The following is a 57,671-nucleotide window of genomic DNA, read 5'->3' as shown; positions in this document are numbered from 1 at the left end:
GCGAACCATCACATGACGAAGCCAGCCTTTATGTCGTTCTTCGTTGTATGCTTTTATGCCGAACGCATTGCATATTTCTTTGACCGCCTGTACGACTTCATCATTTTCTGATTGCTGGATGAGACATTTTTCCATATCAATGATTTCATGGGTACGCTGCTGATAAAATCCTGCAACGAGTCCGCCTTCTCGTTCCCCAACTGGAACTTGTGCTTTGTTTCGATAATTCCATGGGTCGTTCATGCCGAGTACAGGATGAAATTTTACACGGCTCATATCAAGCTTTCCGATCCGCTCTAATACGTCCTTCACTTGTTTTTGTTTAAATAACAACTGACCTTCATAGCTCATATGCTGAATTTGGCAGCCGCCGCATTGCTTGTAAATGGGACATGGCGCATCTTGCCTGTACTGACTTTCCTTTGTCAGCTCCATGAGCCGTCCAAAAGCAAATCCTTTTTTGACACGAGTTACTTTGATGTTTCCTTGTTCGTCTGGAAGGGCATTCGGCACAAAGATGGGAAATCCCTCAATCTTCGCTACTCCTGCACCTTCGTGTGTTAAGTCATCGAAGGTTACATTGTAGTATTCATTTTTTTGAACAGGTGGTTTCATTTTCACCAATTTTATCACCTCATTTGCAAAGAAAAACTTGGTCGCCTCAAGGAACCAAGTTCAATCTCTACCCTATTTTTTCAGCTGTTGCTTTTGGCACAATAAATTCAATATGGCGATACAGGTTTTCAAATTCACCTGGCAGCATGCCGCCGTATTCACCATCTAAATTGAGTTGCATTTTATCTTTTACATCTACTTTGACGCGATTCGCTTTTGTGTAGATGACATTGTTATCATGAATATGTTCGCCTCGTAATGCAAGGCTTATCACTCTAATGGCTTCGGCTAAATTCACCTTTTTCAAAATAATCAGGTCAAACATGCCATCATCTAAAATGGAGTCAGGCGCTAGCTTTTCAAAGCCTCCTACTGAGTTTGTTAGTGAAACAAGAAACAGCATGATTTCTCCATGAAATAACTTGCCGTCATATTCAATTTCGACTTCTGTCGGACGGATCGACGGAAGCATCTCCATCCCTTTCAAATAATAAGCAAGCTGCCCAAGCATCGTCTTCAGCTTACTTGGCACCTCATAGGTCAGCTCTGTCAACCGCCCGCCGCCCGCAATATTAATAAAATAATGTCCGTTGACTTTACCAATATCAAGCGGCTTTGCAACACCGTCAATGATCGCATCTGTCGCTTTTAAAACATCTTCTCTTGGAATCCCAAGTGCTCTTGCAAAGTCATTTGTCGTTCCGACTGGAATGATTCCCAATTTCGGTCTTTTTTCAAGCGGTGCTAACCCATTGACGACTTCATTGATCGTGCCGTCTCCACCTGCTGCTACAATTAAATCAAATTCTCTTTGTGCAGCTTTTTCTGCTGCTTGTGTCGCATCTCCTTCACACGTTGTCGCATGACAAGATGTTTCATAACCGGCTTGTTCAAATTTTTGCAAAACCTGCGGTAAATTCTTTTTGAATATTTCTCGCCCAGATGTCGGATTGTATATAATTCGAGCACGTTTCATTCATCATCATCCTATATTCATTATGCAATCTATTTTCAACACTAACAACCTTTAATTATACTATGAGTTTTGAAAATGGCAACAGAACTGCCGCCTAATATTTGAAATCTCTTATGATACTCCTCCTTAAAAAGAATGCATTCTGATAAGATAAAAAAACGCTACAAAGGATGGTATGCAATAAAAAAGCCTGTTTATTTCAATCATGACGGCGGTGTCGAAGACCTTGCCGCCTTGTTTCTTGTTCTTCAAATAGAGCGTATTGAAGGTATTGGAATGTTTGTTATACCTGCTGATTGTTGTTTAGAACCTGCACTTCGTGCATCTCAGAAAATCACGGATCGTTTTGGGTCTTATGACATTGAAGTTGCAGCTTCTCACTCCAGAGGTGTTAATTCATTTCCAAAGGAGTGGCGTACGAATGTAGATGCACTTCCAATTTTAAATGAAAAGGGTTCGGTTGATACAAAAGTATCTAAATTTCCGGCACACCTTCATCTCGTTGAATCTGTCAATAAAGCAACAGAACCTGTCACACTCCTCTTTACAGGTCCGTTCACAGACCTTGTGCGCGCCATAGATGAAGATCCTTCCATCTCAAGCATAATTAAGAATTTGGTGTGGATGGGCGGTACATTTCTTGAAAAGTGCAATGTAGAAGAGCCTGAGTATGACGGAACAGCAGAGTGGAATGCCTTTTGGGATCCTTATGCCGTCAGCACTGTCTTTCAGGAGCATTTTCCGATTGAAATGGTTGCGCTTGAAAGCATCAATCAAGTCCCACTCACACTTGATGTGCGCCAGCACTGGGCTTCCCTTTGTCCCATATCGGGATTGATTTTATTGCCTTTTGCCCGCCGCTTATTCATGATGAGACCAACTCGACCTATTACTTATGGAATATACTGACGACAATTCCCCTTGATTCCTCAGCGATTACCCGTTCAAAAGAAATAAGTGCGATTGTTTACACTGAAACGCCAAAACAAGGGCGTATCGAAGAGCATCTAGATGGAAAACTGATTCATGTCATTGACCATGTTAATCGTGATACTTTCTTCCAAGCCTTTGAGAAGTTCATGAGAAAAGCTGTTTGTCGCATTACCACATGAAAAAAAGCCCCACCAATTAGCGGGGCTTCATCTTACTCTTCTTCTACGTACTTCCTTTTACGTCTAAACTTGCTTAGAATTTCGTATACGATTGGTACGATGACCAATGTTAAGAGTGTAGAACTTGTTAATCCGCCAATGACTGCGACGCCAAGTCCTTTTGATACGATTTGGCTTCCGCCTTCAAAGCCTAATGCTAGTGGCAGAAGTGCACCGATTGTTGCGAGTGCGGTCATTAAGATTGGACGTAATCTGATGGTACCTGCTTCAAGTAAAGCTTCTCTTGTCGAAAGTCCTTCTTTTTCCTTATGAATTACTCGGTCAATCAAGACAATCGCATTTGTTACAACGATTCCGATCAGCATGAGCAATCCAATCATTGCGTTTAAGCTGATGGTTTCTTTCGCAACAAACAATCCAACGAGTGCGCCGATAATCGTAAATGGAAGCGAGAAGAGGATTGCAAATGGTGCAAGGCCTCCGCCAAATGTAATGACGAGGACAAGATAGACAATCGCAATGGCTGCAAGCATTGCAAGACCAAGCTGAGTAAAGGATTCTTGAATATCCGCACTTACTCCGCCTGTGTCAATCGTCACGCCAGATTTGAGATCAAGCTTGTCGACTTTCTTTTGTACTTCCTGTGTCACGCTTGATACGTTATCTGTTGTCATGTCTCCAGATACTTCTGCATAGATTTTCCCATCACGCTTTGTCACAGTATTCGCTGTTGTCCCATCTTTGACATCCACGACATCACCAATGCGGACTTCCTGCCCTGTTGGCGTTGTGATTTTTTTATTCTCCAGATCTTTTTTGCTCTTATATTCATCTTTTTCCGTTTGAAGCTTCACATCAATTTCTTTACCGTCCTCTGTGACTTTCGTTAACGTCGTTTCACTATTTTGAGGTGCAATGGTCTGAGCAATTTGTGAAGCAGTTAATCCTAGCTCAGCCAGTTTTTCTTGATCTGCATTAAATGTATATTCGTCATATTTGTCAGATAAGCTTGTGCTGACGTTTTTCAGGTTTTTCTGATCTTTTAAGATTTTCTCTACATCTTTCACTGTGCCTTCAATATCACTTACTTTGTCACCATACACATAGTACGTTACCGTATTGCTTGCACCAGTAGATGAGAAGTCTTGTGACTTCCATTCACCTTGAGACGCTTTGTCTTGCAAAGCTTTCACAACTTTATCTTTTTCCTTATCAAAATTCGGTGTGTCATCATCATATTTTACGAAGAATAGTGCACCATTTGTGTTGCCACCTACACTTTGTGTTAATGCATTTGAAGAACCTAGTGAGTATTGAACTGTGTTCACATGATTACGTTTCATCAAGTATTCTTCTGCTTTTTTTGTTTCATCTAATGCTTGTTCTCGTGTTTGTCCAGGTTCAGGTGTGTATGTCACCATTGCTGTCTTTTCCGCTTCCTGCGGTAAGAAGCTGACTCCTACAAGTGGTGCTAAGAATAAACTTCCAACTAACATGAGAATCGCAATTCCTGATGTGATCCATTTGTGATTAAGTGTCCAATTCAGTACACGTCTATAGCCGCCAGCAAGCTTACTTGGCTTATGTTCTTTCACCTTTGTTGCTTTGCCATATAGGTTCTTTTTAAACAAACTGTGCGCCATCATTGGTACAATTGTAATCGCTACAAGCAGTGATGCGAGTAAAGCAAATACAATGGTTAATGCAAACGGGATAAACAGTTCACCAATCATTCCGCCCACAAATGCTAACGGTAAGAATACCGCAATTGTAACAATCGTCGAAGACATGATCGGGATAAACATTTCTTTTGTCGCTTCTCTAACGAGTGCTTTGCCTTTTAATGGTTCATCCTTTAATGACATCCGTCGATATATATTTTCTATGACAACAATGGAGTCATCGACTACACGCCCAATTGCGACTGTCATTGCACCAAGTGTCATGATGTTCAGTGTGATATCTAGCTGATTCAAAATTAAGAGAGCGATCAACAGTGATAACGGAATGGAGATGACCGATATTAACGTTGATTTGATATCTCGAAGGAACAATAGGATGATCATGATCGCAAAGATGGCCCCGATGATGGCCTTGTTCAGCATTGTGCTGACTGACTCTTTAATCGGTTCTGCTTGATCATATGTTGTGCTTATCTTGATTCCTTTGTTTTCCTTCTTAAATTTTTCAAGTTCTTTTGTGATCGCTTCTGCTACACTCACTGTGTTGGCATCAGAGCTTTTGACAATTTGCAGTCCGATACTGTCTTTTCCATTTGTTCTTGAAATCGACTCTGCTTCCTTCACAACTTTTATATCTGCAATTTCAGAAAGCTTAATCGTCGGCAGTTTTACAGATTGACTGTTTGCCGAACCCGCACCTGTTTGTTGCTGAGCTGCCGCTTGTTGCTGACTTGCACTGCCTGTCTGCTGCTCTGCTCCTTGTGCGCCTGCAATTCCTGAAGCGTTAGAAGATGCACTAGCTCCAGTGCTTCCAGCACCGCCACTTGCACTTGATGTCACAGGGATACGCATGTTCTTTAAATCTTTGACGCTTAAAATATTGCCATCGACAACCACTGATTTTTGTTTATTGCCAAATGTGTATAAACCTAATGGTACATTTACATCAGAGCCTTTGATTATGTTTTGGACAGTTTCTTCATCTAAACCGTACTCTTTTAGTTTCTGTTGTTTAAATGAAAATTCTACTTCTTTGATTTGCTGTCCTGAAGCTTCAACGGAAGATACGCCGTTTAGTCCTTCAAGTGAAGGAACAAGGTCTTCTTCGACTTTTTTCGTTAGGTCTTCTAATGATTCTTTATTTCCAGATACACTAAGTGCTAAAATCGGAACCGCATTGATACTAAAGCGTGCGATTTTTGGTTTTTCCGCATTTTCTGGGAAATCAATATTGCTAATAACATCTTCAATTTCCCTTTTTGCTTCATCCATGTCTTTGTTGTAATCGTATTCGATTTGAATGGACGATGCGTTCTCAAAAGAATTGGATGTGACGACTTTTACCCCATTGAGGTTTTGAATGGACTTCTCAATTGGATCGGTCACCTTATCTGATACTTCATCCGGCGTCGCGCCAGGATACGTTGTAGAAATCGTAATGACTGGAGTGTTGATATTTGGGATTGATTCTTGTTTCATATTCAATCCGGCATAAAGACCAGCAACTGTTACGATAATCGTCATGAGCCATACAGCGAACTTATTCTTTAATACAAAATTGATGATCGAATTCATTATGTCCTCCATTTTTCTTTACGTATTGACTGACTGGTCATTCTATATCATAATAAACGGTGATCTACAATGCCGTCAACCATTTGACTTGTGTTGACGTAACATTCTAAAGCTGAAGGGACCTAATGTCATGAACGAAAAAAAAGAAAAAATCATTAAAGCAAGCATCCAGTTGTTTGCGAAAAAGGGTTTTTCTTCTACGACCATTCAGGAAATTGCGGATGAGTGCGGCATTTCTAAAGGCGCATTTTATTTGCACTTTAAATCAAAGGAACAGCTTTTTAATCGTGCGTTTGAATATTATATAGATACTTCAATGCAAGGGATGGAGAATGTTCGCAAAGAGTATCAGCATCTGCCGCCTAGAGAAATTTTTCAGAAACAAATTGCTAAACAATTTCAACATTTTGCAGAGAATAAGGATTTTATCATTTTGATCCTCAGCGAGAACATTATTCCGGAAAATCAGCAGATTAAAAAGTACTCTAAAACTGTGAAAAAGCAATTGAATGATGAAATGCAAATTTCTATTTTAACGACTTATGGACAGAATATTGAACCATATATAACTGACCTGTCAGTCATGATGCAGGGGATGATTCAATCATATGTGCAAGTGCTGCTTCTGCAAGATGAGATACACTTATCATTTGACGAGCTCTCTGCCTTTATACTAGATCGATTTGATGACTTGGTTCAAGGATTGTTGCGTTCTACCCCTCCGCCCATTTTAAGTCAAAATATTTGGGAGGATGAAGCACCTAATGCCTCTTCCATCCAAGAAGAACTTCGCCTGTTAAAGCATGAGCATATGCTTTCTGATGATACAATCGTTTCCATCGAGGTGATTGAAGAAGAATTAGCCAAAGACGAACCTCGAAAACCTGTCATCCAAGGGATGCTGTCTAATTTAAAAATGAGTGAGGACCCTACTGTCCTTAGAGTAGCGGAACAATTGAAACTTTTCCTCCAATGATTTGCGCTTTCGTTCACCTTTCCCCCTTCGGTTATGCTTAAACTTATGCTTCATTATAAGGAAAGAATCTTGGAATTGATATACGGCGGGGGTCTGAATTATGATAAGACCCTGCCTTTTTTCGCTATCAAAAAACCGCCTCTTCTCTCATGAGGCGGTTTTTGATAGTTAGCGTTTTTTGATTTCTTCTAGAAGGATTTTGTTGACCATTGGCGGGTTCGCTTGTCCCTTCGATGCTTTCATGATCTGTCCAACTAAGAAACCAATTGCACGGTCTTTTCCGTTTTTGAAATCTTCGATTGATTGCGGGTTCTTATCGAGCGCTTCTGTGACAAGCTTGAGCAATGCCCCTTCGTCAGAAATTTGGACGAGTCCTTTTTCTTTGACGATTTTTTCTGCGTCTCCCCCATTTTCAATTAACTCTTTGAATACCTTTTTGGCAATCTTAGAGGAAATGGTTCCTTTTTCAATGAGTTTGATCATGCCCGCAAGTCCTTTCGGCGTAAGCTTCGTATCGTCCAGCTCCTTTTGAGCAGAGTTGAGATATGCAGATACTTCACCCATAAGCCAGTTAGACGCTTGTTTTGCTTCTGCACCTTCTGAAATGGTCGCTTCAAAGAAATCAGACATTTCTTTCGTCAACGTAAGCACCATCGCATCGTAAGCAGGCAATCCAAGTTCTTCAATATAACGTTTGCGACGTTCATCTGGAAGCTCTGGGATTGATGCTCTTACGCGCTCTTTCCATTCATCATCAATGTACAGCTCAACTAAATCTGGTTCTGGGAAGTAGCGATAGTCATCAGAACCTTCTTTGACACGCATTAAAATCGTCTTTTTAGACGCTTCATCATAGCGTCTTGTTTCCTGCTGAATAATGCCACCAGATAGCAATACTTGCTCTTGACGCTTTTCTTCGTACTCAAGACCCTTTTGCACGAAAGCGAATGAATTCAAGTTCTTCAGTTCTGTTTTTGTTCCAAACTTCTCTTGACCGATTGGACGAAGAGAAATATTGGCATCACAGCGAAGTGACCCTTCTTCCATTTTACAGTCAGATACGCCTGTATATTGAATAATAGACTTTAGCTTTTCTAAGTAAGCATACGCTTCTTTTGGCGTGCGGATATCTGGCTCAGAAACGATTTCGACAAGCGGTGTGCCTTGGCGGTTAAAGTCAACGAGCGAATAGCCGTCGCCTGTATGCGTCAGTTTCCCCGCATCTTCTTCTAGATGAAGGCGTGTAATACCGATTCGTTTTCTTTTGCCATCTACTTCAATTTCAATCCAGCCATTTTCACCAATTGGCTTATCAAATTGTGAAATTTGATATGCCTTTGGATTATCAGGATAGAAATAGTTTTTACGGTCAAATTTTGTCTCTGTTGCAATCTCACAGTTAAGCGCCATAGCCGCCTTCATCGCAAAGTTCACAGCTTCTTTGTTTAAGACTGGTAACACGCCAGGATAACCAAGATCAATGACACTTGTTTGTGTATTGGCAGCTGCACCAAAAGGTGTCGGCGAGCTTGAGAAGATTTTTGATTGTGTTTTTAGCTCTACGTGGACTTCAAGTCCAATTACTGTTTCAAAGTTCATTCTGTTCACCCCTTACAGTTCAGGTTTTGTTTTATGATGATCCGTTGCTTGCTCATATGCATGAGCCACACGATAAACTGTTCCTTCATCAAAGTGCTTACCGATGATTTGTAGACCGAGCGGAAGACCATTCGCAAATCCACAAGGCACACTGATTCCTGGAACGCCTGCAAGGTTGACAGGGATCGTTAAAATGTCGTTTGCATACATGGTGAGAGGATCGCTGGTCTTTTCACCAATAGTAAATGCAGGGGTTGGTGTTGTTGGTCCAACAATAACATCATACTTTTCAAATACATCTTCAAAATCTTTTTTGATCAATGTACGGACTTTTTGTGCTTTTTTATAATAAGCATCGTAATATCCTGAGCTTAAAGCAAACGTTCCAAGCATGATTCGACGCTTGACTTCATCTCCGAATCCTTCAGCACGAGTATATTTATATAAATCAATTAAATTATCTGCATGATCTGTACGGTAGCCATAGCGAATCCCATCAAAACGAGCAAGGTTCGCTGATGCTTCTGAAGAAGACAGCAAGTAATATGTCGCAAGTGCATATTTAGAATGTGGAAGAGATACTTCCTCCCATGTTGCACCAAGTCCTTCTAATACTTTGAGCGCTTGAAGAACAGATTCTCTTGCTTCTTCGCCAACACCTTCTCCAAGATATTCTTTCGGCACAGCAATCTTTATGCCTTTTATGTCACCAGTTAATGAAGAGAGAAAATCTGGTACATCAACATTCGCACTTGTTGCGTCCATTTGATCTACGCCAGCAATCGCCTGAAGAACATAGGCATTGTCCTCTACAGTCCGAGTAATCGGCCCTATTTGATCTAATGAAGAAGCAAATGCGATTAAACCGTATCTTGATACACGACCATATGTCGGCTTAAGACCAACAACACCACAGAATGATGCCGGCTGACGGATCGAACCACCTGTGTCAGAGCCAAGTGACAACGGAACTTCACCTGCTGCAACAGCTGCTGCTGATCCACCGCTCGATCCCCCTGGAACTTTATTCAAATTCCATGGGTTTTTTGTTACTTGATAGCCGGAATTCTCAGTAGAAGAACCCATTGCAAATTCGTCCATGTTTAATTTACCGATTGTGACAGCTTCCGCATCTTTTAAACGGTTCACAACGGTTGCATCATAAATAGGATCAAAGTTTTGCAAAATTTTACTTGATGCTGTTGTACGCAAATCCTTTGTCACAATGTTGTCTTTTACACCAATCGGCATACCGAACAACAGACCAAGTTCGTCCTTTTCACCAACTACCTCGTCTAATTCCTTTGCATACGCACGCGCTTTCTCTTCGTCCAGTGCAAGGAATGCTTGTACTTTCCCATCTACTTCATTAATTCGTTTATAAGACTCGTCCACTAAATCAGAAACAGACAATTCCTTTTTATGTAAAAGCTCTTTTAATTCAGATATTTTGTGATCAAACAGTGACATGTCTCGGGCCTCCTTTAGTCCAAAATAGATGGCACACGAATATAGCCGTCTTTATGATCAGGCGCATTTTTCATGACTGCCTCAATTGAAAGACTTTTATTCGGAACATCTTCTCTCATGACGTTTTTCATTTTTAGTACGTGTGTTGTTGGTTCAACGTTTTCCGTATCAACCTCGTTTAACTGCTCTGCAAATGAAATGATGCTATCAAGCTGTTCTGTAAACATTTCAGCTTCTTCTTCTGTAATCGCAAGTCTTGCTAAATGCGCCACGTGCTTTACTTCTTCTATTGAAATTCTTGACATGCAGGTTCACCTCCAAAATTGATGAGTTGATGGTCATGATTATAAGTCATATACACTTTATCATATCAAATTTTACTGTTCTAAAGCAACTATACCAAGGCAGTACAGCTCATTTCGCTTCATACGTTTTTGACATAAAGAATCATCCGAAATATCCCTTTTATTTTTCAGAAAATTTTTACTTTTATGCATTTTTGTAAGCGATTACAATTTGATTCTTATCACTGATTCTTGCATTTTTTATTGGTAATCAAGAAGGTGAAGAAGGTTGATCACTTGAGAATACTCTGATAGGTTAAGTAACCATAGCAGTGAGCAGAAACCGGATGTTCTGTCCACCGCTTCTGTATCTTCCGGATGAGGTGATGTCACATTAATACGAAAAAGGTGATATGGAAACATGAGTATTGAAATTGGAATTTCTTTATCTATTTATTTTATTGGGATGCTTGTCATTGGCTGGTATGCTTTTAGAAAAACGAATGACTTGAATGATTACATGTTAGGTGGACGCAGTTTAGGTCCTTATGTCACGGCTTTATCTGCCGGCGCATCTGATATGAGTGGTTGGATGCTAATGGGACTTCCAGGGGCAATGTATACAACTGGACTTTCATCTGGATGGCTTGCTGTTGGGTTAATTAGTGGAGCTTACTTAAACTATTTATTCTTAGCTCCTCGCTTACGCTCATATACAGAGGTTGCTGATGATGCGATTACCATTCCTGATTTTTTTGATAAACGATTTAAAGATTCGTCTACTTTATTGAAAGCTGTATCAGCTGTCATTATTATGATTTTCTTTACGCTCTACACCTCATCAGGTATGGTATCAGGCGGACGTTTATTTGAATCAGCGTTTGGTGCTCATTATATGTTTGGTTTAATCTTAACTTCTAGTATTGTGATACTATACACATTATTCGGCGGCTTTTTGGCAGTTAGTTTAACTGATTTTGTTCAAGGAGCCATTATGTTTTTAGCATTAGTGCTCGTGCCGATCGTTGCCTTTACTCAGTTAGGTGGCCCAATTGCCACATATCAAGATATTCAACAAATTGATCCAAAATTACTTGATCTATTTAGAGGAACGAGCGTCATTGGCATTATTTCCTTTTTAGCATGGGGACTTGGTTACTTTGGACAGCCGCACATCATTGTCCGATTTATGGCTATTACGACAATAAAGGATTTGAAACCTGCACGGCGTATTGGGATGAGCTGGATGATTGTTTCGGTCATTGGTTCACTTTCTGTTGGATTAGTTGGTGTCGCTTATGTACATGATACTAGTACAACTTTGGCCGATCCTGAAACGATCTTTATTGTTTTTTCAAAAGTGCTATTCCACCCATACATGACTGGATTTTTACTTTCTGCCATTTTAGCTGCGATTATGAGTTCAATTTCTTCTCAGCTGCTTGTCACTGCAAGTGCAATGACAGAGGATTTATACCGTACATTCTTTAGAAAAAATGCTTCTGATAAAGAACTTGTTATGATTGGACGCATATCGGTATTGGTCGTTGCCATCATTGCGCTTTGTCTTTCACTCAATCCAAGTGATACCATTCTCGATCTCGTTGGTTATGCTTGGGCAGGATTTGGTTCTTCCTTCGGTCCAGTCATCTTATTATGTTTATACTGGAAACGAATGAATCATCATGGCGCCTTGGCAGGTATGATTGTTGGAGCAGTTGTGGTCTTAACTTGGATCTCAACAGGCTTAAATCATACAACAGGCTTATACGAAATGGTTCCCGGGTTTATTTTAAGCGGGATAACCGCTATCGTTGTCAGCTTACTGACAAATAAGCCATCTATCGCTTCTAAAAAGCTCTTTCACAAGATGGAAGACCATCTTGTGAAAGAAAGAAAATAAGTCATCTGTGCGATGCAGATGACTTATTTTCAATTTGATATAAAAAGCTTTTCTTTCTTCCGATTCTGTATAAAATAGAAGTTGTGTAGCCATATGGACTATGGGAAAATCATATACATGTTGTGAAACGTACATGAAGTGAAAGGAGCGATACACATGCCTTGGACAATTGAATGGGATACTGTCTTAAAATTAGCCGTGGCTACCTTCATTGGTCTCATTATCGGCCTTGAACGTGAGCTTAAGAAAAAACCGCTCGGCTTAAAAACGTGTATTGTCATTGCTGTCAGCTCCTGCTTATTAACCATCATCAGCATTGATGCAGCCTACAATTTCCCTAAAGTCTCTAAGCTCCAAATGGACCCGCTCAGGTTACCGGCGCAAATCATATCTGGTGTTGGTTTTATTGGAGCAGGTGTGATTCTTCGTAAAAGCAATGATGTGATCTCAGGCCTGACGACTTCCGCCATGATTTGGGGGGCGGCAGGTCTTGGTGTTGCAACAGGTGCAGGTTTTTATAAAGAATCCTTCCTTGGTCTTTTCTTTATTCTTATCAGTGTGGAATTCTTACCATGGCTCTTCCAAAAGTTCGGTCCAATCCGCTTACAGGAAAAGGAAATCCGCATCAGATTATCTCTTTCTGACAGAAACCGAATGACGGAGATTTTAAAAGAAATGAAGGCACTTCATATCCGCATTCATTCAGTTCGCATTGATGATTTAAAGGAAAAAGATTACCCTATCATGGAAGTGCGCGTTCGTGTGCACAAGGATCGTTATACAACAGATGTCTATTTTGATATTAAAGATTTAGAAGGCGTTGTTGGAGTGAAGTGTGATACGGTGTAATACAAAGAAAATCCCTGGCTAGCAGATGTCAGCCAGGGATTTTTTCAATGTGTCAACTGCATAAAATCAAAAGGTGTAATCGGTGTTTGTTGCTCAATTTCCTCTCGAAAACGTGTCAACATGGCTTTTTGATTGGAATCAATCGTTTCCAGATCGAATGCTTGGTGCAAAAGCCCGTAAATAAGCATATGACGCAACCTAAGAAAATCAGGTATCGTCTTTAGCCATGCGTCATCCAACTCATTTTCCTTTCGATAGCCTTTCAGAAAATGCCCCATAAATTCAGCAGTGAATGCTGCCTTATCATCATATGGTATAACAGGGTACCATAGAACATTATATAGCAATATACTAATATCGTTGATAAACCAGTTGTATCCAATATCATCAAAATCAAAGGTCGTGATTTTCCCTTGATCCCAGTGAAAATTTCCATGATGAAGATCAGCATGAACCAACCCATAGCTATCCTGATCTTTCGGAAGCTTTGCTAGTTTTTCCATTAACTGATCCGTTTGTTCAAACACAAGAGTCTGATCCGCTGGAACGTATTTTCGTAACTTTAGCTGCTCTTCTTCATCCCACTCTTGTCTTTTGTAACGAGGGTCAGATAGTTGATAGCTCTTTGTAAGCTGGTGCATCCGGCCTATATATTTCCCAAGTGCATAAAATAACTTATCATTCCAATCTACCTCTTCGACTTTTCTGCCAGGGGCTTTCTCATACACTCGGAGTAAAAATGCACCTCCTGCTTGATCCGAAACCATTTCAACATCTCTCCCGTCAATTGAAGAGATTGGTTTAGCTACAGCAAGTCCACGACGAGATAAATATCGAATCCAATCCATTTCTCCTAAGATATATGTGGGTGAACGTCGAATCGTATGGGTAATTTTTAAAATATAAGTTTCCCCATTCTTCGCCTTATATTCATATACATAGTTTTCTGCATCTGCTAAAAATGTGATTTGTTCTGGCTGAAAGTCATATAATTGAGCCGCTTTCTGCAAGACAATATGTTCATCAAATCGCTCTTTTACTTCTTTATGCATGCTGATTCTCCTTTTTCCTCTTTTAATGAAAATTCATTGACGATGGTTTTGTCAGCATTTATTCGAGCATCAACATACCAGCCTTTCATTTTAGTGTCATCACTTATTTTGACAAAAGAATGAGAATACCTTTTTTCAACAAACAAAAATCGCCAAAAGTCGGTGAGCTTGAATCAACATAGAGAAAATTTTAGTTGATGGCAAATACTTAGAGCGAAAAGGCTTGCTTGAGCATTCATTGAAATACTATAAAAGAGCCTTGTTAGCTAGCCAATATGTAGGAAAAGGAGTGAATTAGTTGAAGAAATCTATTTTAATCACATTATCACTAGCAGTTGTGGCACTAGGTATACCTTTCTTTACAAATGGTGTGAACCTACAACAAAACGATCATACTCAAATAACAGTCACATCAAGAGGAAGTTCCGGAGGATGATTGGTTAAAAATTGATAAAGTGGTTAGGCTCCTTATGATATTCTGTTAAAAGAATATTTCATAAAAGGAGTCTTTTTAATATGAAGATATTAGACGCTCCCTCGCTTATATCAGCTTTAGAACAAAGGACAAAGGCATATGAGCAGTTTCGGAAAGAATGATATCAGCTTCATAGCAAAAAGCCTTTCATGAAGGTATTGCGGTGTAGTTGCCGGAGCTGTAGTTGCGGCACCGGTAGCAGAAATGAACGATAATAACACTTTTTCAAACGAAATACTTGTGAAAAATATGGTAGAAAGATTAAATTAACTAAAATGAACCTTAATATTTTTGATATTAAGGTTCATTCTTGACCTGCCCCTAACAGTCAACCTTACAATATAAGTAAATTCATTGGGAGTGATAAGAGTGAATATAAAACAAGTTTCTGAGATAACAGGACTAACAAAAAAAGCGATAAAGTATTATGAATCACAAGGCTTGATCGATGTAAATAAAAATCCTCATAATCAATATCGTGAATACACGAATGATCAAATATCTCAATTAAAAGTGATTGCTTCGCTTCGTTTACTTCACTTGCCAATTAAAGAAATTAAATCTTTTCTCAATGGAAACAAAAATCTCTCGGAATTATTAATTGACCAGTTGAATCAGATCAATAACAAATTAAAAGGACTTCAGCAACAAAAAATTTTAACTGAAACCTTAATTGAAAATTTAAATGAAATTGAGGATTTTGAAAGTAAAGTGGAAACTTTAGAAAGTACATTGCAGCTTAATGACATTGAGAAGAAAGAGTATGTCAAAGAAAAATTAGTAAGATTGTTTCCGGGAAAGTTTGGAGAGTTTATTGCAACTAGTTTTGAGCCATTTTTGGAGTTTACAATTGACAATGAAAGTAAATATTCGGATTGGTTAAGCTTGGTGAATTACCTTGATAATATTGATGAAGTAAGCATTCAACATCCAATCATGCAGTTGATTTCAGAAAATCCACTTCAATTAGAAGATTTTAAAGAGAAGAATCGTGATTTTATAGACAGGTTAATTGACAAAGATCATGAACTGTGGGAAGAACAAAAAAAAGCCATTATTCATTTAGTGAAAAATATGAAAGAGAATGAAGAATTTAAGAAACAATATATACAACAAATGAAGGATAGTGAAGATCTTCCTCAATTAAAGGAAGGTAGTCCATTCAGTGATCTACTCTATAAAATGAGTCCCAAATATAAATTGTTCTTAGATCGTCAAAAACAAATCAAAAAAGAAGCAGATATGGAATTAGGTTTTGATTCAGAGAATTTTTTGAAAAAAATATATAGGATTGATGAAAATTGTTAAATTACATGCTAGGCGGATGTATTTGTATTTTCTTTTCCTATTTAATAGGAGTAAAAAAAATATTAAGTCTAATCATTGGATATAATGAATTCACTTTCTTAGGAGATAAAGAAAAGTTATCCAAAAAAATCAGTTTATTGCTTTTGATCATTGGCATATTGACTTTATTCATGCCATTCATGCTAATGATGTTTGGCAGTGTCATAAAGGGTATCTATGTTTTCATCGTGATTGTGATTATTTTTATCGCTAGTGCATTGGTCATTATCCCTTATTTTCAAATGAAATAAATTTGTAAGCAAAAAGTGTTTGATCTTCACCTCATTCTCAACATGTATTCTCTGAACTTATCTCCTTTTCCAGAGATTAAAAAGATAGAGGTTTGATTTGATGAGTGGACTACTTTTTCTTTATGTTGTTAATAGTGATTTTATTATTTGTAATTCTTTTTAAACGAATGATTTTAGGGAAAAGAATAGGTGTTCACTATACTCCCTTCGACAATATAACTGGCAACACAAGTATTGAATTTCATGAAGAGAAAAATGAAGAAGAAAATGAAGACGATCAGGCAATGATAAGGATAAAAATGATTAAAAAATTCTAGCTGGCAAATATTTAATTGTGATGAATTGTTTGAACGTTTTCTAAAAGAAAAAAGTTTAATTAAAGGATAATGTTTTTGTGTAGTACGTTAAGAAAACAAAGCTGAGTTGTCAATTGATTTCTAGAGTTTCTTTTTTCAAGGAAGCTACTTGATCATAAAGAAGGAAAAGCCTGATCTTTATCTATTTGAAGACGGTTTAAATATAGGTTGCTTGATGTAGACTTTGGAACTTTTCTTCAGAAATATATTGATTCTGAAGGTGATGCGTTTTGGGAGTAAAAGAAACTAGAGGGAGTGTCCATTTTTATGGACACTTTTTTTATAGGTCAAATATGCACGGAAAGGACGCCTTATTTTCTGAGAAACACCGTATGATAGAGACAAACAACACGAACGAAATATTTTGCCCAGAAAAAACTCACGTGCTGATCATTCAATACAATAAGGTGTGTCTTGATTCATATCCGATTTTATTGTGTTTTTTGTATCTTTTTTCCTATTTAATACCAATCTTTGTATTGGTAAAATTGACCTTGTTCAGAATAGGAGGGAGTGACTTCTTCTGGGGAAAATACTTGATGCAACAGCACTAACAAACGTTATGGAAGAAAGAGCGAAGCACTATCAGGAACTTAGGGAAGAAATGATAGATTTGAAACAAGCATTACAAGGTGTGGCTAATTTAGGTGATGAGTTCACAGGTAAAGGGGCAGATAACATCAAAGCCTTTTATGCTGATCTTGCACTTTATGCCGATACCTATCTTGATTTTATTGACATGCAAAAGGCTTTTTTAGATGGAGTGAAAGGAAAGCTTGATGATGCATCTTTAGGAGGCCATACGTTTATTGACGAGCACTTTCTCGAATCTCAAGTGAAACAAGGCATTCAAAACAATCAAGATATGGTGGAAGAACAAAAGGAAGCTCTTGCAAATATTTTTGATGACATTCGTGATCTGATTGAGTTAGATGTATTTTCTAGCAAAGAAGTAAACGAACACTTAGATGATGCGAATATAAAACGACAAGAAACGATTGATGCCTTACATAAAATAGACCATGAACTCAAAACGGAATACGCAAAGTCAGAAGAGATCGAGCAACATCTTACATCATTTTATACCAAAATGATGGCAGCCACCGGTAAAGGGAAACACGCACAGCCCATGTATTATGATGCAAAAGCGTTTCATGAGACAGAAGTGTACAAAAATCATGATAAAATAGATGCACAGGTGAAAACGTATTTAAAGGTGAAAAAAGAAGAAGCAGAGAAACGAAGAATCAAAGAGTTCATGGCAAAACTTGATGATCCATCATGCATATCAGTAGATCAATATTTTGAGATAGTAGATGAGATTGGATATGAACATCTCTCTTACGATCAAAAAATGTACTACAGTCAGCTTCTTCAAATGAAAGCACAAGAAGAAGCGTCAAATGTATTGATTGATGGCATAAAAGGAGCAGCAGTTGGTATTTATGATGTGGCAAAAGATACAGTGATCGGTATGTACGATCTTGTCACTGACCCTGGTGGAGCTGTAGAATCTGTTGTCACCGCTATTTCTCACCCGATTGAAACATCAAAAGTCATTAGAAAAGCCATTTCTGATTCATTTCAAAAAGAGGTTATTGAAGGTGATGCCTATTCAAGAGCACACTGGTTTGCCTATGCCACTGGCTCTTTAGCAGAAATCGTCTTTGGTTCTAAAGGTGTAGGAGCCATCACGAAAACAGGAACATCTGTAGCTAAAACAACTGTTAAAAAAGGACTTGAACAAGGAGCAAAATCAATCGATAATGTCTCCATTCCGAATTTATTGCCGTACTCACCAAAGTTTCAAATAGCTGGTGGCGGAAAACTGCCATATAACGTGTTTGATGGCGAAAACATTAAAAATAAGCTTCTCTCCATGGCAAAACGTTTAGACAACAATCCAAGCTATGGAATCTCCAAAACAGGCAGACGATTACCAGCACCAAAAACACCGCCAACAGTCGTTACATATGGAGAACATTTCGTCAGATGGAAACGAAAGAAAGTGTTAAAACCAAATATCATTTATACAACAAAACAAGGCTACACCTACACAACAGATCACTATGGCCGCATTGTCAAAGTCGAAGCAAGGGATTTACAATACGGAGAGATCAAAAGAAACCAATATGCACAATCAAATGCTGGGAAACCAGATCGATTACTAGATGATGATGGTGGTCATTTAATTGCCTCTATTTTCAAAGGATCTGGGGATATTGATAATCTTGTTCCGATGAATTCACAGATTAATCGAAGTGGTGGAAAATGGTATGAGATGGAGCAGGAGTGGTTAAAAGCATTGACTTCAGATCCGCCTAAGCGTGTAGAGGTTGTGATAAAACCAATTTACAGTGTTGATTCGATAAGACCCACTGAATTTCTAGTGAAATATACAATTGAAGAACTAGAGGAACGAAAAATAATTAAGAACAAACCAGGAGGTTAAAGCATGGAAAAAATAGAAAAAAATTATAAAGAAATAGCGGGAATACTAAATGAAATGATTCCGACGGAATGGGATAAGGTTTGGATGTATGCGGAAATAGTAGATGATTCATTGGAAGCTATTTTTTATTTCAGTACCCCGGATGAAAATTTAATATATGGACATAAAATTCCAAAAAAGTATAATGTGAGCGAATTGATTTATGATGAATTGTTAGTCGATCTTTTACATTCCTTTGAAAAGTTGAAGGAAGAATATATAAAAAATGGTTTAGGAGCTTGGACAACAGCTACTCTCCAGTTGGAGCAGTCGGGGAAATTTTCTATTGAGTATGGATATGAAGATATTTACTCTATTGGATTAAATGGAGTGCAAAGAAAAGCTGTATGGAAATATGAAACGTTCGGAATTCTCCCTGAGGATGAGGAAGATAAAGAAGCTGTACTGAATTTTATAAAAAATAAAAAAAGTAACTAACACAATGCCCTCCAAATTAATGGAGGGTTTTTGTTTGTCATGATTTAATGAAAAATTGTCAAAATCGAAGTAAGTGATTTACAATACGGAGAGATCAAAAAACCAATACTCCCAATCAAATACAGGAAAGCCAGATAGACTACCAGATGATGATGGTGGTCATTTAATTGCCTCTATTTTTAAAGGTTCAGGTGATATTGATAACCTGCTTCCGATGAATTCGCAGATTAATCGAAGTGGTGGGAAATGGTATGAGATGGAACAAGAGTGGTTAGCTGCATTGAAAGAAGTTCCTCCTGAGAAAGTATCTGTTTCAATTGAACCAGTTTATAAAAGTGATTCATTGAGACCAGAACGTTTTGTTGTTGAATTTAAAATAGGCAATGACGAATTACAAAGATCAATTATTAAAAACCAAAAAGGTGGATAAACAATGGAATTAGAGAAACTAGATTCTCTGTATGGTGAAATTGCACAAACTGTTAATGAGATGATACCAAAAGAGTGGGATGAAGTTTGTTTATATGCCGAAATACTAGACGACTCTGCAGAGATTAATTTTTATTATAGATTAAAGGGAGAAACGGAATTTCTTTACTCACATAATATACCTGAAGATCATCATGTAAGTAAGTCAATCTATAACGATTTGTTAATAAAATTACATGATTTGTTTGAAGAGCTACAACAAGCATATGAATTAATTAATCCGGAAAAATGGACAAATTTAACTTTGAAGTTAGATGCGAATGGAAAATTCTCTTTAGATTTAAATTATGAAGATGTATTGAATCAAGGAATTAACGGATCTCAAAGAAGAGCAATATGGGCATACGAAAATCTTGGAATACTTCCTAAAAGAAAGTCAGTTAAAGAATTTCTTGATCAATATATCAAGAACAAAGAAAAGGGCAACAATTAGCTTATTACCCTCCAAATGAAAAGGAGGGTTTTTGCTTTCCAAAATTTATATTGAACAAAGGTTCTGTATTCCACCACCAAAGAACGTACATTCTATTTCAAGCTAAATGTAAACACTTAAGAATAAACAACCTTTTGTTTTTTACTAGACAACTATATTCTCGAATGAAAAAATGATAAGGTGACTGATAGTGTTTATTTCTATTCATTTATTCCATATATGTGTTCCTATATCTTTAAATTTCTCGACAGTCTGACCGCTAAAAGGGCTTTGAGGGCGAAAAAATTTTTAATGCAGGGTCTGCCATGAATCTACACAAACTAGCAAACTGGACATGGAAAGAACCATGTCCAGTTTCAGACAACTTATATAGTTTATCAAAACAAGTGGAAACCCCACTTTCACTTCAAGTAAAGGTGGGGTTTGTCTGCACGCTTGCAATTGCCTTTTGCGGTTTTTTGTTAGTCATATATATGCACAGTTGGTTCTTTGTCTTCAGCATTTTTTGTAATAAGTGCTTCTTGCTGATCTGAAGATGTGATGTTGATCTCTACATTTGTACTCTTATAGTAGTCCATGACTTCACCCGTTAAATATTGTGTGAATGCCACGACTTCTGTTTTTCCGTAGAACTGCATCGGAATATCAATTGTCATTTTTTGAAGGTTCCCGTTTTTATAGAAGCCTTTGCCAACCACTCCCGTGTAGTTTGGGAAGTAATCTTCTACCTTTGTTTTGAAGCGGTCAAATCGTTCTGAATCATCTTTGTAATTGCTTTTGGCATTATCTGAAGGGAAAAAGACGTTCTCCTCTTTGAGGATATCCCAGTTGCCAATATCAGATGAGCCTGCTTTCACATCTGCCTTAGCAATAAAGTTACCTGGAACGATCGACGATTTTGGCGCTTGTTTGTAGAGTGCAATCATTACAGGCACTTTTTGCAAACCGTCCATTTGACGAATTCGTTTGATCACTTGGGCAGCAATTTTTTCACCTTCTGCCAAGAGCTTTTTCGAATCTTTAGATGAATCGATTGTGACTTCTTGCTGAGGATCACCGACATTTTCGCGATAGTAATAAACGGAGTTAAGTGCAAGACCAATAACAACTCCACCAAGCTGTAAACTATTTTTGTCTTTTCGAATAAGGTAATTATGTTCTAGCATAGAAGCTAAGTATATTGGACTATTTTCATTTTTGGACTTTATTGAACCTGAGTTTGGAAGAGCAGGATTTAAGCCAAGGTTCTTAAAGTTTTTATCTTCTTTTTCCGCCTTTTTCAAATCACTGCCTGTTTTTTTACGTGCCAGCCAGCTCAGAACTGTATCTTCATCCAAATGCTGTCCTTCTTGGAACAGATAGTCGTTTGTATTAAACGATTCTGTTGCTAGGCGCATGAGACCTGTTTCAAATTCATCAATATCTAAGCGTGTGTTGAGATGCTCTGCTGTTAAACCTCTTGCAGCTCCTTGTTTAAACGGCAGCACCATTTTGTAGTAAGAGTCAGAGATATTGTACATAGGGATGATCGCTGTTTCCTTTGTTTCATCCGTCTTTTGTGTAACCTCTTCTTCATCTTTTCCCCCAAAAGGTACACACGCTGACAACACCAGTGTAACCATTGTCAGCAGCACTAACAACTTTTTCAATAGAAAACACTCCTCTTATTTCTTTAGCTCCTCGAGCATTCTAGCTTCGTCCCATATTTCAATATTGAGTTCTTCTGCCTTTGTCAGCTTACTCCCAGCAGCTTCCCCAGCTATCACTAAATCAGTTTTTTTACTCACACTTCCTGCTAATTTACCACCTAATGCTTCGATAGCAGCTTTTGCATCGTTTCGAGACATCTGCTCTAATTTTCCTGTGAGAACAATCGTTTTCCCTGCAAAGTAGGAATCAATTTCCTCTGCTTTAACCGGCTTAGGCCCTGTGTAGGTCATATTGACCCCAAGCTCTTTCAGTTCATTCAGCAAGTCCAGAATTTCTTCTTTTTGAAAGTATGTGATAACAGCATCTGCCATTTTTTCACCGATTTCATCTACTTCGAGTAACTGTTCTTTTGTCGCTTGCTTCAATTGATCAATGTCTTCAAAATGCATCGCCAATGTTTTGGCAGCTTTAGATCCAATGAATCGAATGCCTAAGCCAAATAATAAGCGCTCAAGGGAGTTTTTCTTCGATTGTTCAATAGAGCGTAATAAATTATCCGTTGATTTCTCACCCATTCGTTCAAGGTGGATGAGCTGTTCTTTTGTTAATCGATATAGATCTGACACACGAGACACGAGTTGCTCTTTAAAAAGCTGTGTAATGACTCGTTCACCAAGACCATCAATGTTCATTGCTTGACGAGAGACAAAGTGAATGAGTCCTTCACGTATTTGTGCTGGACATTCTGGATTAATACAGCGCAACGCCACTTCGCCTTCGATTCGCACAAGCTCACTTTGACATTCTGGACACTCGGTCGGCATATGAAACGGCTTTTCTTCACCTGTACGCTGATCTATAAGCACACCTGCCACCTCTGGAATAATATCGCCAGCCTTCTTCACGATGACTTGATCATATAAGCGTATATCCTTTTCTTTAATCAAATCTTCATTGTGAAGAGACGCTCGCTGCACAGTGGTACCTGCTACCTTCACCGGCTCTAGTATCGCCGTCGGAGTGACCACACCTGTACGCCCAACGCTTAATTCAATATCGAGCAGCTTTGTAATGACTTCTTCTGCTGGAAATTTGTAAGCGACAGCCCAACGAGGACTTTTTGCTGTAAAACCCAGCTCTTCCTGCTGAGCTAATGAATTCACTTTGATGACAATCCCATCAATTTCATATGGAAAGTCTGCTCGCTTTGTTTTGATTGTTTCGATGAGCTCGATCACTTCTTCAATCGTTCGGCACATCCGTCTTTCTTTGTTCGTTTTAAACCCAAGCTCATCGAGGAGATCAAGTCCTTCGCTTTGCGTTTCCACACCGATTTCATCAAGCTCCGCTATACTGTAGACGAAAATATCAAGATTTCGTTTCGCTGCAATTTTCGTATCGAGCTGACGAAGTGACCCCGCAGCCGCATTACGCGGGTTCGCAAACGGTTCTTCACCGTTCTGTAATCTTTTTTCGTTTAATGCTTCAAAAGAGTGCTTCGGCATAAACGCCTCGCCTCTTACTTCAATTGAAAGAGGACGATTGATTTTCAGCGGGATGGAACGAATGGTTTTTAAGTTTTCCGTAATATCTTCACCTATTGTCCCATCTCCACGCGTGGCACCTCGAACAAAAATCCCGTTTTCATAACGGAGAGAAACAGCGAGTCCGTCAATTTTCAGTTCGACATTGTATGCTATATTGTCACCAACTGCTTGACGAACACGACGGTCAAAATCAAGAAGATCCTGTTCATTAAAAGCATTTCCAAGACTAAGCATCGGTGTACCGTGACGTACTTTTTGGAAGGCATCTAAAACAGCTCCCCCTACTCTTTGTGAGGGGGAATCAGGTGATTTTAAATCTGGATGTTCCTCCTCTAGGGAGATCAGCTCACGCATCCGCGCATCATATTCAGCGTCAGGAACACTTGGACGATCAAGTGTATGATATTCATAGTTGTATTGATTCAACATCTGGTGCAGTTCCTCGATTCGGCGTTTTGCTGCTTCTTTATCCATCTGCTTCTTCCTTTCAATTCATCCGTTTTGTCAATCCAAAGGTTATTGTTTCTCGATTGGCGCAAATGCAGCAAGGAGTCTTTTAATGCCTGTAGGACTTGGGAAAGCAATATCAAGCTCCGTGCTATCTCCGCTTCCTTTCACACTCACAACGGTTCCAACGCCCCATTTTTTATGTGCGGCTTTATCGCCCACAGCCCAGCCAATACTGTCAGCTCCTGTATGTTGAATGGTTTGGGTCTGCATTCGTGAGACGGGTCCACGTCTTTGAGGTCGCTCTCTTGTTTGACCAAACGGGGTGTTGACTTCTTTGTTCTCATTTAGGTTGTCCAATAATTGAGCAGGTATTTCTCCAATGAATCTTGATTCAAGATTCATGTTCGTCCGACCAAATAAAGTCCTCATTTTTGCACTAGATAAATAAAGCTCTTCTTCTGCTCGAGTGATCCCTACATAGGCAAGACGTCGTTCTTCTTCCATCTCTGCATCTTCCATTAATGAACGGCTGTGCGGGAAGACACCTTCCTCCATCCCCATTAAGAAGACAACAGGGAATTCAAGACCTTTCGCTGCGTGAAGGGTCATCAAAATGACCGCATCCTGCTCTTCTACCTCGTTTTCGTCTAATTTGTCAATATCGGCGACTAATGCGAGTTCTGATAGGAAGGTCACAAGAGATTTATCTTCATTCTGTTCTTCAAAGTTTTTTGTCACAGACAGGAACTCGTCAATATTTTCCAGACGACTTTGCGCTTCAATGGTTTTTTCCACCTTTAGCGCTTCACGATAGCCTGTTTTTTCTAATATTTCTTCTGTTAATTCTGTTACAGATAAATACTCTTGCATATTTGTCATTTGATCAATGAGCTGTTTGAACTCATCGAGGGCGTTGGCTGCTCTTGCACTCAGCCCGATGAAGTCCACCTGCCTGAGCGCCTCAAACATTGAAAGATCGTTCATTTCAGCGTAAGCAGCAATTTTATCAACAGATGTTGCACCAATCCAGCGCTTTGGTACGTTGACAATTCGCGCAAAACTAATATCATCGTCTGGGTTCGCCACAAGTCTTAAGTATGCGAGAATGTCTTTAATCTCTTTTCTGTCATAGAACTTCGTGCCGCCGACGATGTTGTATTGAATGTTTGCCTTCATTAATGTTTCCTCAATGACACGAGACTGGGCATTGGTTCGATAGAGAATAGCAACATCAGATAATTTACGCTTGCCGCTTTGATGAAGCTGACGAATCTTTCCAGCGACAAATTGTCCTTCATCAAACTCATTTTCCGCTCGGTAATAAGCGATCTTAGCCCCTTCCTCATTTTCAGTCCAAAGATTTTTTGGTTTACGGTTCGCATTGTTTTGTATCACCGAATTGGCTGCATGCAGGATTCGTTTTGTTGATCTATAATTTTGCTCAAGCAGGATGACTTCACAGGACGGATAGTCTTTTTCAAAAGAAAGAATGTTGGTAATATCCGCTCCACGCCAACGGTAAATCGATTGATCCGAATCACCGACCACACAAATGTTTTGAAAACGTTGGGCAAGCAACTTCACAAGCATGTACTGCGCTCTGTTAGTATCTTGATACTCATCTACATGAATGTATTGAAATTTGCGTTGGTAATGCTCTAATACTTCTGGTATACGTTCAAACAGCCTGATTGTCATCATAATCAAATCATCAAAATCAAGCGATTGATTTTTGAGTAATCGCTTTTGATAATCTGTATAAACGTCGCTTACCACTTGTTCATAGAAATCGCCGGCTGTTTTTGCATATTCCTCTGTATCAATTAATTCATTTTTTGCACTGCTGATTGACCCTAAAATACTACGCGGGTCAAACTTTTTAGGATCGATATTTCGTTCTTTTAAAATGCTCTTGATCACTGAGAGCTGATCAGATGTATCCAAAATGGAGAAATTGCGATTCACACCAATTCGGTCGATATCTCTCCTTAAAATTCGAACACACATACTATGAAAGGTAGAGATCCAAATTTCATCTGCTCCAGGTCCTAAAATGGCTTGCACTCGATCACGCATTTCACGTGCCGCTTTATTTGTAAAAGTAATCGCTAAAATATTCCATGGTGCTATATGCTTTTCTGCCATTAAGTACGCGATTCGATGTGTGAGCACCCGTGTTTTACCACTTCCTGCTCCTGCCATTAGTAATAGTGGACCGTCTGTTGCTTTGACCGCTTCTTTCTGCGCCTGATTCAGCCCTTCTAATAGCTGATTCGATATATCATTCATTCCATTCACCGCCATTTCGAACTTATGTTCTATTTTAAACCGTTTCATCTTGTTTGACTATGACTACTTTTTGACTGCATCCACTGTTTTTAAAGCTTCTTTAAAATCTTCATAAATGACATTTCCGACGACTATAACGTCTGCATGTTGTTTAAATTCTTCTGCATGTTGAGCTGTCTGAATACCGCCGCCATAAAAAAGAACTGTTTCCTCAAGAACCGCTTTTGTTTCTTTGACAACTTCTATGTCTCCAAGCGTCCCGCTGTATTCTAGATAAAAAATGGGCAGTTTCATCAAATGCTCTGCTACTCTGGCATAGGCGCGCACGTCATCAATGTCTAGAGTGGTATTTGCGTCTGTGAGCTTGGCCGCCTTACAATCTTCGTTTAAGATCACATATCCTTCTGGCACAATTTCTTCCATTGACATCAAATCACCGTATTCCTTCATGGCATCCTTATGAAGCCCAACAATCCAATCCGGATGAGAGCTATTTAACACAGCCGGGATGAAATAAAGATCAAAGCCCGGCACAATCATCTCATGTGCCGAGATTTCAAGCACACATGGCACAAGAAACCTTCGAACCTTTGACATCAGGTGCAGGACGTTGTCCTCTGTCACATTGTCACTGCCGCCGATCAGGATGGCATCCGTACCAGATTCGCAAATTGCTTCTAGCTGTTCATCTGTGATTTCTTTATTTGGATCGAGTTTAAAGACATGCTTCCACTCGGTAACATCATACATGAAAAACGTTCCTCCATTCATTTCATTCCATTTAAATATTATAACAAAATCAGTGACCGCAAAAAACGGCGAACCCGCTTCATTTAAAAGTTTCATTCTTTTGAAAACAGTTTGTCGTTAAACGGAGATAAGTCAGTGGGGAGTATTGCTGAAAAAAAGCCGTGAGACGGATATCTTTTGTGGGAATGAAATGTCCGAAGTGAATGTAAATAACCAGTCTATCTGTTCATGATTACCGATAATTCAGAAACTAAATGTAAAAGGTGAAAGAAGAAGGAAGTTTCATTCAGATGAAGGAGATTCATGACATCAAAAAGACAGAACCACGAGATTGTTCTGCCATTTTATCACTTTATCTTTTTTAGATTTAAACGTTGGTTTGATACCGTCAAATACAGCGGGCAAAAAGCCGTTTTGTTCTGTTCAAAGCGGCTTTTTTAGTCTATTGACTTACTTTGTTAAAATATTGGACAGATGTCATAGCTCCTTCATCGACCATCTTATTATCTTGAATATCAAGTGGATCAGGATGACCGGCTTTTTCAGGAACCTTTTGATTTGACCGAAATACGCTTGCCCATTTTTTAAGATGCTGCTTATTTTTCACCGCTAATAACACAGCACTTCCAACCCCTATTCCTGCAAGTACATACGCATTTACTGGACGTATATTCATGTGTTTTCCCTCCCCATTGATTCTTGTTTGTATGTTACCCCGCCTACTCATTTCTAAACGTCACAGTATACGTTAGCCGACATGTGGTTTCTTTTTGTAAGAAAAGAGGTATAACAACAACAATGAAAGAGAAAAGAGGAGATAACATGACCACAACTGTGATTGTCATTGTCGCAATGTTGACCATTTGCTTGATCGTACCACTCATCCTATTTACATGGATTTGGGTGAGAGATGAAAAGCAGGAAGAGCATTCTGTCTTACGAAATTATCCTGTCATTGGCAAACTGCGATTCATTTTTGAAAAGATAGGACCTGAACTTCGCCAATATCTATTTCTCAACGATCGAGAGGAGCTTCCTTTTTCGAGAAAAGAGTATGAGCAAGCAGTGATGTCCGGTAAATACAACAGCCGGACGATGGGATTTGGGTCAAAGCGTGATTTTGACAAACCTGGATATTATATTCGCAACGTTCTCTTTCCAAAACAGCGAGATGAACTACGGATCGATCAATCAGAAAAAATTCACACAAAAGTGTATCAGATCGATCAAGATAATTTACTGCGAAGAAGCGAACATTTTAAAGAAGTCAAAGCAAACCCATATTACTTACATGAAGAAGACGTTCAAATCATTGGAGAACACACTTGTAAGAAACCTTTTTATGTAAAGGGTCTCATTGGTCAATCCGCCATGAGCTATGGTTCTTTAGGCGATCGGGCAATTACGGCTCTATCATCTGGCTTAAAGATGGCTGGCGGAACATGGATGAATACGGGCGAAGGTGGTCTTTCTCCATATCATCTAAAGGGCGGTGCTGATATTATTTGTCAGATCGGTCCTGGTCTATTTGGTGTGAGAACAGAGGATGGCGCATTTTCTTTCGAAGAATTCAAGAAAAAAAGTGAGTACGAGGAAGTTAAAGCCTTTGAACTAAAGCTTGCCCAAGGAGCCAAAACACGAGGCGGTCACATTGACGGAGAGAAAGTCACCGAGGAAATTGCGAGTATTCGCAAATTGCCACCTCACCAATCCATTGACAGCCCGAACCGCTTTGAGCTTTTTGGATCTATTCCTGAGATGTTTGATTTCATTGAACAACTTCGAGCCATTGGCGAAAAGCCAGTCGGGATTAAGCTTGTTGTTGGTCATAAAGAAGAAATTGAGGAGCTTGCGGCCTATATAAAAAAGAGCGGGAAACACCTTGATTTCATCACCATAGACGGCGGGGAAGGCGGCACGGGAGCATCTTTTCATGAGTTAGCGGATTCCGCAGGGCTGCCCATCTTCACCGCACTTCCAATGGTTCATCAAATTCTGAAAGAATATGGTGTAAGAGATCAAGTTAAGCTATTTGCATCAGGCAAGCTTCTCTCACCTGACAAAATTGCCATTGCCCTTTCCATGGGAGCTGACTTTGTGAATATCGCAAGAGGGCTTATGTTTTCAGTTGGTTGTATTCGGGCGCAAGTATGTCATACGAATAAATGTCCAGTAGGGGTTGCCACAACTGATCCAAAGCTGCAAAGAGCTTTGTCGATTGAAGAAAAGAAATATCGAGTATGCAATTATATCCTATCCCTTAGAGAAGGTTTATTTAACTTATCGGCAGCTAGTGGAATTGAATCACCTATCCGTTTTAACGAAAAACATATTATTTTTAGACAAGAGAATGGCCAAACAACTGAAGTGCCTACGTTCTCAAGCACACATCATTCTGTCTAGCTACAAAAAGGTGCGCTACCGTACCTTTAGATTGTAGAGAAACTCATGTTTTTCTACAATCTTTTTTATTCTTAAAGTATGTATTAAGAGTGTGGCAGCAACAGAGATTGAGCTTGATCAGAACATTGCAAATTACATTCAGAGTTGAGAGTGTTGGCTACATCCACAGAAGTAATACTGTCCAAATAAAAACCCTCCTGACTCTTATATACCTTAATTTTATATAATAAGAAATGATTAGGATGGTGATTAAAAAATAAAGCTGTCGAGATTTTCCCGACAGCCTGAACTGTTACCGAACTTTTTTGCAAAAAAACTGCAAACAATTCCGTTTTCTTGAAAAGGATTGTTTACAGCTAGAGCGGTGTTATTTGGTTTCTTCTTTTGCTTGTTGTTCCGCTATGCGGTCCAGTGCCATAATATATGCATCATTTCCGTAGTTCAAGCAGCGTTTCACACGTGAGATGGTAGCGGTACTCGCACCTGTTTCCGTTTCAATTTTATGATACGTATTTCCCTCACGAAGCATTCGAGCTACTTCAAGACGCTGTGATAAAGATTGGATTTCATTGATTGTACACAAATCATCAAAGAATCGATAGCACTCTTCCAGGTCTTTAAGGGATAAAATGGATTTGAATAACTGATCTAAGCTTTTGCCCCTTAATTTATCAATTTGCATCTTTATACATCTTCTCCTTTACTATTGGCACACCGCTAGAGGAAGCGGTATCTTTCCTGACTAATTTTTTAACATCTGCAATGAGCTTTGAACAAATCATGACAGTTTTGGTTCTACACTGAAAATGCCGTCAGGTTCTTTCGTAAGCCGAAGCTTCTTTATCGTAAACAAATTCGACAAGTTTTGTCATATTCCTTGTACGACAATCTGACAAACTTGTTTGCTTCCGATATAAGAATGACTTCTGCTATTGTTCGATCTGCCCTATGAATAAGCTACGGTATGTGTTGAAAGTTTGGCGAGACAACTAACATGTATCCCGCCATGCTTTGATGTTATTTCAAATATAGTATCGGTCAGCATAACCGACAAATCCATTTTACATTAGGGCACTTCTCTCGTCATGTCAAAACCCTCTGCTTTGTCTACATGTAACGAAGTGTATGACTTGCTGATTTTCTGCCCTATAACAGCAGGAGAAAATCGGGCAAAGATGATACAGCTTCCACTCTGTTATATTTTAACGCATTATAGACGGAAAGAGTACAGTTTTTTTCATGACATCAAATATTCCTCTTGGTGTCACTCGAATATAAGGCAAATGCGTACTTTGGAAAAAGACAAGTGTATCAATCGGACAGTCAAATGGATACCCACGTTCAATGAGAAGCTCCCGCAATTTTTGTTCCTGCGCTAGCACGGTCTCAAACGGTTCAGCTGATGCACAGCCGGATAATTGTAACGGTATTTCGTGCAATATCTTTCCGTTCTCTGTAAGGACAATCCCTCCACCGATTTCTTTCATTCGTTTATGGGCTAGGATCATATCTTCTTTATTCTTCCCGATGACTAAAATATCGCCAGTCGTCGAAAATGAGCTAACAAAGCCCTGCACCTTATGCGCAAAACCTTTTAGCATCGTATTCACACGCCACTCACCTTTTCTGTCAATCAAACTAAAAAAACTTTGATCATGATCACATGACAGTTGGTTCACAGAGTTATCAATCTCCACTGTATACGGCTCCATAATGACGGCATTTCTCATTTTCACACCAAGCGGCATAGAGAATTGCAGGTCGCTCATGGTCAGATCATAGCCTAAATCTAGTGGAACAAGCCCGCCTTTTCCCCACTTTGTTTCTTGAAATTGATGCTGATTCGCACCTTCTAATTTCAGAATGACCCCTTTTGATATAACCGTTTCAGGATTTGGATTCAATAGCTCGTCTAAAATATTCAAAGAAGCCAACCTACCGGGTCCGACTACCCCTAATAAGTCATCAATTTGATAATATTTCGCAATGTTAAATGTCGCCATATTGTAGGCATCGAGGATGGGCACGCCTTCTTCAAGCGCTATCGAAATCAATCGATTAATCATACCTTCCTCATAAAAGTGAGGTGCGGCTCCATCTGTTGTATAAAAAAAGTGGTCATACTGCCTAAAATCACGTTCATGCAGCTCTCTTAAAATCGGCGCTAAATCTGGACGAATAGAGGAATGACGCAGTGAAACATAATAGCCAAGCGACAAGCGTTTTAACACATCATCTGCATTCATGGCTTCATGATCACTGTCAGCTCCAAACAGTTTCATTTTTGTTAGCGTTTTCTCAGAAGCGCCTGGGAAATGACCTTCAATTCGTTTTCGCTGCTTCTTCGTTTCTTGCATGCAATATAAAATGAGGTCATCACCGTCCATCAACCTTGGCCAGCTTGTTAATTCTCCGCCTTGAAGAACGTCAGGATGATCAATCCATTCTTTTCGATAGTTAATTGGCAGCATTTCATCTTCATATCTCACTTCTGTTTGAAGATCATATCTGGACCACCAGAAGTATTGAAAGGGGTGCTTTTTTAATTCACATAAAGTGGAAAGCGCTTTCTTTTCATTGCTCTGCAAAAGAAGAAATAAGTTATCACTGACCATCGTTGTTGTGCCAAATTGAGACACATATTCTGCAAGAGATTGGGGATTATAAATATGGAACGGATGCGCATGAGGTTCAATATAACCTGGCACAATGTATTTCCCAGCACAATCAATCACACGTTTAGTTGATTTATTTTGAGGAAGCTCTGCTCCAACATAAACAATTCGATCATCATGTATCCAAATATTTGCCTTCACCCATTGTTTTAAAAACGGGTTTAGCACGAGTCCATTCGTTAAAAGGAGTGTTGGAACTATTTTTGAGTCGACTACATCGATTTGTGTACGGATGTCATTGTTTCTCCAATTAAAAGTACGTTCGGACATTCACATACTCTCCTTCATTTGTATTAGACTTATCGTAACATAATGAACCACATGACGCATTAATGAAACGTTACAATTTTTTGAAATCACACTTAAAATAATTTGAAAAGGAATTGATATTTAATGAAACCTAATCTCAGTTTAATGGAAGCTCTCATCAGAATTGCCTGTGGAATGACGGTATGTACTGTGGCTGGGTCGTTATTTTCAAGGAAACCATGGTGTAAAACGCTCCTTCTTGGCGTGTTTCTTGGCGGCATGAAGACGGCATCTGGCATTCTTCGTTTTTGTCCTGTGACTTACATGTGCGAGCAGCAGAGCACACATAAAGAGAAGGCTGAGTAAGACAGCCTTCTGTAACCGATTCTATCCATCCGATGGTATCGGTTTTTTATGAACATGTTGAAAAATTATTCTGCCATTTCACACCATTTCACAATTGTGCCTGCAATGATTTCGGCGGCTTCTATGACGTGCTCGATGTCGATCGATTCATTTGGATAATGTGCAAGCTCTGTTGTTCCAGGGCCAAACACAATGACAGGTATGTTTGCCACTTGTGACAACAAGCCTCCATCTGTTCCCCAAGGAGCAGCTTCTACTTTTGGCGGCTTCTTTCGCACCTCTTCGTATTGTTCTTTTAATAAATCTAAAAGCGGATGCTGGATATCAATTGAACCTGGAAGCCATCTTGCACCAAACCACTCGACTACCACAGGGTGATCCTTGAACCATTCATCCTTTTCAGAAAGACCCGCAACCCAATTCTTTAACTCCTCTTCTGCTTGCTCAACCGTCTCGCCTGGCATCACACCTAATCTGCCTTCCATTGTCACAAGGTCTGCTACAGAAGACGGCCAGTCGCCGCCTTGAATTTTTCCAATGTTGATCGGGATAGGAATTGGAATATGCTGAAATAGCGGCTCGGTGATTCGCTTATTTCTCTCTTCTTCAAGTGCTGCTAAATGTGAAAGAACGATGGTGCTTTTTTCAATCGCAGAGACACCATGATATCTTGTTCCGCCATGAGCTGCACGCCCTTTGATGTGAAGCCTGAACCACTTAGAGCCTTGCTGAATCGGAAAAATTTTCATATGACTTGGTTCCGGAATGATGGCAGCATCTGCTGTATATCCCTTGAGTATCGCCGCAAGTGTACCTGCACCGCCGCTTTCCTCTTCAACAACACTATGGAACACAACATCTCCTTTCAGCGGAATATGGAGTGTATGAAGTGCCTCAAGTGCAAAGAGTAAAGAAACGTTCCCACCTTTCATATCTGTTGCCCCGCGTCCATAGAGTCTCCCACCTATGATATGCCCGCTGTAAGGTGGATATGTCCATTGATTCAGATCTCCTTCTGGCACCACATCTACGTGTCCGTTTAATAAAATAGATTTGCCATTTCCCTTCCCTTTCAATCTCCCAGCGACATTAGGGCTCCCATTAAATGAACGCCTAGGTGAATAAAAATAGGGGTGATTCAGCAATTCATTGCCGCCTATTTCCCAAATTTCTGTATCAAAGCCAATCGCTGAAAGTGTATCCGCAACGATTTGCTGCACTTCTTTTTCATTTCCTTGTGTGCTGTCACATTGAACCATTCGCTGAAGGAGCTCAATGGCTTTCTCTTGATGATCTCTCATCCACTTTCTAATACGTGTGATTGGTTGCACTTTGGGTCATCCTTTCTACACAACAGACTTGATATCAGGAGCTAGGATTAAAGGTGCTTCTGTCGCTCTGATGACATCTTCCGGTTGATATGGCGGCATGACTTCACGTAAGATCAAAAGCTGAGACTTGACCTCAATAACAGCCATATCGGTAATGATTAGATCCACACAAGCTTTAGCGGTTAAAGGCAGTGTACATGTCGACTTCACCTTTGACTGACCATGTTTATCGAGATGACTCATCACCACCACGACTTTTTTGGCTTTTTGCGCCAGTTCGATCGCTCCGCCCATACCAGGTACTCTTTTTCCCGGAACAATCCAATTCGCAAGATCGCCCTGACTGCTTACTTCAAGTGCACCTAATATCGTCATGTCCAGCAACCCTTTTCGAATGATGCCAAAAGCGGTTGTGCTGTCCATATAAGAGCCGCCTTGTTTTAAAGTAATCGGGAAACCGCCTGCATTGCACAAATTCGGATCTTCTTCGCCGCTGACAGGAGAAGCTCCCGCCCCCATAATGCCATTTTCCGCATGTAGCCACACATGATCATGTGCAGGAATATATTCTGCAGCGAGTGTCGGAATCCCGATGCCGAGATTGACAATCATGCCGTCATCTATTTCCTGCGCCGCTCTCTTGGCAATTCGATGTCTTACATCGATGTCTCCCATGCCCATGTCCAGTTCACTCCTTTTGATTGCACGATCTGGTCTACAAATACGCCGGGTGTCACAATTTCCTCTGGGTGAAGACGCCCAATCGGCACAATTTCTTCAACTTCCGCAATGGTCCAATCTCCCGCCATCGCCACAATAGGGTTCGTATTCCGTGCACTTTTATCAAAGATAAGATTTCCTGCTTCATCCGCTTTTAAGGCATTGACGATGGCGATGTCTGCTGTCAGTGCAGGCTCAAGGATATATTCCTTCCCATTTAACGGAACCAATTGCTTCTCTTCTAGATTGATACTATCCATCCCTACATCTGTCACAATACCGGCAAGACCCATACCTCCCGCTCTTATTTTTTCCGCTAGAATGCCTTGCGGGTAAAAAAGAACCTCTAATGTACCGTCCTGCATTTTCTGCCCAGCAATCGGATTTGATCCAATATGGGACGCAATCAATTTCTTGACTCTGCCTTCTGTTATTAACCGTCCGACCCCAATTTGAGGGAATCCCGCATCGTTTCCGATCAATGTCAAATCTTTCATATTCGCTTCAAGAAGGGCATCAATTAAAGATGGCGGTGAACCAACTCCACCAAATCCGCCAAACATGATCGTCATCCCATCTTTAAAACGTGTGATCACTTCATCAAATTCTGCAATTTTATTCATTCTCTTTCCTCCCTACATCGCAGATGGGAAAAATCCTCGATTGATCACTTCTTGCTCTACTTGCGTTATCGTTTGTCCGAATAAATGAAGGAGTTCTTCCATTTCCTGCTGTGTGATGGTCAGCGGCGGCGCAATCATAACGGCAGCCCCTCCAATCCCGTCTTCTCCAGCGCTTGCCGGATAAACCAGCAACCCATTTTGTTTTGCCGTTTCGACCACCAACCTCGTCATTTGAGCATGTGCGGGAAACGGGGTTTTGGCCAATTGATCTGCTACAAATTCGACGCCGATGAATAGCCCCTTCCCTCTCACATCTCCAATGATAAAATGGTTCGCTTGTAAATCCTTTAATGCGTTCATTAAATATCGTCCTGACATATCGGCTCGTTCTGTGAGTTGATGCTTTTTCATATAACGGATAACAGCGAGTGACACAGCGGCTGAAAGCGGATTGGCACTATACGTATGCCCTGCCATCACTGAAGCTGACCCATTGAGAATAGGTGCCATCACATGATCTGCCGCTACTGTTGCTGCAATCGGTGAATAACCGGCACTCATTCCTTTGCCGAGTACCATCATATCCGGCACGACACCCCAGTGCTCCATTGCGAACATTTTCCCAGTTCGTCCAAAGCCTGTCATCACTTCATCTGCAATCAATAAAATATCGTTTTCCTCACAGACATGTTTCATCGCCTTAAAATACCCGTCTGGCGGAACAAGCGCTGCTCCAGCAGCGCCCACAATGGGTTCTGCAATAAAAGCGGCAATTCTATCTTTTCCTAAACGCTGGATGACTGTTTTTAATTCCTGCACATACCACTCGACCTGTTTACTCTCTTCTTTTGGTAGCCATGAGCGATAGGCATACGGAGGAGATAATACAGGGTGCTTCTCAAGCAGTGGTTCAAAGCGCTCTCTCCTTGCAATATGACCTGACATCGACAGGGCGCCAAGTGTGATGCCATGATAACTCATCCACCTAGAAATGATGTGATTCTTTTCTGTCTTTCCTTGCTCCTGCCAGTGTTGAATCGCTATTTTCATTGCTGTCTCCGTTGCCTCTGAACCGCTCCCTACAAAAAAAGACCAGTTCAGATTGCCTGGGCAAAGCGTACTCAATTCATAAGCCAATGCTTCCGCTGGTTCATTTGTAAATTGCGACCTGTACGTAAAACTCACTTTTTTCGCTTGCTCAGTCATGGCTTCAATCATTTCAGGTATGCCATGTCCAATACTTGCCGTCACCGCACCAGATGAACCATCTAAATATTTTTTTCCTTCCCGATCATATAAGTAAATCCCCTCTCCTTTCACAGCCACAGGATAATCCTGATTCAACATCGGTTTGATTAAGTAATCCCGAGTCTCCACTTTGTCATTCCTCCCTCTCTCGAAAGTAGCTGCACATATCTTTTCACATGAATCGTTAGAAAATTTTGTATAATTGTTATAAGATTAGCTTAATCAAGAGGGCAGTCATCCACCATTCGCCACATGCCCGAATTTCACACGCATTTTTTATACATTGTGTATAAAAGGGGTCAAAAGGAGGTCATAAGTCTATGGCGATTTTCGTCAAAGATGCACTCTCGCTCGATATCATGAAGGAAACAAAACTGCTAGCCGGACAAAATGGACTGGAGCGCCTGATTCAGTGGGTGACCATTGTGGAAATCATCGAAGATACATCAAGGCTGTCAGAAGGTGAGTTACTTGTAACAACTGGGTTTGGTCTTGCTGAAAATGAAGAAAGAAGACTTCGGCTCAAGCGATTGATTCAGTCTCATCGTCTGTCTGCGATTGCCATTTATAAAGGGGTATATTTAACGGAGATTCCAGCGTCTCTGATTGAAGCGGCCAATGTAAGCGGTATCCCGCTGATCGAAATTCCTTCACATGTGAATTTCTCAGATATTACAAAAGCCATATTAGAGCAAATCGTCAACAGTCAGCTTCATCAACTCAAGTACTCAGCCGCCATTCATCAAAGACTGACTCATTTAAATGTCAGCAACAAAAATGTGACACAAATTACGAATGAGCTTGCGCATTTAACGGCTGCGAATATTGTGGTTCTTGACGTTTTCTTACATCAAACAGCTGCCAGCCTCACCAAAGATGAAGTGACATACTCCCCTTCATTTGGCTTTATGACAGAAAGTGAAACGATTGCGACCAATTCACTTCTCAAACAGGCAGAGGAGAAAGGGCGACTTGTCTTTGAAACAAACGGAGAATTTGTTTTGGCTGCGTGTCCTGTGATTGCAATGGGAGATATTTTTGGGTTTATTGTGGCTTTGAAGAAAAAGAAAGAATGGCATCATCTCGATGCAATTGCCATTGAACATGGCGGAGCAGTGTATGCCATTGAATGGCTAAAACAAAAAGCCATCCAAGATACAGAAAATCAAATGCAAGGTCATCTGTTAGATGATATTTTACAGCAACAATATACAGAAGAAAGCTATGTGATGGAACAAGCTACAAAGCTTCAATACGATATGAATGATGAACAGGTGGTCATCTATGTTCAATTTCAGCATCAGCACACACAGCTAGATCACCAGATGGTGCAGCGCCTTTCCCAATTACTGACGTCCATATTTGAACGAAGACAGATTCCTTTCTTACTAAAGGCAAGGCTCGATTCAATTTTTGTATTGACACCGGCGGGGAAAAAAAGCTTTCAGGCAACCGAGTGGTATAGAGCGGCGGATGAGTGCCGAAGCACATGGTCTTATTTTTTTCCCATCCATCCGATTGTGATTGGCATTGGCAAATCCTATGATCAGATCAGTCTCTTTGCAAAAAGTGCAAAAGAAGCCCAATATGCCGCAAAGCTTCTTCCTCTTCTAAAGACCGACCAAAGCATCATTCATTATCAAAAACTTGGTTTATACGGCATGCTCCTTGAAATGAATGAAGCTGGTATGAATTTGCATGACTTTTACGTGGAGCTCTTAAGCCCATTGCTCTATACAAAAAAACAGGGCGCTGACCTGATCCATACACTCGAAGTGTATTTAACGCACAATGAAAATATTCAAAAATCTGCGGGAGAATTGTTTATCCACCGCCATACATTAAGCTATCGTCTCAAGCAAATTGAAGCAAAGACGGGTTGCAGTCTTAAATCCACTGATGATCGGATGAAGCTGCAGCTAAGCATCATGGCCTACCGTCTATCTGGTCTGCTCGATCAGATGAGAACCATTTCATGATTTGTTTGGCGTTTTCACCCATAGATTCATATCTTCTATTTTGTCAAAAATGTAGCAGTTATTTTGAAAACGCCCTGTATACGTATAGCCAAGCTGATAAAACACTTGATTCATTCCATAGGATAGCGCACGCGCAAGCGAATAAAAGACATAAATATATATAGATTGAAGCTCTTTTTCCAGTGCAAGAATCAAATGATGCATGAATCCTAGTTTCCGGTAAGACGGAAGAGTCGCACAATCTGTCAATTCAGCATGTCCATACGTTGCATTGATTTCAGCAGATGCCGCACTCACAATTTGCCCGTCATGTTCAACAGCATAAAAAACGGTCCCTTCCTCCATCACCTTTTGGATATAATCCGGCTTGTTCATGGGCGTGGGATACGTTTCGAAGACGGTATCATAGAGCTTAGCAAGCATTTGAGTATCACTTATATTTGCTTTCCTCATAACATAATCATCCTGCCATTTCTCTGGATCGCTTTTGATCGGCTTTTCTTGAATGGATGCCACGATCTCATCTTCTTTGAGCCAATACGGGCATCTCATTCGCTCCTCCGTTAAAAAGAGAGACATCCCGTATGCATCACTTCCAAGAAAGTAATGAGAAAACACCCCTTCAAGCCGAAAGCCTTTTTCTAAGAAAAAAGGCATATGCTCTCGCCTTACTTTCACAATCACCTTAGAAGCCCCACAACCAGCGGCCTCCTGAAGAACAGACTGAATGACATCCCGCACCTTGCCGCTATAATCATCTAATCGAACCCTTTGATTAAATGGGTCGATACAGATTAAAGCAGAAAAGCGCTCGTTCGCAAATTTCTTCAATTGCACCATTTACTCATTCCTCTCTTATGATTCTGATTCAACTAAATGATGATAAATTCTTTTATGACCATAATGCCTTCTAAATGCAATCATTGACCTCTTACTAATTCTTCACATTTAAAGACAACCCTTCTCATGATGAAAAGAAGAAAAAACACCTTTCCATTTCATCAGATATATTCCGATGACATAAAAGGTGTTTTTTTCCAAACTCATTTCTTTACTGCCTTCAGCGCACGAGCGCCAATGTCACGGCGATAAAATAGCCCTGGTTGAATGATTTCTTCAACCGCTTCATACACTCTTGATCTTGCCGCTTCAAACGTGTCATCAAATGCAGTGACATTCGCTACACGACCGCCATTTGTGACAAATTGCTCATTTTCTTTTTTCGTTCCTGCATGGAAGGTTACAACATCAGACACAGTCGTTTGCAAAGCACCTATTGGTGTGCCTTTTGCGTAGTCCTCTGGGTACCCCTCTGATGCAAGAACGACACTGACAGCCGCAGTGTCTTTCCACTGTAAGTCCACATCTTTTCCATCTAGAATATCGAGGAATACTTGAACTAAGTCCGATTCAAGACGAGGCAGTACGACCTGTGTTTCAGGGTCGCCAAAGCGTGCATTAAATTCAATGACCTTCGAACCTTCTGGTGTGAGCATTAAGCCCGCATATAATATCCCTGTAAAAGGGCGTTCTTCCTGCACCATTGCACGAGCCGCTGGCTTTACAATCTCTTCAACGGCTTGTTTCACAATCTCATCTGAAATGTGTGGAACAGGAGAATATGCCCCCATGCCGCCTGTGTTTGGTCCTTTATCATCTTCAAAAGCACGTTTGTGATCCTGTGCGATCACCATTGGGTACACCTTTTCTCCATTGACAAAAGCCATAAGAGAAAATTCTTCCCCTGTTAAAAATTCCTCAATCACAACAGATGCACTCGCATCACCAAACTTTTCATCCTCTAAAAAGTCATGCAGGCAATCGATTGCTTCTTCGAGTGTCATTGCGACTGTCACGCCTTTTCCTGCTGCGAGACCGTCTGCTTTAATGACAATCGGCGCGCCCTTTTCCTCAACATATGCCTTCGCCTTTTCAAATGAAGTAAAGGTCGCATAAGCGGCTGTCGGAATATCATAATTTTTCATTAAATCCTTGGCAAATTCCTTTGAGCCTTCAATGACTGCAGCTTTTGCATTAGGCCCAAATACTTTTAGACCTGATTGTTCGAATGCATCCACAATGCCTGCAATTAAAGGAACCTCCGGACCAATGATGGTTAAACCGATATCGTTTTCTTTTGCAAAGCGAATTAACGCCTCATGATCGCCTTCGTCGATCGGTACAAGATTTGCGACGCTTGTCATTCCATCATTGCCAGGTGCGACAAATACTTGGCTGACAAGCTCACTTTGATTCACTTTCCATGCGATCGTATGCTCTCTTCCGCCTCTGCCGATAATTAATACGTTCACACTGCCATCCCCTTTTAATGTTTGAAATGTCTCACGCCAGTGAAAACCATGGCGATGCCGTATTCATCTGCCTTTTGAATCGATTCTTCATCACGAATCGATCCACCCGGTTGTATAATCGCTGTCACGCCTGCCTTGGCAGCAGCTTCCACCGTATCGCCCATTGGGAAGAACGCATCAGAGCCTAGCGCACTTCCTTTCGCTTTTTCTCCCGCCTGCTCAATCGCTATTTTAGCAGAACCTACACGATTCATTTGACCAGCGCCAATTCCTACTGTCATTTGATCCTTTGCAAGCACAATTGCATTTGATTTCACGTGTTTCACGACTTTCCAAGCTAGCTTTAAGTCTTTCCATTCATCTTCAGTTGGTTCTCTTTTCGTTGGAATGGAGATGGTAGCTTCCTCTAAGCCGTATGTGTCGATCTCTTGAATGAGCAGTCCGCCATGTACACTCGTTAGTTGCTTTTCTTTCTTCTGAAGATCGGCTTGTACATCTAGTGTTAATAGACGAAGATTCTTTTTCGCTGTTAACACATCAAGCGCTTCTTGGCTAAACGATGGTGCAATGATGATTTCTAAGAAAATCGTATGAAGAACTTCAGCCGTTTGTTTATCTACTTCACGGTTTAGAGCGACAATGCCGCCAAAGATAGACGTCTCATCTGCTTTGAATGCACGGTCAAATGCTTCTGCAATCGTCTCTCCTGTACCAACTCCACATGGATTCATATGCTTTACTGCTACCGCTGCAGGTTCGGTAAATTCACGTACAATTTGGAGTGCAGCATCTGCATCTTTGATATTGTTATAGGAAAGTTCTTTCCCATGTAATTGTACAGCCGTTGCTAAAGACCCTTTGCTTGGGAGCGCATGTTGATAGAATATCGCTGCTTGATGCGGGTTTTCTCCATAACGCAAGGATTGTTTTTTCTCAAAAGTGACCGTGAACTGTTCTGGCTCTGTTTCGCCAACATAGGTCGTGAGATAATCAGCAATTAGGGCATCATATGCTGCTGTATGACGGAATACTTTTGCTGCCAGCTCGCGTTTTTTCTCTAACGAAACGCCGCCTTCTTTTAATTGCTGAATCACTGAATCATAATCACTCGGATCGACAATGACCGTAACGTCTTGATGATTTTTAGATGCAGCACGAAGCATGCCCGGTCCGCCAATATCAATGTTTTCAATGGCTTCTTCATATGTCACATCTTCTTTTGAAATGGTTTCTTTGAATGGATACAGGTTCACCACGACAAGATCAATCGGCTGAATGCCATGCTTTTCGATTTGTGCCATATGGTCATCGTTTCCTCTAACTGCTAAAAGACCACCGTGAATGTTTGGATGAAGGGTCTTGAGTCGTCCGTCCATGATCTCTGGAAATCCTGTTACCTCAGATATACCAATCACATCAATGCCGTTTTCTTGAAGAAGCTTATGTGTACCTCCAGTTGAAATCACTTCAACACCAAGTTCTGTTAATTCTTTCACAAAAGGAACAATATTCGTTTTATCAGAAACACTGATTAATGCGCGTTTGATCGTCATGCCTTCGCCACCTCATTCAGATAATTCTAAAAGTGATTTGATCACTTTTGGATATAATGTATGTTCTAGTTCATGTATTCTTTTTTCAATTGTTTCAAGATCTTCTCCTTGTTCAATGTGAATCGCTGCCTGATCAATAATTGGTCCCGTATCCATACCTTCATCGACAAAATGGACGGTGATCCCTGCCACTTTGACGCCTGCTTGATACGCCTGTCCAATGGCATCAAGTCCTGGGAATGCCGGTAATAAAGACGGATGAATATTCACGATTTTTCCTCGGTACGCTTCAAGTAAAGTTGGACCAATGAGTCTCATATAACCCGCTAGGAAAATCCATTCCACTTCATGCAATTGGAGCTGTTCAATGATCGCTTTTTCAAAAGCCGCTTTGTTTGGATAGGACTTCGGTCTGAAAGCAAATGATGGGATGCCCTCTTTCTCTGCTCGTTCTAATACCTTCGCACCCGGCTTATCACAAATAACTAGTGCAACCTCTGCCTGCCATTGTTCTTCCTTTAACGTATCTATAATCGCTTGAAAATTCGTCCCGCTTCCAGAGGCGAAGATCGCAAACTTCTTCATGAGAGGCTTCCACCGCCGAACTTGACACCTTCTCCTTTTTGAACACGCCCAATGAGAAATGCTTTCTCTCCGTCTTTTTCAAGACCGCTGATTACATCCACTAAATGCTCTTCTTTCACAGCTAAGACAAAGCCAATGCCCATATTAAAGACATTAAACATGTCTTCCGCCTTCAATTGCCCTTTTTCCTGAATAAATGAGAAAATAGGCGGGACTGGCCATGAGCCGTTGTCAATCTCAACGCCAAGACCTTCTGGCATCATACGCGGCAAGTTTTCAATGAAGCCGCCGCCAGTGACATGTGCCATGCCGTCGACCTTGCCGGCTTTCACTTGTTTTAGTACAGGCTTCACATAAATTTTCGTGGGTTCAAGCAGTTCTTCTCCTAGCGGTCTTGTAAAAGGTTCATACGTTTGATGAAGGTCAAGACCTGCATCTTCCAGCAATACTTTGCGGACGAGTGAGTAGCCGTTACTATGAATGCCGCTTGAACTGAGTCCGATCAGCAGATGACCTTCTTTGATGTTGTCTCCTGTGACGATTTCATCTTTTTCAACCACACCTACTGAAAACCCAGCAATATCATATTCGTCTTCCGTATATAGACCTGGCATTTCTGCTGTCTCTCCACCTACAAGTGCTGAACCTGACTGCTCACAGCCGTCAGCAACACCTTTGACAATGGCTTCAATTTTTAGAGGATCTGCTTTTCCCACAGCTAAGTAATCTAAGAAAAACAGCGGTTCTGCTCCTTGTGCTAACACATCGTTGACGCACATTGCGACCGCATCTATACCGATCGTATCATGCTGATCCATCATAAAAGCGAGCTTTAATTTCGTTCCAACACCGTCTGTCCCCGATACAAGAACGGGCTTTTTGTATGGCAGTTCGGATAAATCAAACATACCGCCAAAACCGCCTAAAGCACCCATAACACCCGCTCTTTTTGTACGTTCCACGTGTGTTTTCATCCGTTTGACCGCTTCGTAACCTGCTTCGATGTCAACACCGGCGTTTTTATATGCTTCTGACATCCCATTCACTCCTTTTATCCGCTTCTTTCAATCTAATTCAGGCAGAATGAAAGAGCAGCATATCAAACCCTCTTGACTGCTGCTCGATTATTCGATTATTTCGTCAGTACTGTTTCCTTCACATGTGGAAGGACAGTGTCTTCATAAATTTCAGTCGGATATTTTCCAGTAAAACATGCCAAACATTGACCACGCTGCGGATCATCATACTTTCTGCCAATCCCGTTCATTAAACCTTCTACAGATAAAAAAGCAATGGAATCTGCACCGATTTCCTGTCTAATTTCTTCTACTGAGTGAGAAGAAGCAATCAGCTCTTCGTGTGTCGATGTATCAATTCCATAAAAACACGGATGTGCGATTGGCGGTGAACTAATGCGAACATGCACTTCTGTTGCACCAGCTTCTCTTAGCATGGTAACAATTCGGCGACTTGTTGTACCGCGAACGATCGAATCATCCACCATCACGACTCGCTTCCCTTCGACAACACCACGTACAGCAGAAAGTTTCATACGTACGCCCTGCTCACGTAATGATTGAGATGGCTGGATAAATGTCCGGCCAACATAACGATTTTTGATTAAACCAAGCTCATATGGAATGCCTGTTGCTTCTGCATAACCAATCGCTGCGGAAATACTAGAATCAGGTACACCTGTGACAACATCTGCTTCAACATGTGCTTCCTCTGCAAGTTTCTTACCGAGATTCTTTCTTGCACTATGCACATTGATTTCATTGATATTGCTGTCTGGTCTTGAGAAATAAATGTATTCCATGCTACACATACTGCGATTAATGTTCATTGAGAAGCGTTCAGATTTTAGTCCTTCGTCATTAATGATCAGCATTTCACCAGGCTCAACATCTCTTAAGTACGTTGCACCGACGACATCAAAAGCACATGTTTCAGAAGCGATAACATAAGCGTCTCCAAGCATGCCAATCGAAAGTGGACGTAAGCCGTTCGGATCGAGCGCAACAATCATTTCAGTTTCCGTCATAATTAAGAAAGCATATGCTCCTTTAAGCATGGAAAGGGCATTTTTGATCTGATCTTTTAAATTCACATATCCGCTTCGCTTAATTAAGTGGGCAAGCACCTCTGTATCAGAGGATGTTTGGAAGATACTCCCTTGGTTTTCAAGCTGCTGTTTTAATTGTGTGGCATTGACCAAGTTACCGTTATGAGCAAGTGCAAGACTTCCGTTATTTTGCGAGCGGAAGAAGAGGGGCTGCACATTCTCAAAGCCGCCTCCGCCTGCTGTTGCATAACGAACATGCCCGATCGCACCTCTTCCTTTTAACTGCTTCAGCTCACCATTTTGAAATACTTCCGTAATCAGTCCAAGACCTTTGTGTGACGAAAGTTTTTCACCATCTGTTGCAATTATTCCCGCACCTTCTTGCCCTCGGTGCTGAAGGCTATGCAATCCGTAGTAAGTGATTTGAGGAGCTTCGGCATGTCCCCAAATTCCAAAGACACCACACTCTTCGTTTAAGCCTCTGATTTCAGCAAGCATGGGATCGCTCCTTTCCATGCGCTTTCAAGCTCGTGAACAGGCGCATGAATCCATTGTTGTCCATCCTGATTCTTTATTGTAAGTACTCCATCATTTGTAACCGTTCCTACCTCTTTTGCATCCTTCACTGCCTCAGCAAATGCAGTGCGGTGCTCTCGTTTCACTGTGACAACAAAACGTGATTGTGTCTCACTGAATAATGATGCTTGACAGCTTAAATCGATTTGTATATCGGCTCCAAGACCGCTCGTACCAAATGTGCTCTCCGCAAGTGCAACACCAAGTCCGCCTTCAGACACATCATGTGCTGATTGAACAAGTCCATTTTGAATCGCAGCTAGAAGGGCTTCTTGACGTGCAAGCTCTACTGTCAAATCAATTTCCGGTGCTTTTCCGTAGATGCGTCCCTCTGTCATCTTTTGAAGCTCACTGCCTGCATATTCTTCCTTCGTCTCACCAATGACGAAAATCACATCGCCAGCCTGCTTAAAGGATTGTGTTGTAATATGTGCTATATCTTCAACCAAACCAACCATACCGATGACCGGCGTTGGGTAGATCGCTGTTCCATTTGATTCATTATATAATGACACGTTACCACCGATGACCGGTGTGTTCAGGGTGCGGCACGCTTCACTAATACCGTCAGCAGATTTTTCGATTTGCCAGAAAATCTCTGGTTTCTCCGGGTTACCAAAGTTCAGGTTATCTGTCACTGCAAGTGGGCGAGCACCTGAGCAGACAATGTTACGTGCTGCTTCTGCGACTGCAATTTTACCGCCTACCTCTGGATCAAGATAGAGATAACGTGCATTACAGTCTGTTGTCATCGCAAGCGCTTTTTTCGTCCCGCGAATTCTAAGGACACCGGCATCAGAACCCGGCGCAACCACTGTGTTTGTACGAACCATGTAGTCGTATTGATCGTATACCCATTCTTTGCTTGAGATCGTCGGCTGCTGCAGAAGCTGTTTTAATGTATGAGCTGCATCTGTGATCTTAGGTGCTTCTACCTTTGTCTCTAAGAACTCACGGTAGTAAGCAGGCTCACTTGAAGGCTTGTGATAAACTGGCGCTTCTTCTGCAAGAGCATCAACTGGAAGCTCACATACCACTTCACCTTGATGAATTAGTCGAAGCATTTTATCATCTGTCACACGACCAACTGATACAGCTTCCAAGTCATATTTTTTAAAAATATCAATGATTTCTTGTTCACGACCTTTTTCAATGACCAAAAGCATTCTCTCTTGTGATTCAGACAGCATCATTTCGTATGCCGTCATGCCTGTTTCACGTTGCGGGATGAGATCTAGGTTCATCTCAATACCAGAGCCTGCTTTACTCGCCATTTCTGCACTTGAGCTTGTTAAACCAGCGGCTCCCATATCTTGAATCCCAACGAGTGCATCATTTTTGATGACTTCTAGACATGCTTCAAGCAACAGCTTTTCCATGAAAGGATCGCCCACTTGGACAGCTGAACGCTTTTCTTCTGATTCATCAGAAAATTCTTCAGATGCAAATGTCGCCCCGTGAATGCCGTCACGGCCTGTTTTTGCGCCAACGTACATGACTGTGTTGCCGACGCCTTTGGCTTGCCCTTTTTTAATGTCCTCATGGTTAATCAAACCGACACACATTGCATTGACGAGCGGGTTACCTTCATAACTTTCATCAAAGTGAACTTCTCCACCTACTGTTGGGATGCCGATACAGTTTCCATAGCCTGCAATCCCTGCCACTACTTCTTCAAACAAGTACTTCACGCGTGGTGAAGTCAGTTCACCAAAACGAAGAGAGTTTAAAACAGCAATTGGACGTGCACCCATAGAGAAGACATCTCGGATGATACCGCCGACACCTGTTGCTGCTCCTTGATATGGTTCAATCGCAGAGGGATGGTTATGTGATTCGATTTTAAATACAACCGCTTGATTGTCTCCAATATCAACAATTCCAGCGCCTTCCCCAGGACCTTGAAGGACATGTTCTCCTTTTGTCGGGAATTTGCTTAAAACAGGCTTAGAGTTTTTATAACTGCAATGCTCTGACCACATAACGGAAAAGATACCCGTTTCTGTGTAGTTCGGCAGCCTACCAATAATGGATTCGATTAAAGCAAATTCTTCATCACTCAATCCCATTTGCTGATACAATTTCTCTTCTTTAATTTGCTTGTGACTTGGTTCAAGCAGTAGTGACATGAGTGTCCCTCCAATTTTTCACGATAGATTGAAACAATTTAAGTCCGTCTGCACTGCCTAGTAATGAATCAACTGCGCGTTCAGGGTGCGGCATCATGCCGAGTACATTGCCCTCTTCATTTGTTACACCTGCAATTCGATTCACACTGCCGTTCATATCCTCTCCGTAAGTGAAGACGATTTGGTTCTGGTCAATGAGCTTCGCTAAAGTATCTTCATCACAGTAGAAGTTGCCTTCACCATGTGCTACAGGAATTGTAATGGATTCACCTTTTTGATAGCCGCTTGTAAATTGCGTTTCGTTGTTCTCTACAATGAGTTCAACTGGACGACAAATAAATTTCAACCCTTTATTGCGTCTCATCGCACCTGGAAGAATGCCTAACTCCTGAAGAATTTGAAATCCGTTACAAACGCCAAGAACAGGTTTTCCTTCCTCTGCAGCTTTTTTCACAGCTGGCATGATGTTTGAGAAACGGGCAATCGCCCCGCATCTTAAATAATCCCCATAAGAGAAACCGCCTGGTATGAGTACACCGTCAAATCCGTCAAGGCTCGTTTCGTCATGCCATACATATTCAACTTGTTCACCTAGCTCATCTTGAATTGCATGGTACATGTCAATATCACAGTTAGAGCCAGGCAAAACAATCACTGCAAACTTCACTGTGCGACAACCTCCTCCACCTCATAGCGGTAATCTTCAATGACCGTATTGGCAAGTAATTTTTCACACATTTCTTTGACAACTGTGTCTAAATCACGATCTGATTTTTCAATGACAAGCTCCATGTATTTCCCGATACGAACATCTTTTACTTCTTGATAAGACATACTGTGCAAGGCGTGTTGCACGGCACTTCCTTGTGGATCAAGAACGCTCTCTTTTAAGCTGACAAAAATTTTCACTTTATACATGTTTATGGCCTCCAAGTCTTTTGAAAATTTCCTCGTATGCATTCGTTAAGCCGCCCAAGTTTCGTCTGAACACGTCTTTATCAAGCTTTTCATTTGTGTCTTTGTCCCATAGCCTGCACGTATCAGGTGAAATCTCATCAGCCAGCAAAATACGATTCTCGTGATCTATTCCAAATTCAAGCTTGAAATCTATTAAGTTCACATGACAGTCTGAAAAGATTTGTGTTAATTCTTTATTCACTTGTCTTGTGATTTGTTTTATTTCCTCGACTTGCTCCGTTGTCGCTGCGTTTAAAATGCGAATATGATCTTCTGTAATGAGCGGATCACCCAGTGCATCATCTTTGTAGTAGAACTCAATGAGTGGTGTTTCAAGCTTCGTTCCCTCTGGAATCCCGAGGCGCTTAGACATGCTGCCTGCCACAACGTTCCTTACAACAACCTCAAGCGGGATGATTTGCACCTTTTGAATGAGTTGCTCCGTTTCGGAAATGCGTTTCACAAAGTGATTGTTAATCCCTTTCTCATGCAGCCTTTGAAAAATCAAACTGGAAATTTCGTTGTTTAGTCTGCCTTTGCCCTCAATTTCAGCCTTCTTTTCACCGTTAAATGCTGTTGCTGCATCTTTATATTCGACATATAAAATATGTTCGTCATCGGTCTGATAGATTTTTTTCGCTTTGCCTTCATAGAGAAGTGCTTGTTTCACAGTCATTCAGTTCGGCCTCCTAATTTGAATGTTGGCAATTTTCAGGATTGGACGCCTGACTTTGCAGGTCGCCCATTTCTTACACAAGACCTAGACGTTCGAAAATCATATCGACATTTTTCAAATGATAGTTGTAATCGAAGCAGTCAGCGATTTGTTCAGGTGTGAGACGTGATGTGATTTTCTCTTCTTCTTCTACTAGTGAACGGAATGGAACTTGCTTTTCCCAAGCTTCCATCGCCTTTGGTTGAACGGTGTCATACGCTTCCTCACGTGACATGCCCGTATCAATTAAAGCAAGGAGTACTCGTTGTGAATAAATCAAACCAAGTGTACGATCCATGTTGCGTTTCATATTCTCTGGGAAAACCGTCAAGTTTTTCACAATATTGGAGAAACGGTTAAGCATATAGTTAAGTGCAATCGTTGCATCTGGTAAAATGATGCGTTCAGCAGAAGAGTGTGAGATATCACGCTCATGCCAAAGCGGCACATTTTCATAAGCTGTCAGCATATAACCACGGATGACGCGGGCAATCCCTGTCATGTTTTCAGAGCCAATTGGGTTACGTTTATGCGGCATCGCAGACGATCCTTTTTGTCCCTTTGCGAAAAATTCTTCCACTTCACGTGTTTCACTCTTTTGGAGACCGCGAATCTCAACAGCAAATTTTTCAATGCTTGTTGCAACTAAAGCAAGAGTGGCCATATAATCTGCATGACGGTCACGCTGCAAGGTTTGGGTCGAGATGGGTGCAGGTTGAATGCCAAGTTTTTCACACACATATTGTTCAACAAACGGGTCAATGTTTGCATATGTGCCAACAGCACCAGAGATTTTACCGAACTCAATGCCGGCTTTCGCTTGTTTAAAACGTTCCAAATTACGCTTCATTTCTTCGTACCAAAGAGCAAGCTTGAGGCCAAACGTTGTCGGTTCAGCATGTACACCGTGTGTACGGCCCATCATGACTGTATATTTGTGCTCTTTTGCTTTTTCTTTTAGTATGTCAACAAATCTCTCAATGTCCTTGAGTAAGATATCGTTCGCCTGTTTTAATAAATAAGACAGTGCAGTGTCCACTACGTCTGTAGACGTTAATCCGTAATGAACCCACTTCTTTTCCTCACCTAGAGATTCAGATACAGCACGCGTAAAGGCAACCACGTCGTGGCGCGTTTCTTGTTCAATCTCTAGAATACGCTCGATATCAAAGCTTGCATTCTTGCGCATTGTGACAACATCTTCTTTCGGAATGATGCCAAGCTCTGCCCAAGCTTCACAAGCGAGAATTTCTACTTCAAGCCATGCGTTAAATTTGTTTTCCTCTGTCCAGATTGCTGACATTTCTGGTCGTGCGTAGCGTTCGATCATTTCCCGTTTCCTCCATCTCTTTCAGTCCACATCTTTGTGATGTTTGTCATCCACTCATCATCGAGTTTTTTCATAAAAGTCATATGCCCCATCTTGCGACCGGCTTTCACTTCATGTTTCCCGTATAAATAAAGCTTCGCTTCCTTTAAAAGCTCTGGGTGCTCTTCAGGAATAAACATTTCATCGCCTAATAAGTTCACCATCATTCCTTCTGATAAAAGGGCTGTTCCGCCAAGCGGTAAACCGCAGATCGCACGAATGTGCTGTTCAAACTGACTTGTTTCACATAAATCCAATGTATAATGACCAGAATTATGCGGACGGGGTGCCAACTCATTTACAAGCAACTTCCCTTCGTTTGTTAGAAAAAGTTCAACTGCAAGTGTACCGACTAACTCTAGCTTTTCTGCAAGTGTTGTTGCCAGCCTCTTCGCCTTCTCTTGAATGTTGTCATCTACCCTTGCAGGCACAATGCTTTGGAATAGGATGTTGTGTTTATGAATGTTCTCAGCGACCGGGAACACCGCAATTTCCCCATGAACAGAGCGTGTCACAATAACAGATAATTCCATTTGGAAAGGAACCCAGCTTTCTAAAATACATGTACCATGCATGAGCAAGTTTGCGGCTTCATCAAGCTGATTTTTCTCCTTGATGACATACTGACCTTTTCCATCGTAACCGCCTCTACATGTTTTTAGCACTGCCGGTAAGCCAAGCACATCCGCTGCTTCTGCCAACTCCTTTTGATCATGAATAATTCGGTAAGGCGCTACTTCACAGCCTGAAGCTTCAATTCCTTTTTTCTCGGTTTCACGATTTTGCGTCATCAGAAGAAGCTCACTTCCCTGTGGCAAATACGCCTCTTCCTGCAATTGATTGAGGGCATCATAATCTATATTTTCAAACTCATATGTCACCACATCGCTTAGCTCAGCCAGCTTCCGAATGGCTTCAAGGTCATTATATGCTGCCGTAATCTCTGTATCAGCAACCTGTCCACATGGAGAATGTGTGACTGGATCCACTACAGCCGCTCGGTACCCCATTTGCTTTGCGCTAACAGCCATATATCTGCCAAGCTGTCCTCCGCCGATAATCCCGATTGTTGCGTTTGGAAAAATGGTCTGCTTAGCCAAGCTGATCACTGCTTTCTAGTACAGTCTGTTTTGTTTGTTCTCTTCTATCTTCAAGACAAGATGCGAGCTCCTCATCAAAGGCCGAGATCATTTGTGCTGCAAGTAACCCTGCATTGGTCGCACCGGCTTTGCCAATTGCGACTGTCGCAACTGGAACACCGCCCGGCATTTGAACGATTGATAATAGGGAATCAAGTCCATTTAGCGCCTTTGATTGAACCGGTACACCAATGACCGGAAGTGTCGTTTTGGCTGCGACCATCCCCGGTAAATGTGCTGCACCTCCTGCGCCAGCAATAATGACCTTTAGTCCTTTACCTCTCGCTTCATTCGCATATTCAAACATTAAATCAGGTGTCCGATGTGCTGAAACAACCTGTTTTTCATACGGAATGTCTAGTTCTTCTAAGATGTCGCACGCATTCTTCATTGTTTCCCAATCAGATGTACTTCCCATGATGACACCTACAAGCGGCTTCATTTTGTCCCCACCTTTTAAGCTTATATTTCATCTTGTATCGTTTGACATGCTCCCCAAACCTAAGTAGCTTGTCAAACGCCGAACAAAAAGACCCGATTTGCATTGCATTGTAGGAAGCAACACAAACCGGGCCATGGTAAGCGCTGTTCGCTTTTGAAACGCCATGTCAGTTTTGTTCACTATCCTGCATAGTCCAGTTATTTACGGTGACTGGGTAGAAACTTATGGGCCATATTCCCAAGATTATATGAGGTTCGTGTTTTGATTTCATGTTTATCTTAACAACGGATGTCCATGATGTCAACGATATTATCGAACAATCTATGAGTCTGTTGTTTTAATGTTCGGATTTAGACTATTTTCCCTTCAAATACGATTTTTTTCCCAATTGGAATGATCTGAATTGCCCCATTTTCCTTCTTTTCTTGGAAGATGGGCTCCTCCATTCGACGGATAGGTGAATAGCCTTCTTTTTCCATTTGGGACAACACTTGATCAATCGTCATGTTGTCTTCTACGTAGAATTTCTTCTTCTTTGGTTTTGCGGTCATTCTTTAATTCTCCTTTTCTTCACAGCCTTTACCCAGAAGCCACCATGAATGGATTTGGGCTCATATGAAATAATAAACGCCTTAGAATCCAGCGTTTTAATCGTTTCATATAATTGCAGTTCATATTTTCTCGGTGTTAAAATTTGCATTGCTGAACGGTCTCCTTCAAGACCACCTGCTACCCAGCTAGTGACGCCATATCCTTTTTCCCTCAACTGCTTCGGGAGATCAAGATCCAATTCTTTTGTAATCACATTTACAGTAATGTAGCCAAGTGCCAGCTTCTCTTCAATTTTCATCCCGACAATAATTCCGATCCCATACCCAAGCGCATACGCAATGATATTTTGTACTTGATCTAAGTTATCCAGTACAATACTTAACCCAATTACATAAATCAGCATTTCGACCGTACCAGCAAAAGCGGCTGCATACCGTCTGCCTTTCATTGTTAAGATCAATCGCATGGTGGAGAAAGAGACATAGACAATGTTAATCACTAAGATAATCAAAACCATGGTGAAGGCATTGGATAAAAGTTGTTGAAGCACGATTAGAACCCCCTGCACTAAAATCAAATAAAGCACTCCATATTCTACTAAAGAACAACCCTTGATACAATCAAATTCATACGAGAATAACACATAAATATTTCGACAAAAATGTTGGTCTTTGCTCCCATATGTTTACCCGTTTTTTCAACTTCACAACATCAAAAGCCTCCTTTTCAGACAAAGGAGGCTTTCACACATATTATGCAAAATGAACGGGAACAAGTGAAGGAATCAAATAGGACCCGACAATACCCCAGAGCAACGCAATGATGATAAGCTCGACCAATAAAAATATCCAGCCCGCATACATGAAATCTCCGCGAGCTGCTTCATGCTCCATTAGAATCGAACGAAAGAGCACAACTGCGATTAACTGAAGACCGAAAAACATCATGACGGATATAATGACCGTTACATAAGGAATATTAAGCATTGCAAAAACAAGCCAAAGAATGGATAAAACCATAACAGGCACAAGTGCCGCCCCAAACTTTAAAATGACGGCTTTTAATGACATTTGCCCTTTTAGCATGTACTTACCGAGCACCCAGACGGTAAGCATCATCACTGTGATTAGTACTAATGTAAAAACAGCTACAGTCGAAAAGGCTTCCCCAAATGAAAAGTGAACACCAAAACCTAATAAACGGTCCTTTGACGCCTTTAATTGAATATAATTGCCCAAAGCAAAAAACACACTAAATAACACAATTGAAATCCACGCATACTTCATGCGTAATTGTTCAGTTTGGTTGATTGCTTGACTAGGTGACTTTAACATCGCAAATCCATACGAGCCATAACGCTTAAACGCCTCTCCTGCATTTCTCATGATGCGCTGAAGTACTGAACGCTCATCATCAGTTGCTTTTGAGATTCTCCCTCGTTTTGCAGCACTGCGGCTTAACCGTGATTGTCTTGTTTCTTGATCTATTGATGGCTCTTCATTTTTCATTTCAGGTGTGACCTGCTCTTGATCTTTCTCTAGCATATCATGTCAACTCCTATTCCAGACAATTCGTACGAGCTCACCAAAGTGACCTGCCGAATGACTCCGACTCCTATCTAAAGTAGCGGAGTCTCCCTATTCAGTCAAGATTCCTTGACCCTCATACGAGTAGTAGACGTCTTAAACACACAAGAGGTTTTAAAAAAAGAGACAAAACAAAAAAGCTGATGACCGCATCAGCTTTTACGAGTAACCTTCTTATTAATAATGTACAATCGTTAGCGATAGCGACTGCTCTCTGTCTTCTGAACCCGAACTTTCTCCTGATGAAAAGGGAATCGAGTCTTTTCAGTCGTATCGACCTGTGTAATATGTCCATTATGAATGGTGATCACCACAGAACCGTATTCAATACTTTTTAATGCAGATAAAATGAAATTTAATTTTTGCTCATCCATCTCATTCATCCTCCATCCCCTCTACTTTTGATGCATTCTTTTAAATAGAGAACCTCATTTTCTAGTTCATGAATCGTATAATGAAGAAGGTCTTCCCGTTTTTCCTCATGACCCCATAAAAGCAGTTCCTGAATCAATCCATGCTTTTTTCGCTCAATGGCCTGCCTAAGCCAATGTGACAAGACATTCCCTCCTTCCCAGTCGGTAGACTAAAAGAAAAAAGGCACTCTGAACCTTCTATCTAAAAGGAGATCAAAGCGCCTTTGGTGATCCAATCAGCGAATTATTTCTTTATATGATAAACTCATAATTCCTATAAGTCAACTATGTTTTATATTTTTCAATAAAAAAACAACAGCTACCATGAGCTGCTGTTTCAAATGATCGATTAATGATTTAAGAAAGCAAAGTACAGAATAAAGATAACAAACAATCCGTACATTATCGGATGCACTTCTTTTGCTTTTCCTTTAAAGATCATGGTAATTGGATAGAAGATGAATCCAATCGCAATCCCTGTGGCAATGCTGTATGTGAGTGGCATCATGATCATGGTCAGGAAGGCTGGTACCGCAATTTCAAAGCGATCCCATGCAATTTTTGCAAGCGGCGCAACCATGAGTGCTCCCACAATGATGAGTGCAGGTGCAGTCACATTCGACGTCACGACAGATAAAAGTGGTGAAAAGAACATCGCAAGCAAGAAAAATATCCCTGTGACCACTGCCGCAAATCCAGAACGTGCACCAGCTGCAACACCTGAGCTAGATTCGACATAAGACGTTGTAGTTGATGTCCCAAGAATAGAGCCAACAACAATGGAAGAAGAATCCGCAAGCAGTGCTCTTCCTGCACGTGGCAGCTCGTTATTTTTCATTAAACCAGCTTGCGTCGCAACTGCAACAAGCGTACCCGCTGTATCAAAGAAACCAACGAAAAGAAAGGTTAAAATCACGACTAGCATTTGAATAGAGAAAATGTCTGGCAAGTGAATCAACGCTTGACCAAAAGTTGGAGAAAGACTTGGAACACTACCTACAATTGAAGATGGAACTGGCACAAGACCAAAAATCATCCCCACAATCGCCGTCACAAGCATCCCGATGAAGACACCTGCATTCACACGAAGTACCATCAAAATGACCGTCACAACAATACCGAACACAGTCAAAAGAACAGGACCACTATGAATGTTTCCAATTGATACGAGTGTATTATCATTGTTGGCGATTATGCCAGAGCCTTGTAAACCAACAAACGTAATGAACAAACCAATACCCGCACCAACAGCCAGTTTCAGCTCAGCAGGAATGGCATTGATGATCTTTTCACGGAAACCTGTTAAAGAAAGTGCAACGAAAATCAATCCAGAAACAAATACACCTGATAATGCTGCCTGCCATGAAATGCCCATCCCAAGAACAACCGAAAAGGCAAAAAACGCATTAAGCCCCATACCTGGTGCAATCGCAATCGGATACCTAGCGATCAAACCCATCAGGAAACACCCTGCCGCAGACGCTAAAGCAGTTGCCGTAAAGACAGCCCCCTGATCAATTCGTAATTTATCTGGAAAATCCGGTACTGCCACTAAAGCAAGTGTGATCGGATTAACAAACAAAATGTAAGCCATCGACAAAAATGTCGTCAAACCGCCGATGATCTCTCTGCGATAATTCGTACCTAACTCATCAAACTGAAAAAACTGTTTCAAAGCCAACTGACTCCCTTCATGTCCTTTTGCTTTAGCCTGCCCCATTCACAAGTCAAATAAAAAGCGCCCCAACAGATTGGGACGCTTGACTACATTTGAATTCAGGGCGTGACATAAAACAAGAACAATGCATGATTTATATCAAACGAGTGTGAATTGACGTAGTCAAGCTATTTACGGTAGCTTGGTAGAAACTTGCGGACCATATCCCCGCGATTATACGACTTCTAACTATTTGATTTCTGTGTCTATTGTACCAACTTCATTTTTAAAACACAATACAAAAAGCGAACATTTTTCAAAGAAATGTCCGCTTCATTCGTCTTATTGTACGTATTTGGAAAATCACATCTAGTTCTTTATACACCCTTCACCAAATCCCTCTCCTTTTGGAAAACCGTTTCAGCTACATGGAAAAACTCTTTTACTGAAGGAGAAGCTTGGGAGAGAGACACCTGTTAGAGCAAGGTTTCTCACAAACGGTTTCAACAAACGAAAATTTCTTTTCCTTACCATATGTCGGACAAAAATAGAAAAAGTGAAGAACGGGCCGCAAAGATTATGTTGCATATTTGATATAATGGAAGAAATATCTACAAAAAGGAGTATGTCGATTGTTTCTATTTGAAGAACCTACGTGTACTAGCTGTAATAAAAAGATAGAAGGAAACGAAAAAGTGTACGTCAAGCTCGTCTATCCAAAGAGACGAGGAATGACAGAAGTAAAGGCTTGGCTGAGGAATAGACTAACCTAGTCAAATGGCAATCACTATGTTTAAGACGTTCTGCCTTGTTTCTTTCAATAACTAGCAGCTTCTGTGAACCTTCTATTTCTGCTATACTCTTGCACAGAAAAACTTGTAATGGCTTGAAACAAACGCTGAAAAGAGGATTTCGCGAAAATGTCCTTTATACTTATATCGTTTTGCAGATTCTTCTCAATAAACGTA

The 57,671-nt window shown here is 40.8% G+C and carries 50 protein-coding genes, 3 pseudogenes and 2 riboswitches (2 of these 55 cut by a window edge); of the genes and pseudogenes, 15 read left to right on the top strand and 38 right to left on the bottom strand.

Features of this window, described 5'->3' with window-relative positions; translation table 11 throughout:
- Nucleotides 1-621, bottom strand: the start of a protein-coding gene (gene rlmD / locus ACIQCE_RS14790; protein ID WP_400495670.1) for a 23S rRNA (uracil(1939)-C(5))-methyltransferase RlmD. 765 nt of this gene lie to the left of the window's left edge; the window shows 621 of its 1,386 coding nt (coding positions 1-621); its start codon is at nucleotides 619-621; the stop codon falls past the left edge of the window.
- A gap of 61 nt (nucleotides 622-682) precedes the next feature.
- Complete coding sequence (locus tag ACIQCE_RS14785; protein ID WP_353856472.1) at nucleotides 683-1,591, bottom strand: diacylglycerol kinase; 909 nt, start codon at nucleotides 1,589-1,591, stop codon at nucleotides 683-685.
- Between the two features lie 180 nt (nucleotides 1,592-1,771).
- Here ACIQCE_RS14785 and ACIQCE_RS14780 point away from each other — a divergent pair.
- Nucleotides 1,772-2,703, top strand: a pseudogene (locus ACIQCE_RS14780) (nucleoside hydrolase).
- A 32-nt stretch (nucleotides 2,704-2,735) separates the two neighbouring features.
- Here ACIQCE_RS14780 and ACIQCE_RS14775 read toward each other — a convergent pair.
- Complete coding sequence (locus tag ACIQCE_RS14775) at nucleotides 2,736-5,960, bottom strand: efflux RND transporter permease subunit (RefSeq protein ID WP_400495669.1); 3,225 nt, start codon at nucleotides 5,958-5,960, stop codon at nucleotides 2,736-2,738.
- Nucleotides 5,961-6,090: 130 nt separating this feature from the next.
- Between ACIQCE_RS14775 and ACIQCE_RS14770 the strand changes: the two genes are divergently transcribed.
- The gene (locus ACIQCE_RS14770; protein ID WP_400495667.1) at nucleotides 6,091-6,936 is read left to right on the top strand and encodes a TetR/AcrR family transcriptional regulator; all 846 of its coding nucleotides are present in this window, start codon (nucleotides 6,091-6,093) and stop codon (nucleotides 6,934-6,936) included.
- Nucleotides 6,937-7,104: 168 nt separating this feature from the next.
- Here the strand turns inward: ACIQCE_RS14770 and gatB are convergent, their stop codons facing one another.
- From gatB to gatC, 3 genes are read right to left on the bottom strand one after another with little or no spacing between them, the layout of a single operon-like run.
- Nucleotides 7,105-8,535, bottom strand: coding sequence for an Asp-tRNA(Asn)/Glu-tRNA(Gln) amidotransferase subunit GatB (gatB, locus tag ACIQCE_RS14765; RefSeq protein WP_400495665.1), 1,431 nt, complete (start codon nucleotides 8,533-8,535; stop codon nucleotides 7,105-7,107).
- Between the two features lie 12 nt (nucleotides 8,536-8,547).
- Entirely contained in the window at nucleotides 8,548-10,005 is a 1,458-nt protein-coding gene (gene gatA / locus ACIQCE_RS14760; RefSeq protein WP_400495663.1) for an Asp-tRNA(Asn)/Glu-tRNA(Gln) amidotransferase subunit GatA, read from the bottom strand.
- Nucleotides 10,006-10,019: 14 nt separating this feature from the next.
- Nucleotides 10,020-10,310 (bottom strand): Asp-tRNA(Asn)/Glu-tRNA(Gln) amidotransferase subunit GatC, encoded by a 291-nt coding sequence (gatC, locus tag ACIQCE_RS14755; RefSeq protein ID WP_400495662.1) that lies wholly within the window; start codon nucleotides 10,308-10,310, stop codon nucleotides 10,020-10,022.
- 400 nt (nucleotides 10,311-10,710) lie between these two features.
- Between gatC and putP the strand changes: the two genes are divergently transcribed.
- On the top strand, nucleotides 10,711-12,192 hold the full coding sequence (gene putP, locus ACIQCE_RS14750; RefSeq protein WP_400495660.1) for a sodium/proline symporter PutP: 1,482 nt from the start codon (nucleotides 10,711-10,713) through the stop codon (nucleotides 12,190-12,192).
- A 156-nt stretch (nucleotides 12,193-12,348) separates the two neighbouring features.
- Nucleotides 12,349-13,041 (top strand): MgtC/SapB family protein, encoded by a 693-nt coding sequence (locus ACIQCE_RS14745; RefSeq protein ID WP_400495658.1) that lies wholly within the window; start codon nucleotides 12,349-12,351, stop codon nucleotides 13,039-13,041.
- Nucleotides 13,042-13,085: 44 nt separating this feature from the next.
- Here the strand turns inward: ACIQCE_RS14745 and ACIQCE_RS14740 are convergent, their stop codons facing one another.
- Nucleotides 13,086-14,093, bottom strand: coding sequence for a phosphotransferase enzyme family protein (locus ACIQCE_RS14740; protein ID WP_400495656.1), 1,008 nt, complete (start codon nucleotides 14,091-14,093; stop codon nucleotides 13,086-13,088).
- An 844-nt stretch (nucleotides 14,094-14,937) separates the two neighbouring features.
- On the opposite strand from ACIQCE_RS14740, the gene ACIQCE_RS14735 reads away from it, so the two are divergent.
- The 7 genes and pseudogenes from ACIQCE_RS14735 to ACIQCE_RS14705 all read left to right on the top strand — a co-directional run bounded on the left by ACIQCE_RS14735 (nucleotide 14,938) and on the right by ACIQCE_RS14705 (nucleotide 20,373).
- Entirely contained in the window at nucleotides 14,938-15,876 is a 939-nt protein-coding gene (locus ACIQCE_RS14735) for a MerR family transcriptional regulator (RefSeq protein WP_400495654.1), read from the top strand.
- Nucleotides 15,870-16,166 (top strand): DUF3784 domain-containing protein, encoded by a 297-nt coding sequence (locus ACIQCE_RS14730; RefSeq protein WP_400495652.1) that lies wholly within the window; start codon nucleotides 15,870-15,872, stop codon nucleotides 16,164-16,166. Before ACIQCE_RS14735 ends, ACIQCE_RS14730 begins: the two co-directional genes overlap by 7 nt.
- A gap of 122 nt (nucleotides 16,167-16,288) precedes the next feature.
- A complete protein-coding gene (locus tag ACIQCE_RS14725) occupies nucleotides 16,289-16,483 on the top strand; it encodes a DUF3951 domain-containing protein (RefSeq protein WP_400495651.1) in 195 nt (64 codons plus the stop codon).
- A 562-nt stretch (nucleotides 16,484-17,045) separates the two neighbouring features.
- Nucleotides 17,046-18,974 (top strand): T7SS effector LXG polymorphic toxin, encoded by a 1,929-nt coding sequence (locus ACIQCE_RS14720; protein WP_400495695.1) that lies wholly within the window; start codon nucleotides 17,046-17,048, stop codon nucleotides 18,972-18,974.
- Nucleotides 18,975-18,977: 3 nt separating this feature from the next.
- Nucleotides 18,978-19,451, top strand: a complete 474-nt coding sequence (locus ACIQCE_RS14715; RefSeq protein WP_400495649.1) for a TIGR01741 family protein — start codon at nucleotides 18,978-18,980, stop codon at nucleotides 19,449-19,451.
- A gap of 72 nt (nucleotides 19,452-19,523) precedes the next feature.
- Nucleotides 19,524-19,881: pseudogene (locus ACIQCE_RS14710) on the top strand (DNA/RNA non-specific endonuclease); the annotation flags it as partial.
- Nucleotides 19,882-19,884: 3 nt separating this feature from the next.
- A complete protein-coding gene (locus ACIQCE_RS14705; RefSeq protein WP_400495648.1) occupies nucleotides 19,885-20,373 on the top strand; it encodes an antitoxin YezG family protein in 489 nt (162 codons plus the stop codon).
- 461 nt (nucleotides 20,374-20,834) lie between these two features.
- Here ACIQCE_RS14705 and ACIQCE_RS14700 read toward each other — a convergent pair whose 3' ends face one another.
- The 5 genes from ACIQCE_RS14700 to ACIQCE_RS14680 all read right to left on the bottom strand — a co-directional run bounded on the left by ACIQCE_RS14700 (nucleotide 20,835) and on the right by ACIQCE_RS14680 (nucleotide 27,735).
- Complete coding sequence (locus ACIQCE_RS14700) at nucleotides 20,835-22,022, bottom strand: CamS family sex pheromone protein (protein WP_400495645.1); 1,188 nt, start codon at nucleotides 22,020-22,022, stop codon at nucleotides 20,835-20,837.
- A 15-nt stretch (nucleotides 22,023-22,037) separates the two neighbouring features.
- A complete protein-coding gene (ligA, locus tag ACIQCE_RS14695) occupies nucleotides 22,038-24,044 on the bottom strand; it encodes an NAD-dependent DNA ligase LigA (RefSeq protein ID WP_400495643.1) in 2,007 nt (668 codons plus the stop codon).
- A gap of 42 nt (nucleotides 24,045-24,086) precedes the next feature.
- Entirely contained in the window at nucleotides 24,087-26,309 is a 2,223-nt protein-coding gene (gene pcrA / locus ACIQCE_RS14690) for a DNA helicase PcrA (RefSeq protein ID WP_400495641.1), read from the bottom strand.
- A gap of 63 nt (nucleotides 26,310-26,372) precedes the next feature.
- The gene (gene pcrB / locus ACIQCE_RS14685) at nucleotides 26,373-27,059 is read right to left on the bottom strand and encodes a heptaprenylglyceryl phosphate synthase (RefSeq protein ID WP_400495639.1); all 687 of its coding nucleotides are present in this window, start codon (nucleotides 27,057-27,059) and stop codon (nucleotides 26,373-26,375) included.
- A 442-nt stretch (nucleotides 27,060-27,501) separates the two neighbouring features.
- Nucleotides 27,502-27,735, bottom strand: coding sequence for a hypothetical protein (locus ACIQCE_RS14680; RefSeq protein WP_400495637.1), 234 nt, complete (start codon nucleotides 27,733-27,735; stop codon nucleotides 27,502-27,504).
- A gap of 146 nt (nucleotides 27,736-27,881) precedes the next feature.
- On the opposite strand from ACIQCE_RS14680, the gene ACIQCE_RS14675 reads away from it, so the two are divergent.
- A complete protein-coding gene (locus ACIQCE_RS14675) occupies nucleotides 27,882-29,462 on the top strand; it encodes an FMN-binding glutamate synthase family protein (protein WP_400495635.1) in 1,581 nt (526 codons plus the stop codon).
- Between the two features lie 367 nt (nucleotides 29,463-29,829).
- On the opposite strand, the gene ACIQCE_RS14670 is transcribed toward ACIQCE_RS14675, so the two are convergent.
- Both ACIQCE_RS14670 and ACIQCE_RS14665 read right to left on the bottom strand, forming a co-directional pair.
- On the bottom strand, nucleotides 29,830-30,144 hold the full coding sequence (locus ACIQCE_RS14670; protein ID WP_353853658.1) for a YerC/YecD family TrpR-related protein: 315 nt from the start codon (nucleotides 30,142-30,144) through the stop codon (nucleotides 29,830-29,832).
- A gap of 520 nt (nucleotides 30,145-30,664) precedes the next feature.
- A complete protein-coding gene (locus tag ACIQCE_RS14665; RefSeq protein WP_400495633.1) occupies nucleotides 30,665-32,407 on the bottom strand; it encodes an adenine deaminase C-terminal domain-containing protein in 1,743 nt (580 codons plus the stop codon).
- Nucleotides 32,408-32,530: 123 nt separating this feature from the next.
- On the opposite strand from ACIQCE_RS14665, the gene ACIQCE_RS14660 reads away from it, so the two are divergent.
- Nucleotides 32,531-32,752, top strand: a complete 222-nt coding sequence (locus tag ACIQCE_RS14660) for a YgaP family membrane protein (RefSeq protein WP_353853660.1) — start codon at nucleotides 32,531-32,533, stop codon at nucleotides 32,750-32,752.
- 65 nt (nucleotides 32,753-32,817) lie between these two features.
- Here ACIQCE_RS14660 and ACIQCE_RS14655 read toward each other — a convergent pair whose 3' ends face one another.
- Genes ACIQCE_RS14655 through ACIQCE_RS14640 form a run of 4 tightly spaced genes read right to left on the bottom strand, consistent with a single transcriptional unit; the run spans nucleotide 32,818 to nucleotide 36,803 of the window.
- Nucleotides 32,818-34,083 carry a peptidase gene (locus tag ACIQCE_RS14655; RefSeq protein WP_400495632.1) on the bottom strand — a complete coding sequence of 422 codons (1,266 nt, stop codon included), beginning with the start codon at nucleotides 34,081-34,083 and terminating at the stop codon, nucleotides 32,818-32,820.
- A gap of 15 nt (nucleotides 34,084-34,098) precedes the next feature.
- Complete coding sequence (locus tag ACIQCE_RS14650) at nucleotides 34,099-34,764, bottom strand: 3-oxoacid CoA-transferase subunit B (RefSeq protein ID WP_400495631.1); 666 nt, start codon at nucleotides 34,762-34,764, stop codon at nucleotides 34,099-34,101.
- Nucleotides 34,740-35,426 carry a CoA transferase subunit A gene (locus ACIQCE_RS14645; protein WP_400495629.1) on the bottom strand — a complete coding sequence of 229 codons (687 nt, stop codon included), beginning with the start codon at nucleotides 35,424-35,426 and terminating at the stop codon, nucleotides 34,740-34,742. The genes ACIQCE_RS14650 and ACIQCE_RS14645 overlap by 25 nt, the downstream gene beginning before the upstream one ends.
- A gap of 12 nt (nucleotides 35,427-35,438) precedes the next feature.
- Nucleotides 35,439-36,803, bottom strand: a complete 1,365-nt coding sequence (locus ACIQCE_RS14640; RefSeq protein ID WP_400495628.1) for an aspartate aminotransferase family protein — start codon at nucleotides 36,801-36,803, stop codon at nucleotides 35,439-35,441.
- 191 nt (nucleotides 36,804-36,994) lie between these two features.
- Between ACIQCE_RS14640 and ACIQCE_RS14635 the strand changes: the two genes are divergently transcribed.
- A complete protein-coding gene (locus ACIQCE_RS14635; RefSeq protein WP_400495626.1) occupies nucleotides 36,995-38,653 on the top strand; it encodes a PucR family transcriptional regulator in 1,659 nt (552 codons plus the stop codon).
- Here the strand turns inward: ACIQCE_RS14635 and ablB are convergent.
- The 19 genes from ablB to ACIQCE_RS14540 all read right to left on the bottom strand — a co-directional run bounded on the left by ablB (nucleotide 38,648) and on the right by ACIQCE_RS14540 (nucleotide 56,721).
- Entirely contained in the window at nucleotides 38,648-39,493 is an 846-nt protein-coding gene (gene ablB, locus ACIQCE_RS14630; protein ID WP_400495625.1) for a putative beta-lysine N-acetyltransferase, read from the bottom strand. The genes ACIQCE_RS14635 and ablB overlap by 6 nt on opposite strands.
- 203 nt (nucleotides 39,494-39,696) lie before the next feature.
- Nucleotides 39,697-40,965: a phosphoribosylamine--glycine ligase gene (gene purD, locus ACIQCE_RS14625; RefSeq protein ID WP_400495624.1), complete on the bottom strand. Its 1,269-nt coding sequence runs from the start codon at nucleotides 40,963-40,965 to the stop codon at nucleotides 39,697-39,699.
- A 14-nt stretch (nucleotides 40,966-40,979) separates the two neighbouring features.
- Nucleotides 40,980-42,518 carry a bifunctional phosphoribosylaminoimidazolecarboxamide formyltransferase/IMP cyclohydrolase gene (purH, locus tag ACIQCE_RS14620; protein WP_400495622.1) on the bottom strand — a complete coding sequence of 513 codons (1,539 nt, stop codon included), beginning with the start codon at nucleotides 42,516-42,518 and terminating at the stop codon, nucleotides 40,980-40,982.
- A 12-nt stretch (nucleotides 42,519-42,530) separates the two neighbouring features.
- Nucleotides 42,531-43,103 carry a phosphoribosylglycinamide formyltransferase gene (purN, locus tag ACIQCE_RS14615; RefSeq protein WP_353853669.1) on the bottom strand — a complete coding sequence of 191 codons (573 nt, stop codon included), beginning with the start codon at nucleotides 43,101-43,103 and terminating at the stop codon, nucleotides 42,531-42,533.
- Entirely contained in the window at nucleotides 43,100-44,140 is a 1,041-nt protein-coding gene (purM, locus tag ACIQCE_RS14610; RefSeq protein ID WP_400495621.1) for a phosphoribosylformylglycinamidine cyclo-ligase, read from the bottom strand. The genes purN and purM overlap by 4 nt, the downstream gene beginning before the upstream one ends.
- 95 nt (nucleotides 44,141-44,235) lie before the next feature.
- Nucleotides 44,236-45,666 (bottom strand): amidophosphoribosyltransferase, encoded by a 1,431-nt coding sequence (purF, locus tag ACIQCE_RS14605; RefSeq protein WP_353853671.1) that lies wholly within the window; start codon nucleotides 45,664-45,666, stop codon nucleotides 44,236-44,238.
- Nucleotides 45,642-47,873, bottom strand: a complete 2,232-nt coding sequence (gene purL / locus ACIQCE_RS14600; RefSeq protein WP_400495620.1) for a phosphoribosylformylglycinamidine synthase subunit PurL — start codon at nucleotides 47,871-47,873, stop codon at nucleotides 45,642-45,644. The genes purF and purL overlap by 25 nt, the downstream gene beginning before the upstream one ends.
- A complete protein-coding gene (gene purQ, locus ACIQCE_RS14595; RefSeq protein WP_400495619.1) occupies nucleotides 47,857-48,540 on the bottom strand; it encodes a phosphoribosylformylglycinamidine synthase subunit PurQ in 684 nt (227 codons plus the stop codon). The genes purL and purQ overlap by 17 nt, the downstream gene beginning before the upstream one ends.
- Nucleotides 48,537-48,791: a phosphoribosylformylglycinamidine synthase subunit PurS gene (purS, locus tag ACIQCE_RS14590; protein ID WP_003214349.1), complete on the bottom strand. Its 255-nt coding sequence runs from the start codon at nucleotides 48,789-48,791 to the stop codon at nucleotides 48,537-48,539. Before purS ends, purQ begins: the two co-directional genes overlap by 4 nt.
- The gene (gene purC, locus ACIQCE_RS14585) at nucleotides 48,784-49,506 is read right to left on the bottom strand and encodes a phosphoribosylaminoimidazolesuccinocarboxamide synthase (RefSeq protein WP_400495618.1); all 723 of its coding nucleotides are present in this window, start codon (nucleotides 49,504-49,506) and stop codon (nucleotides 48,784-48,786) included. Before purC ends, purS begins: the two co-directional genes overlap by 8 nt.
- A 73-nt stretch (nucleotides 49,507-49,579) precedes the next feature.
- Nucleotides 49,580-50,875 carry an adenylosuccinate lyase gene (gene purB, locus ACIQCE_RS14580; protein ID WP_400495617.1) on the bottom strand — a complete coding sequence of 432 codons (1,296 nt, stop codon included), beginning with the start codon at nucleotides 50,873-50,875 and terminating at the stop codon, nucleotides 49,580-49,582.
- The gene (gene purK / locus ACIQCE_RS14575; protein ID WP_400495616.1) at nucleotides 50,872-52,014 is read right to left on the bottom strand and encodes a 5-(carboxyamino)imidazole ribonucleotide synthase; all 1,143 of its coding nucleotides are present in this window, start codon (nucleotides 52,012-52,014) and stop codon (nucleotides 50,872-50,874) included. Before purK ends, purB begins: the two co-directional genes overlap by 4 nt.
- Nucleotides 52,007-52,495 (bottom strand): 5-(carboxyamino)imidazole ribonucleotide mutase, encoded by a 489-nt coding sequence (purE, locus tag ACIQCE_RS14570; RefSeq protein WP_400495615.1) that lies wholly within the window; start codon nucleotides 52,493-52,495, stop codon nucleotides 52,007-52,009. The genes purK and purE overlap by 8 nt, the downstream gene beginning before the upstream one ends.
- 169 nt (nucleotides 52,496-52,664) lie before the next feature.
- Nucleotides 52,665-52,766: riboswitch (purine riboswitch) on the bottom strand.
- A 79-nt stretch (nucleotides 52,767-52,845) separates the two neighbouring features.
- The gene (locus ACIQCE_RS14565; protein WP_400495614.1) at nucleotides 52,846-53,046 is read right to left on the bottom strand and encodes an NETI motif-containing protein; all 201 of its coding nucleotides are present in this window, start codon (nucleotides 53,044-53,046) and stop codon (nucleotides 52,846-52,848) included.
- Complete coding sequence (locus ACIQCE_RS14560) at nucleotides 53,043-53,597, bottom strand: DUF2179 domain-containing protein (protein WP_353853680.1); 555 nt, start codon at nucleotides 53,595-53,597, stop codon at nucleotides 53,043-53,045. The genes ACIQCE_RS14565 and ACIQCE_RS14560 overlap by 4 nt, the downstream gene beginning before the upstream one ends.
- A 202-nt stretch (nucleotides 53,598-53,799) precedes the next feature.
- A complete protein-coding gene (locus ACIQCE_RS14555; protein WP_400495613.1) occupies nucleotides 53,800-54,591 on the bottom strand; it encodes a hypothetical protein in 792 nt (263 codons plus the stop codon).
- A gap of 236 nt (nucleotides 54,592-54,827) precedes the next feature.
- Complete coding sequence (locus tag ACIQCE_RS14550; RefSeq protein WP_353853682.1) at nucleotides 54,828-55,007, bottom strand: YezD family protein; 180 nt, start codon at nucleotides 55,005-55,007, stop codon at nucleotides 54,828-54,830.
- Between the two features lie 5 nt (nucleotides 55,008-55,012).
- Nucleotides 55,013-55,189, bottom strand: coding sequence for a hypothetical protein (locus ACIQCE_RS14545; protein ID WP_400495612.1), 177 nt, complete (start codon nucleotides 55,187-55,189; stop codon nucleotides 55,013-55,015).
- Between the two features lie 206 nt (nucleotides 55,190-55,395).
- Entirely contained in the window at nucleotides 55,396-56,721 is a 1,326-nt protein-coding gene (locus ACIQCE_RS14540) for an NCS2 family permease (RefSeq protein WP_400495611.1), read from the bottom strand.
- Between the two features lie 142 nt (nucleotides 56,722-56,863).
- Nucleotides 56,864-56,965: riboswitch (purine riboswitch) on the bottom strand.
- A 370-nt stretch (nucleotides 56,966-57,335) separates the two neighbouring features.
- On the opposite strand from ACIQCE_RS14540, the gene ACIQCE_RS14535 reads away from it, so the two are divergent.
- Nucleotides 57,336-57,476 (top strand): Fe3+ hydroxamate ABC transporter substrate-binding protein, encoded by a 141-nt coding sequence (locus ACIQCE_RS14535; RefSeq protein ID WP_400495610.1) that lies wholly within the window; start codon nucleotides 57,336-57,338, stop codon nucleotides 57,474-57,476.
- Between the two features lie 6 nt (nucleotides 57,477-57,482).
- Here the strand turns inward: ACIQCE_RS14535 and ACIQCE_RS14530 are convergent.
- Nucleotides 57,483-57,671, bottom strand: a pseudogene (locus ACIQCE_RS14530) (AraC family transcriptional regulator) (its annotated part continues 14 nt past the right edge of the window); the annotation flags it as partial.

It is taken from the genome of Bacillus sp. NPDC093026 (assembly GCF_044754665.1).
Classification (GTDB): Bacteria; Bacillota; Bacilli; order Bacillales; family Bacillaceae; genus Bacillus; species Bacillus maqinnsis.
Note: the sequence above shows the minus strand (reverse complement) of the source record. Positions and strands in the feature narration are given on the sequence as shown.

Excerpts from the sequence above, each read along its gene's own strand:
- ACIQCE_RS14785 (WP_353856472.1), bottom strand. The coding sequence starts at position 1,591 with ATGAAACGTGCTCGAATTATATACAATCCGACATCTGGGCGAGAAATA.
- ACIQCE_RS14775 (WP_400495669.1), bottom strand. The coding sequence starts at position 5,960 with ATGAATTCGATCATCAATTTTGTATTAAAGAATAAGTTCGCTGTATGG.
- ACIQCE_RS14770 (WP_400495667.1), top strand. The coding sequence starts at position 6,091 with ATGAACGAAAAAAAAGAAAAAATCATTAAAGCAAGCATCCAGTTGTTT.
- gatB (WP_400495665.1), bottom strand. The coding sequence starts at position 8,535 with ATGAACTTTGAAACAGTAATTGGACTTGAAGTCCACGTAGAGCTAAAA.
- gatA (WP_400495663.1), bottom strand. The coding sequence starts at position 10,005 with ATGTCACTGTTTGATCACAAAATATCTGAATTAAAAGAGCTTTTACAT.
- gatC (WP_400495662.1), bottom strand. The coding sequence starts at position 10,310 with ATGTCAAGAATTTCAATAGAAGAAGTAAAGCACGTGGCGCATTTAGCA.
- putP (WP_400495660.1), top strand. The coding sequence starts at position 10,711 with ATGAGTATTGAAATTGGAATTTCTTTATCTATTTATTTTATTGGGATG.
- ACIQCE_RS14745 (WP_400495658.1), top strand. The coding sequence starts at position 12,349 with ATGCCTTGGACAATTGAATGGGATACTGTCTTAAAATTAGCCGTGGCT.
- ACIQCE_RS14740 (WP_400495656.1), bottom strand. The coding sequence starts at position 14,093 with ATGCATAAAGAAGTAAAAGAGCGATTTGATGAACATATTGTCTTGCAG.
- ACIQCE_RS14725 (WP_400495651.1), top strand. The coding sequence starts at position 16,289 with ATGTTGTTAATAGTGATTTTATTATTTGTAATTCTTTTTAAACGAATG.
- ACIQCE_RS14715 (WP_400495649.1), top strand. The coding sequence starts at position 18,978 with ATGGAAAAAATAGAAAAAAATTATAAAGAAATAGCGGGAATACTAAAT.
- ACIQCE_RS14705 (WP_400495648.1), top strand. The coding sequence starts at position 19,885 with ATGGAATTAGAGAAACTAGATTCTCTGTATGGTGAAATTGCACAAACT.
- ligA (WP_400495643.1), bottom strand. The coding sequence starts at position 24,044 with ATGGATAAAGAAGCAGCAAAACGCCGAATCGAGGAACTGCACCAGATG.
- pcrA (WP_400495641.1), bottom strand. The coding sequence starts at position 26,309 with ATGAATGATATATCGAATCAGCTATTAGAAGGGCTGAATCAGGCGCAG.
- pcrB (WP_400495639.1), bottom strand. The coding sequence starts at position 27,059 with ATGTATGATGTTACCGAGTGGAAGCATGTCTTTAAACTCGATCCAAAT.
- ACIQCE_RS14680 (WP_400495637.1), bottom strand. The coding sequence starts at position 27,735 with ATGAATATACGTCCAGTAAATGCGTATGTACTTGCAGGAATAGGGGTT.
- ACIQCE_RS14675 (WP_400495635.1), top strand. The coding sequence starts at position 27,882 with ATGACCACAACTGTGATTGTCATTGTCGCAATGTTGACCATTTGCTTG.
- ACIQCE_RS14670 (WP_353853658.1), bottom strand. The coding sequence starts at position 30,144 with ATGCAAATTGATAAATTAAGGGGCAAAAGCTTAGATCAGTTATTCAAA.
- ACIQCE_RS14665 (WP_400495633.1), bottom strand. The coding sequence starts at position 32,407 with ATGTCCGAACGTACTTTTAATTGGAGAAACAATGACATCCGTACACAA.
- ACIQCE_RS14660 (WP_353853660.1), top strand. The coding sequence starts at position 32,531 with ATGAAACCTAATCTCAGTTTAATGGAAGCTCTCATCAGAATTGCCTGT.
- ACIQCE_RS14650 (WP_400495631.1), bottom strand. The coding sequence starts at position 34,764 with ATGGGCATGGGAGACATCGATGTAAGACATCGAATTGCCAAGAGAGCG.
- ACIQCE_RS14645 (WP_400495629.1), bottom strand. The coding sequence starts at position 35,426 with ATGAATAAAATTGCAGAATTTGATGAAGTGATCACACGTTTTAAAGAT.
- ACIQCE_RS14635 (WP_400495626.1), top strand. The coding sequence starts at position 36,995 with ATGGCGATTTTCGTCAAAGATGCACTCTCGCTCGATATCATGAAGGAA.
- ablB (WP_400495625.1), bottom strand. The coding sequence starts at position 39,493 with ATGGTGCAATTGAAGAAATTTGCGAACGAGCGCTTTTCTGCTTTAATC.
- purH (WP_400495622.1), bottom strand. The coding sequence starts at position 42,518 with ATGACGATCAAACGCGCATTAATCAGTGTTTCTGATAAAACGAATATT.
- purN (WP_353853669.1), bottom strand. The coding sequence starts at position 43,103 with ATGAAGAAGTTTGCGATCTTCGCCTCTGGAAGCGGGACGAATTTTCAA.
- purM (WP_400495621.1), bottom strand. The coding sequence starts at position 44,140 with ATGTCAGAAGCATATAAAAACGCCGGTGTTGACATCGAAGCAGGTTAC.
- purF (WP_353853671.1), bottom strand. The coding sequence starts at position 45,666 with ATGCTTGCTGAAATCAGAGGCTTAAACGAAGAGTGTGGTGTCTTTGGA.
- purL (WP_400495620.1), bottom strand. The coding sequence starts at position 47,873 with ATGTCACTACTGCTTGAACCAAGTCACAAGCAAATTAAAGAAGAGAAA.
- purS (WP_003214349.1), bottom strand. The coding sequence starts at position 48,791 with ATGTATAAAGTGAAAATTTTTGTCAGCTTAAAAGAGAGCGTTCTTGAT.
- purC (WP_400495618.1), bottom strand. The coding sequence starts at position 49,506 with ATGACTGTGAAACAAGCACTTCTCTATGAAGGCAAAGCGAAAAAAATC.
- purB (WP_400495617.1), bottom strand. The coding sequence starts at position 50,875 with ATGATCGAACGCTACGCACGACCAGAAATGTCAGCAATCTGGACAGAG.
- purE (WP_400495615.1), bottom strand. The coding sequence starts at position 52,495 with ATGAAGCCGCTTGTAGGTGTCATCATGGGAAGTACATCTGATTGGGAA.
- ACIQCE_RS14565 (WP_400495614.1), bottom strand. The coding sequence starts at position 53,046 with ATGACCGCAAAACCAAAGAAGAAGAAATTCTACGTAGAAGACAACATG.
- ACIQCE_RS14555 (WP_400495613.1), bottom strand. The coding sequence starts at position 54,591 with ATGCTAGAGAAAGATCAAGAGCAGGTCACACCTGAAATGAAAAATGAA.
- ACIQCE_RS14550 (WP_353853682.1), bottom strand. The coding sequence starts at position 55,007 with ATGGATGAGCAAAAATTAAATTTCATTTTATCTGCATTAAAAAGTATT.